The following is a 57,068-nucleotide window of genomic DNA, read 5'->3' on the forward strand; positions in this document are numbered from 1 at the left end:
TGGTCCACGGTCGCGATGTAGCGCGAGATGACGCCGCGTTCCTCGAGCAGCTTGACCCGGCGATGACAGGGCGACACCGACAGCCCGACCTTGTCGGCCAGTTCCTGCATGGTCAGTCGGCTGTCGTTCTGGAGCAGAGCGAGGATTTTTCGGTCAATGGCGTCGAGGTCAGGCATTGGGATGGACCTGTCGTTTTTGTCGGCTGATTGGTAAGCTATCCCAATATTGGCTGGTATTGCGCGAAAAATTGAGAAGTTTGGCGCTTCCTGCAGGGGTATCATCGGGCACCTGTTTTCCGGGAGCATTGCCATGCCCGTTGATACCGCCCGCCTCGACACACTGACCGCGCTGGCTCGCAAGGCGCTGTGGCTGTCGTCATGGACCATCCATCACGCCAACCACATCCGCCCGAATGCGGACGGCCTGAAGGTCGGGGGACATCAGGCCTCGTCGGCCTCGCTCGCCACCATCATGTCGGCGCTGTATTTCCACGTGCTGAAACCCGAAGATCGCGTCGCGGTGAAGCCGCATGCGAGCCCGGTGTTCCACGCCATCCAGTATCTGTTCGGCCGGCAGAGCCGCGAGAAGCTGGAGAACTTTCGCGGCTTCAAGGGCGCGCAGTCCTATCCCTCGCGCACCAAGGACGTCGACGACGTCGATTTTTCCACCGGCTCGGTCGGCCTCGGCGTTGCGCAGACGCTGTTCGCCTCGCTGGTGCAGGACTACGTCAAGGCGCATGGCTGGATGAAGGATCGCCGCGAGGGGCGGATGATTGCGCTGGTCGGCGATGCCGAGATGGACGAGGGCAACATCTTCGAGGCGCTGGCGGAAGGCTGGAAGCACGGCCTGCGCAACACCTGGTGGGTGGTCGACTACAACAGGCAGTCGCTCGATGCCGTCGTCCGCGAAGGTCTCTGGGAAAAGTTCGAGACCGTATTCCGCAATTTCGGTTGGGACGTGGTGATCGTGAAATACGGCCGCCTGATGCGCGAGGCCTTTGCCGAGCCCGGCGGCGAGGCGCTGAAGCGCTGGATCGACAATTGCCCGAACGCACTCTACGCCGCACTGTGTTTTCAGGGCGGCGCGGCGTTCCGCAAACATTTGCACGACGAGATCGGCGATCAGGGCCCCATCACCAAACTGATCGACAAGCGCAGCGACGACGAGCTACTGGCGCTGATGTCGAACCTCGGCGGCCATGACATGGCGAGCATGCTGGACGCCTTTGAATCCATCGATCACGATCGCCCGGTCTGCTTCATCGCCTACACCATCAAGGGCGTCGGCCTGCCGTTCCAGGGCCACAAGGACAATCATGCCGGCCTGATGACGGTCGCGCAGATGGAGAAATATCGCGACAGCCAGAACATCCGGCCCGGACACGAATGGGACAGATACGAGGGTCTCGCGCAAAGTGCCGCCGAGCTCGACGCCTTCCTCGCGGGCGTGCCGTTCAACCAGGACGGCCGCCGGCTCACCGCGCCTGTTATCGAGGTGCCGTCGCAGCTTGCCTTCAAGCCGGCGCCGCAGATGTCGACCCAGCAGGGTTTTGGGCTGGTGCTGAACGAGATCGCGCGCGGCGACAGCGAGCTCGCCAAGCGCATCGTGACGACATCGCCTGACGTCACCGTCTCGACCAATCTCGGTCCGTGGGTGAACCGGCGCGGCCTGTTTGCGCTCGGCGAGAAGGCGGACTTATTCCGCAGCGAGAAAATTCCATCCACCTTCAACTGGGACTTCTCGCCCAAGGGCCAGCATCTCGAACTCGGCATCGCCGAGATGAACCTGTTCATCATGCTCTCGGCGCTCGGCCTGTCGCACCAGATCAACGGCGAGCGGCTGCTGCCGGTCGGCACGCTCTACGATCCCTTCATCGAGCGCGGTCTCGATGCGCTGAACTATGCCTGTTACCAGGATGCGCGCTTCATGGTGGCGGCGACCCCCTCAGGTATCACGCTCGCGCCCGAAGGCGGCGCGCATCAGTCGATCGCAACCCCTTTGATCGGCATGGCGCAGGATGGCCTTGCCTCGTTCGAGCCGGCCTTTGTCGACGAGCTCGCCGTGATCATGGGGTGGGGCTTCAATCACATGCAGCGCGATCCGGGTGAGGGCGGCTCGGTCTATCTGCGGCTCTCGACGCGCTCGATCGAGCAGGCGCAGCGGATCATGACGCCCGAGCTCGCACAGGGCATCACCGACGGCGCGTATTGGTTGCGCAAGCCGGGCCCCAATGCCGAAGCCGTCATCGCCTATACCGGCGCCGTTGCGCCAGAAGCGATCGAAGCGACCGGCTTCATCGGCGAGAGCCGGCGCGACATCGGCCTGCTCGCGATCACGTCCGCAGATCGTCTGCATGCGGGATGGACCGCCGCACGGAAATTGCGCCGTGATCGGCGCGGCGTGCAGCATCTCAGCCACATCGAAAAACTGCTCGCACCGCTGCCGCGCGACTGCGGCATCGTGACCGTGATCGACGGCCATCCGGCGGCGCTCGGCTGGCTCGGCAGCGTCCGCGGCCATCGCGTCGAGGCGCTCGGCGTCGAGCAATTCGGCCAGACCGGCACCATCGCCGACCTCTACCGCCACCACGGCATCGACGCCAACGCCATCATCGATGCGGCCGAAAGCCTCACCACCGGCGCGCCGGTGTTGCATCGGAAGATGGCGGTGTAGTTCTCCGTCGTCGTCCTAGCCCCCGTGCGCAATTGCGCACTAGGCCAGGACGAGGGCAATCGAGACCTTGCCACCCCTCCGCCATCGGCTCATATAACCTCCGTCCGCCGCAATGCTGGCCCCGCACATGGCGGGTTCAATTGCCGGCGCTTTCGTGCAAGGATGCCTGCCGAAACGCCCCCTCCAAGCCCCCAAGAAGAGGTTCACTATGGTCAATCGCATGCAATTCTACATCGACGGCGCCTGGGTCGATCCCGCCGTCAAGAAGTCCACCGCCGTGGTCAATCCGGCGACGGAAGAGGCGATGTACGAGGTTGCGCTGGGCTCCAAGGCCGACGTTGACAAAGCCGTTGCCGCGGCCAAGCGCGCGTTCGTGACGTTCTCTCAGACCAGCCGTGACGAGCGCGTCGCGCTGCTCACCAAGGTCATCGAGATCTACAAGGGCCGCCTTAAGGAGATCGGTGCCGCCGTCTCGGACGAGATGGGTGCGCCGCTGCCGATGGCCGAAAAGCTGCAGGCCGGCGCCGGCCTCGGCCACCTCATGACCACGCTCGACGTGCTCAAGAACTATGATTTCGAGGAACCGGTCGGCACCGCCATGGTGCTGCGCGAGCCGGTCGGCGTGGTCGGCATGATCACGCCCTGGAACTGGCCGCTCAACCAGATCGCCTGCAAGGTCGCGCCCGCGCTCGCCGCCGGCTGCACCATGATCCTGAAGCCGTCGGAGTTCACCCCGACCTCGGCGCTGATCTTCGCGGAAATCCTTCACGAAGCCGGCGTGCCGAAGGGCGTGTTCAACCTCGTCAACGGTCTCGGCCCCGAGGTTGGCGCCGCCATGAGCGAGCACCCCGACATCGACATGATCTCGTTCACCGGCTCAACCCGCGCCGGCATCGACGTGGCCAAGCGTGCGGCACCGACCGTGAAGCGCGTCAGCCAGGAGCTCGGCGGCAAGTCGCCGAACGTCATCCTCGAAGGCGCCGATCTCACGAAGGCGGTGACCGGCGGCGTGATGCACATGTTCAACAACTCCGGCCAATCCTGCAACGCGCCCTCGCGCATGATCGTGCCGGCCTCGAAGATGAAGGAAGTCGCCGCGATCGCGAAGGCGGTCGCCGACAAGACCAAGGCGGGCGATCCGCGCGCCGAAGGCACCACCATCGGTCCCGTGGTCAACCGCGGCCAGTGGGACAAGATCCAGGGTCTGATCAAGAAGGGCATCGACGAAGGCGCAACGCTCGTCGCCGGCGGTCCGGGCCTGCCCGAAGGCGTCAACAAGGGCTTCTATGTCCGTCCCACCATCTTTGCCGACGTCACCCCTGACATGACCATCGCCCGCGAAGAAATCTTCGGACCGGTGCTGACGATCATCGGCGCCAAGGACGAAGCCGAAGCGGTGCACATCGCCAACGACACGCCCTATGGGCTTGCCGGCTACGTTACGGGCGCTTCCGTCGAGGACGCCAAGCGCGTCGGGCGGCAGATCCGCGCCGGCAACGTCAATCTGCAGGGCGTGCCCAACGATCGCAGCGCACCGTTCGGCGGCTACAAGCAATCCGGCAACGGCCGCGAGTGGGGCAAGTACGGCCTCGAGGACTTCCTCGAAGTGAAGGCCGTCGCTGGCTTCAACGCGGCGTAGGCGTTACTGCCTGGGTGAACATGACGCCGGAGCGGGACACCGCTCCGGCGTTTTCTATTCTCTTACGGTTGCCCCTGTGCTTTCAGGCGGCACCACCCCGGGTAGTCCGTCACAATTTCGAAGAAATCGTCATGATAAATGAAACCCAACTCTGTCAGGCGTGCGCTCATCGCTTTCAGGGCTTCGCGCCCGAAATGCGGACCGAACGACAATAGGTCGTCACTCTGATCAAGCGGTTGATCGACCTCCAGAGTCTTCAACAGATTATCTAAGGCAATCGCTCTCTCGACCAATGCTGCTCGACGTACAACTAGGCCATATTCGCCCGTAATGTTGATCCAACCTTTGCCGGTCATGGAGAATCCTGAGAGGGGTCTGAAGCTGCGACGACTATCCCCCGACCGCGCCCTGCGTGTTCACATACAACGCGTAGATCGACTGGCTCGCGGCCATGAACAGGCGGTTGCGCTTGACGCCGCCGAAGCAGAGATTGGCGCAGCGTTCGGGCAGCGCGATGCGGCCGATCATGACGCCGTCGGGCGCGAACACCACGACGCCGTCGAGCTCGGGATCGCCCATGCCCCAGCCGCACCAGAGATTGCCGTCGATGTCGCAGCGCATGCCGTCCGGCGTGCCCGGGCCGGCGTCGATGTGGACGCGCTTGTTGGAGATGGTGGTGCCGTCAGGCGAGACGTCATAGGCGAGGATTTTCCGGTTCGGCACGCCGCGTGATTCCACGACGTAGAGGATTTTCTCGTCCGGCGAGAAGCACAGGCCGTTGGGCCCGAGCACGCCTTCGGCAACGATGGTCGCCTTGCCGGTCGTGGGATCGAACCTGTAGACGTTCGGCTCGATCTCGGGCTCGGCCTTGTAGCCCTCGTAATTGCCGAGCAGGCCGAAGGTGGGATCCGTGAACCAAACCGCGCCGTCGGACTTCACCACGACGTCGTTCGGCGAGTTGAGCTTCTTGCCGCCGAACGAGTCCATCAGCACGGTGATGCTGCCGTCATATTCGGTTCGGGTGACGCGTCGCCCGCCATGCTCGCATGTGACGAGCCGACCCTGGCGATCCCGGGTGTTGCCGTTGGCGAAATTGGAGGGCTTGCGAAACACCGAGACCGCACCGGTCTCCTCTTCCCATTTGACGATGCGCTGGTTCGGAATGTCGCTGCACAGGAGATAGCGCCCGTCGCCGAACCACACCGGACCCTCGGCCCAGCGCAGGCCGGTCGTCAGCCGCTCCACCGCCGAGAGTTTCAGCCAGTATTTTTCGAAGCGGGGATCGAGTGCCTTTATCGCCGGATCGGGGTAGTAGCTCGCCGGCCGCCAGCCTGGCCGCTCCTGGGGATGGGACGATGCCTCATTCATGTCGGTTCTCTCGTTTCGTTCCCTCTGGACAATCCTGCTATCATTAGAGACATGTGACCGCAAATTGGTTGCCAAAGGCGAGGAAAGACATGCCGCGTATCTTGATGACGGGAGCTTCGGGCGGGATCGGAACGCGCCTGCGAAAACTGTTGCCGCCGATCTATCCGGACCTGCTGCTCAGCGACATCCGCGCGCCGGCCGATCTCGGCCCCAACGAGCAATTCAAGGCTGCGGACCTCTCTGACCTGGCGCAGTGCGAGGCGATCTGCGAGGGCGTCGACGGCATCATCCATTTCGGCGGCTATTCGGTCGAAGGTCCCTGGAACGACATCCTCCAGGCCAACATCATCGGCGGCTACAATTTGTTCGAGGCCGCGTACCGCAAGGGCGTCAAGCGCGTGGTGTTCGCCTCCTCGAACCATGCCGTCGGATTCTATCCGCGCCACCACAAGATCGGCACCGACGTGACCCCGCACCCCGACGGCCGCTACGGCGTCAGCAAGGTGTTCGGAGAAGCGGTCGGGGCTCTCTATGCCGACAAGCACGGCCTGAAGGTGACATGCCTTCGCATTGGCAATTTCGGCGACGTGCCGCTGGACCATCGCCGGATCTCGATCTGGCTGAAGCCGGAAGATCTGGTGCAGCTCTGTCAGATCGGGCTCGAGCATCCCGACATTCATTTCGAGATCTTCTACGGCGTGTCCCTGAACGAACGTGCCTGGTGGGACAACCACCGCGCCTACGAGTTCGGCTACCGTCCCACGGGGCGCTCCGAGGATCATGTGGCGCATGCGATGGCCGAGCAGGCCAAGCTGAAGCCCGATCCGGTCGGCGATCACTATCAGGGCGGCGCGTTCTGCAGCAACGAGTTCGACGGCGATGCGAGCCGCATCATCGACTGGAATAAGCGGTAGGAGCTCATTCGCAAATCCAGGGCGTCAGAATCGACGCCCTAGACAACGTGTTTGCCGGCCTGGGCCGCGACGGGCCTCTGTACAAAGTACATCAGGATCAGGGAAATCACCGCCGTCGTCACGACGACGTATCCCAGCCGGTCGAAATGCCGGAGCGTACCGTCGGCGTCCTGCGCGATGAGTGCGGCGGCGAGCACGGAGCCGAGCCCGCCGGAGAGCTGTTGCAGCGACGCGCCGACCGCGCTGAAGGAGCCGCGTTGCGCCGGCTCGGGGATTGCCGAAATCAACGCCTGCGACGGAATCATGCGGGAGAAGATGCCGACGAACATCAGGACGTTGACCAGGATCGCGACCGTCAGGCTCACCTCGCCGAGATGGGTGTAGATCAGCACCATCACGATGGACATGGCGCTGCCGAAGACGAAGGTGGGGTATTTGCCGAAGGCATCGCTCGCGCGTCCCACCAGCGGGCCGATGACAATGCTGAACAGGCCGGAGACGAGATAGATCGTCGGCAGATGCACGATGTCGATGCCGAGATTGTGCACGGTGTAGGCGCTGCCGAACGGCATCAGCATGTAGCCGCCGGTCGCCAGCAGGGTCGTCACCGAAAACGCCATCCAATAACGCGGCTGCGAGACCGTTGCGATCAGATGCCGGAACGGATTTCGATCCTGCTTCAGCGCGAGATGGCCGTTCACCGGCTTCATCAGGAACATCACGGCGGCCATCCCGATCACCGACAGGCCGACCAGTGCGCCGAACGCGACGTGCCAATTCCACTGGTTGGCGAGAAAAAGACCGGCCGGGATGCCTAGCACCTGGCTTGCCGCGAAGGCGGTTTGCACGAAACCCATGACGCGGCCGCGCAATTGAAGCGTGAACAAATCGGTGACGATGGCGAGCACGACCGAGCCGATCACGCCGCCGAACAGGCCGGTCACGATCCGCCCCAGCAGCAACAGATGATAGTTGGGCGCGATCGCGCACAGCATCGTGCCAAGGGTGAAGCCGGCGTAGAAGAACAACAGCAGCCGCTTGCGATCAAACCGGTCGGCAAAGCCGGCCGCCAGGATGCCGGAAATCCCCGCGCTGAACGCATAGGCCGAGACCGCCACGCCGAACTGAGCGGCCGAAATATCAAGCGCCGGCATCATGATGGCGCCGAGCGGCGACATGATCATGAAATCGATGATGATCGTGAACTGGACCAGCGCCAGCAGCGCAACGAGGATCGCCTGGTAGCGCGAGAAGCCTCGGGATGGCGCTTGCCGCTCGGCGATCGGCTCCGTCAGGGTTTGTTCGGTCATGGCATTTCATTTGGGAGGGAGTGGAGGAGGACGCGCGACGTGGCGCCGGAGCCCGGCCCATATTTATTTCCGGCTCTGCGAAATTTCGATGGCTTGACAAACAGTTTTAGTGTCCGTCCCAGCGCGGTGCCTCGATTCACACGGGGCGAGCGACGCAAAGGCCTGAGCCTCGCTTTGGCCGTTCCGGCCATTGATCCAGATCAACGTTGCTCTGGCCGTCTGGCTCTCGATTTTGCGAGACCGCAATTCGGCAATCGGTGCCTCGATCACGGCTCAACGGCGGCAGCGCGAGTCAGGACAATGAAAATCGAATTGCCAGCCGCCGTACTGCTCACGCTGTTCATGTCGGGACCGGCGCGGGCCGCGATGCTCGGCGACGCCGAGGCGACGTTTCTCGACCAGCTCGTCACCGCATCCGCGGTGCTCGAACAACGATGTGTCGGCTACGAGGTCGATGGTGCCGGCAGTGTACAGCTCGGCGCCCGACTTCTCGGCAGCACGGATGCCGCGATGGCGATGATCGACGCCTATGCTGCAGCCATCAAGGCCCGCGATGGCGAGAGCTCCGATCCCGGTAAATTCCGCCCCGAAGTGTCCGACGCTGCCGGCAAAACGTTCAGGCGCGTCCGGACCGATCTGATCAGAAACCCGAAGAGAGCATGCGCCGACTATGGCGATGCCAGCGTGGATCGCGGTCTGCTGAGGCGGTACTGAACCTGGACTTGAGGGATTCAGATCTGCGCAAACGAAAGGGCCGTCTCGAAAGACGGCCCCTTGGTTGTTATTCGACGATCTCAACGATCCGGTGGGTTCGCGGTTCGACCAGAACCGTGCGACCGTTCACCACCGTGTAACGATACTCACGGGCGCCGTACTCGGGCGGCACCTCGTAATAGGTCACGCCCTCTTCCGGAAGAACCGCCCCGACTCTCACATCCTCGCGGTACTGATATGAGGGCCGCCGCTGTTCGACGACGTAGGAGTGAAAGCGAGGACGTTGATCGACACCAAGGACTCCCGCCACGCCGCCAACGACTCCGCCGACGACGCCACCCACAACTGCACCGACAGGCCCTGCCGCTCGCTCACCATCCCGCGCACCGCGTTCGACGCCTCCGGGAACGCCCTGGGCCTGGGTCGTTACGGGAAGCAGGACGGCGACGGCAACAGCGGCGGCTCCGACTAAACGGCAAATCATGGCAGCTCCTATGGTGGGGGATTGGTGCAAGACCAAGTACCAAGCCGACCATAGGTTCCCCGGAAGTTGTGGACTGCGGGCGTTATTGCCCGAATGGGCTCGTGCGGCCTGCAATTGCGGGTAATCCAGCGCGCCCTTACCGCGTGAACTGCACCACCGCGAGAAGCGAACGTCTCCCATCTATGAACGCGGGCCCTCCTGTTCGGCTCGCTCATCCCCAATCCGCGCCAGGTAATCCTTCTTGCTGAACTGCATGTGATCCACACACAGCTGCGCCAGCGCCCAGCTGTCGCGGCCCTTCAACAGCTCGATCATGAGCTCGTGCTGGCGGCGCGATTGTGCCAGCCCGTCGCTGTCGGCGAGATTCTTGGCGCGCATCGGCAGGGTCAGGTTCATGTAGTGCTGCAGCGAGCGCACCAGATATGGATTGCCGCAGGCCGAGAACAGCGCGAGGTGGAAGGCGTCGTTGGCTTCATGGATGCCGCGCAGGTCCTGCAAATCCGCTCTCGCGCAATATTGCCGCTGCAATGCAGAGAGCTCGTCGATCAGGCCTTGCTGTGCGGGCAGGGGGATCATCAGCGCCGCCTGCCGGGTCAGCATCTCCCGGACCTCGTAGATCTGCCGGACCTCTTCGGCCGAGTAAAACCGCACGGTGGCGCCGACATTCTTCTCGCGGCGGACGATGCCCCGGCGCTCCGCATCCACCAAGGCCTGCCGCACGAAATGGCGCGAAGTGCCGTAAGCCGACATCAGCGCGTCCTCTGTGAGGCGCGCGCCTGGCGCAAGTCGGCCGAAGATGATGTCCTCTTCGAGCCGCGCGACGATGTCGTCCGGATCGTCGCGCCGGACCATCGTGGCGTCTGCGATGTGAATGTCGGACATGCCCTCGGCCTCCCGGCGCTTGGCCGGTTCGTCCTGTGGAGCAGGGAAGGCCCTGATTGTCAATAATCTGGTCTCCCACCAGCGCGCAACACGGGTAAATGGCAGGTTTAACGTCTGTCTTATTGACAATCAAGGGGCAATCTGTAGGACAATGACCCGGTAATGGGAGTGGTATGATGACGAGTGGGTTGCGCAAAGGGCTGACGAGCTATGGCGATGCCGGCTTCTCGCTGTTCCTGCGCAAGGCGTTCATCAAGGCCATGGGCTATTCCGACGACGCGCTGGAGCGTCCGATCGTCGGCATCACCAACACCTATAGCGACTACAATCCCTGCCACGGCAACGTCCCGCAGATCATCGAGGCCGCCAAGCGCGGCGTGATGCTGTCGGGCGCGATGCCGTTCGTGTTCCCGACGATCTCGATCGCGGAGAGTTTTGCGCATCCGACCTCGATGTATCTGCGCAATCTGATGGCGATGGACACCGAGGAGATGATCCGCGCGCAGCCGATGGATTCGGTGATCGTCATCGGCGGCTGCGACAAGACTCTTCCTGCGCAGGTGATGGCGGCGATCAGCGCCGACCTGCCGACGGTGGTCATCCCCGTTGGCCCCATGGTGGTTGGTCATCACAAGGGCGAGGTGCTGGGCGCCTGCACCGATTGCCGTCGCCTCTGGGGCAAGTATCGCGCCGGCGAAATGGATGATGTCGAGATCGAGGCGGTGAACGGCCGCCTTGCGCCGTCGGTCGGCACCTGCATGGTGATGGGCACCGCCTCCACCATGGCCTGCATGATCGAGGCCATGGGCCTGTCGCTGCCGATGAGCGCGACGATTCCCGCCCCGCATGCGGAGCGCTTTCGCCTTGCCGAGGCGAGCGGCAGGGTGGCCGCCGAGATGGCCAAGACCAAAGGTCCGAAGCCGAGCGAGGTGCTGACGCCGGCATCTTTTAAGAATGCCCAGGTCGTGCTCCAGGCGATCGGCGGCTCGACCAACGGCCTGATCCATTTGACCGCGATGGCACATCGTTCGCCACACCGGCTCGACCTCGGGGTGTTCGACCAGATTGGCCGCGAGGTGCCGGTGCTGGTCGATCTCAAGCCGTCCGGCGAGCATTACATGGAGCATTTCCATCACGCCGGCGGCGTGCCGAAACTGCTGGCGCAACTCGGCGATCTCGTCGATCTCGATGCCAAGACGATCACCGGCCAGACGCTGCGCGATATCGCGGCGAACGCGGAAGACGTGCCCGGCCAGGACGCGATCCGTCCGCGGGACAATCCGATCAAGAAGGAAGGCGGCCTCGCCGTCCTGCACGGCAATCTCGCGCCGCGCGGCGCAGTCATCAAGCAATCCGCCGCGAGCCCAAAGCTGCTGCAACACACGGGCCGTGCGGTGGTGTTCGAATCCGTCGAGGATATGACGCTGCGGGTGGACGATCCCGATCTCGACGTCACGGCCGATGACGTGCTGGTGCTGCGCAACGCCGGCCCCAAGGGCGCGCCCGGCATGCCGGAGGCGGGCTATCTGCCGATCCCGAAGAAGCTCGCGCGCGCTGGGACCAAGGACATGGTGCGCATTTCGGATGCGCGCATGAGCGGCACCGCATTCGGCACCATCGTGCTGCACATCACTCCGGAATCCGCCGTCGGCGGCCCGCTGGCGCTGGTGAAGAACGGCGACATGATCCGACTCGACGTCGCCAAGCGCAGCATCGAGCTTCTGGTGGATGCTACCGAGCTGGAACGGCGGCGTACGGCATTGAAGCCCGCGGCTGCGCCGGATGAGGCGCGGCGCGGCTATGCGTGGCTGTTCAACGAGACCATCATGCAGGCCGACGAGGGCTGCGATTTCGATTTCATGCAGAGGACTGGGAAGAAGACTGAGCAGAAAACTAAGAGAGGGTGACCAACCACCCGGAAGCGTAGCCCAGACCGCTAAAGCGGCGGGCGTTAAAACAGGGGGAAACGATGATCGCACGATCCATGCCAAGATTCTTACATCGGCTGGCGGCAACGGCCGCAATCCTGTTCGTCACGGGCGCATCTGCGCAGGAGGTGAAGCATTATCGCTTCGCCTACGACCAGCCGCGCAATACCGGCTACTCCATCGCGGGCGACCTCTTTGCCGAAAAGCTCAAGGAATTGAGCAAAGGCACCATGATCATCGATCAATATCCGGGCGCGCAGCTCGGGCAGGAGCCGCAGGTGCTCCAGCTCGTGAAGGCGGGCGACGTCGAGTTCTCGATCATCTCCTCGGCGAACACCGCGACGATCTCGCCGCAAGCGGGCGTGATGTCGTTGCACTTCCTGTTCCGCGACGAGAACCACGTGGTCAAGGGTCTGGCCGATCCAAAAGTGTTCGAGGCGCTCAAGACCATGATCGACGAGACCACGCAGGGCCTGCATGTGATCGCGACGGGGTCGCAGGGCGTGCGCCACATGTACTCGAAGAGGGAGATCCACAATGTCGGCGACATCAAGGGCCTGAAGATCCGGGTGCAGGCGACTGCGACCGAGGACACCATGTTCCCGGCCTACGGCGCCCAGACCGTGCACATGCCGTTCGGCAGCGTCTACACGAGCCTGCAGACCGGCGTCGTCGACGTCGCCGAGAACAGCATCAATGTCTACCTCGTCAACAAGCACTACGAGGTCGCGCCGGTCCTGAATATCACCGAGCACGAAGCCAACAACGCGCTGGTGTTCATCTCGGACAAGCTCTGGCAGAGCCTGTCGGCCGAGCAGAAGGGATGGGTCCAGGCGGCGGGGAACGAGGTCAGCTCCAAGGAGCCGCAGAAGGCCTTCGACCTCGAACGCACCGCGGCAGAGAAGCTGAAGAAGATGGGCGTGAAGATCGTCGACAACGTCGACAAGAAGACCTTCACGGCGACCGCCGATCCCTATCTCGACAAGCTCGCCAAGGAGCTCGGCCCGCACGCCGAGAAGATCAAGGATTTGATCCGCTCGATCAACTAGGCCGCGTACCGTTGCCTCCGCGTCGTCCCGGCGAAAGCCGGGACCCATACGCCGCGGCGGAGCTTGGGGCAGGATAGCCGCCAGCTTGCTTTGGCCACACGCAGCTGGGGGTATGGGTCGCGGCTTTCGCCGGGACGACGGGGATAGTGATGACCATCGCCGACAAACTGCTGGTGGAACGCCAACGTCACCTCAAATGGCGCGGGCTCGATTGGCTCGAGCTTGCGCTGATGATCCTCTGCGGCGTGCTCTGCTTCGGCTTCTCGCTATCGGTGACCGCCGACATCGTCACCCGCACCATCGGCCATCCCTGGCTGTGGCTCCAGGAAGTGACCTCGACGCTGTTCATCTATGCGATCTTCGTCGGGACCGCGGCTGCGACCCGGCGCAACGACCACCTCTATCTCACCGCGATCTCCGAGGCGATGCACGGCACGCCGCGTCTGATCGTCGAAGTCATCATCCGGATCGTGGTGCTCGGCGTCGCCTTCGGCCTGATCGTGTACGGCTATCAGAACTATCTTCGCGGCTTCGGCAGTTTCCGCCTGCCGTCGGGCACGCCGATCGCCTCGCTCTACGCGATCATCCCTCTGTCGGGCGTGCTGATCGGCCTGTTCACCATCGAGCAGCTCGTCAACGGTCTGCGCAACGGCTTTGACCACCCCGAGCCGCCCGAAGAGGATGACGGGGCGCCTGTTATCACCGACGCGCAGATGAGGGCGCAGCCGTGAGCGCACCCCTTGTTCTGGCGTTGATGACGGTCTGCTTCCTGTCGTTCGGCTATCTCGGCGTGCCCGTGCCGTTCTCGCTGATGGCCGGCGTCTTCATCGGCGCGCTGCTGTCGGACGTCTCGCTCGCCGCGATCATCCAAAAAGTCTTCGACGGCGTCGATTCCGAGGCGCTGCTGGCGATCCCGTTCTTCCTGCTGGTCGGCGAGCTCATGAGCTCGGCCAATGTGGTGGTTCGAATAGCCAACCTCTCGGTGTCCCTCGTTGGCCACATCAGAGGCGGCCTGTCGCAGGTCGTGGTCGTCTTCAGTATGTTCTTCTCGGAAATGTCGGGCTCGACCACGGCCGACGTCGCTGTGATGAGCCGCGCTCTGGGCGGCCCGATGAAGCGCGAGGGTTACGAGCCCGCCTTCATCGCCGCGATCATCGCATCCGCATCGACCATCGCGGCGCTGGTGCCGCCGAGCATCACCGCGGTGGTCTATGGCGCCGTCGGCAATGTCTCGATCGCCGGCCTGTTCATGGCAGGCGTCGTGCCGGGCCTGATGATCGGCTTCGGGTTGATGATCTATTGCTATTTCTTCGGCCCGTCCGGCCTGCGCAAGCCGCGCGCGCCGCTGCGGCAGGTGGTGTTCGCGGCCGGCGATGCGGCGCTGCCGCTGATGATTCCGGTGATCCTGTTGGGGGGCATCCTGACCGGCTGGTTCACGCCGACGGAAGCCGGTGTCGTCGCCGTGGTCTGGATTGTCGTCGTCGTGATCCCAGCGCTCAACCGCGGGCATATCAGGAAGATTCCGTACGATTTCTGTCTCGCCGGCCTGATCTTCTCGCTGCCGCTGATCACGATCGGCGCCGCCAATGCGTTCGGCTGGATGCTTGCCTATTTGCGCGGTGCAAGCTACATCGCCGAAGTCATCACCTCGCTCGCCGGCAACGATCCGCATCTGATCATGCTGCTGATGGTACTGCTGTTCACGGTGGTCGGCGATTTCATCGAACCGGTGCCGACCATCATCATTTTCATGCCGCTGGTCAACACACTGACGGAAGCCGGCGACATCAACGCCGTGCATATGGGCGTGGTGCTGATCGCCACGCTCGCCTTCGGCCTGATCACGCCGCCTTACGGCTTGGTGCTGCTGATGGCCTCGAAATTCGTCGGCGTCAGTTTCGCAAAGGCGCTACGCGCCGCTTTGCCGATCTATCTGGTGTTCCTCGGGACGATCGCGTTTGCGATCTATTTCCCGAGTGTGGTGCTGTGGCTGCCGCAGAAAGTGCTGCCGGAATCGGTCGGATGCTTCAAGTCGCCGGCGGGCACGGGCTATATCTGTCCCAAGTAAGCCTGCTCGAGTGAACGCTACTTGCTCTTGCTGGTGAATTTCTTCACGGCGGTTCGAAACTCCGCAGTGTTCATCGCCATGATGATCTTGTGCTCCTCGGCGTCGAGCTGCTGCTTCACCGGGGTCGTGGCGGCCTGGTAGACCAGCGACTTGGTGCCGGCAATCGCGGCGAGCGGGTTCTGCGCCAGCCGCTCGGCGAGGGTTCGCGTTGCCGCCTTCAACTCGGCGGCGGGAACGAGCTTCGCAACCAGACCCCATTCATGGGCCTGCTGCGCGGTAAAATTATCCTCGGCCAGGAAAATCTGCAGCGCGCGGCGGGAGCCGACCGTGTTGACGATGCCGACCGTAGATCCGCCATCCGGCGAGACGCCGATCTTGGCATAGGCCGGCGTGAATTTGGCATCCTCGGCGGCGATGCAGAGATCGGTGACGAAGGCGAGGCCCATGCCGGCGCCGGCCGCCGAGCCGTGCACGCTGGACAGCGAGACCTTCGGCATGCGCCGGAGGATCTCGATGAAGGCGTGATAGTGCTTCAACAGCTCGCCGACGACCGGCGTCACCGTGCCCGCTTCGGCGGCGGCGCCGATCGTCTGCAGATCGCCGCCAGCCGAGAAGGCGCGGCCTTCGCCTTCGAGGACCACGACCCTGATGTCGTCGGCGCCCTCAATGTAAGCCGCGAGCTGTTCGAGCTGTTGTGCAATCGCCAGATTGATCGAGTTGAACGCGGCGGGCCGGTTGAGCGTGATGGTCGCGATCGGCCCGTCGATCCGCAGCAAGGCGGGATCGTCGGGCTGGGAGACGGGAGCTGGCATCTTGAAATCCCCGGCATGAGGTCGTTCGTGCGACTAAATCGCAGAAGGCGAGGGGTGACAATCCCCGGCAGGCGCCCTTGCGCAAGCCGGAACGATAGGTTCAAATGGACCTGCCTTCGTCAGGGACGGACACGAGCGCCGGCTCCTCCTGGGCAAGCAAGCCAAAATCAGCGCGAGAGGAGACGACATGGGTGACGCTCGTGTCTTGCGGAAATGGGCTGTCCAATGACGGACGGTCCGGTGGTCATTATCGGTGCCGGCCATGGCGGCTACCAGGTGGCGGCATCGCTGCGTCAGGCGGGATTTTCCGCTGCTATCTGCCTGATCAACGACGAGGCGCATCTGCCCTATCAGCGGCCGCCTTTGTCCAAGGCTTACATCAAGGGGACCGCCGGGCCGGAGAGCCTGATGTTCCGGCCGGAGAAATTCTACCAGGACCAGAGCATCGAGCTGGTCGCGGGCCGCGCCGTGTCGATCGACCGTGCGGGGCGCAAGGTGCTGCTCGCCTCGGGCAGGACGCTGCCCTACGGCCACCTCGTGCTGGCGACCGGCGCCCGCAACCGGCTGCTCGATCTGCCCAATGCGAACCTTCCCGACGTGAAATATCTGCGCATCCTCGACGACAGCGAGGCGCTGCGGCAGATCATGCCGTCAAAGACGCGGGTCGTGGTGATCGGCGCCGGCTTCATCGGCCTCGAATTCGCGGCCACCGCGCGCATCAAGGGGCTAGAGGTCGACGTGCTCGAACTCGCCCCGCGCGTGATGGCGCGCGCGGTGACGGCTGAGGTGTCGGAGTATTTTCAGGCGCGGCATCGCGAGGCCGGCATCCGCATCCACCTCGGCGTGCAAGCAACCGCGATCGAGGCGGAGGACGGCAAGGTCACCGGCGTCTCCTTGAGCGACGGAAGGCATTTGCCGGCGGATCTTGTCGTGGTCGGCGTCGGCGTGCTGCCGAACATCGAGCTTGCGGCGGAGGCGGGGCTGCCGGTCGCGGCCGGGATCATCGTCGACGAATATCTCTCGACGGCCGATCCTGATATCTCGGCGATCGGCGATTGCGCGCTGTTCAACAGCCCGCGCTTCGGCGGATCGCAGCGGCTGGAATCGGTGCAGAATGCCACCGATCACGCGCGCTGCCTCGCGGCGCGGCTGACCGGCGACCGCAAGGCCTATGACAGCCATCCCTGGTTCTGGAGCGACCAGGGCGAGGACAAGCTCCAGATCGCGGGCCTCACCACCGGCTACGACCGCGTCGTCCTGCGCGGCGATCCCACCAGGAAGGCATTCTCGGCGTTCTGCTACAAGGGCGACAATCTGCTCGGCATCGAATCGATCAACCGTGCCGGCGACCACATGTTCGGCCGCCGCCTGTTCGGCCTGGATCGCTCGATCACGCCGGAGCATGCCGCCGACGAAAGTTTCGACCTGAAGGGCGCGCTGGCGTGATCAGTTCGCATTGAGGACGGCGGCGACTTCCGCGGCCGTCGGCATCGACGGCCCCGCGCCCATGCGCTGCACGGAGATCGAGGCGGCGGCATTGGCGAAGGCGAGTGCTGCGCGCAAGTCGACGCCGTCGGCGAGTTGCGCCGCGAGTGCTCCCACAAAACAATCGCCTGCGCCCGTGGTGTCGACCGCCTTCACCACGCGGCCTTGCACCGAAATCTCCTCGCGTCCCGCGAGCGCCAGCACGCCGCGCTTGCCGAGGGTCACGCAGATGGTCTGGTCCTCGCGCGCCTGAAGTTTTCGTGCGACGTCGAGGATGCGCGCGGCCTCGTCACTGTCGGACAACTCCACGCCGGCGAGGAGGCCGAGCTCGGTCTCGTTCAGCACGAGGATGTCGATCAGCGCGAGCAATTCGCTCGACATGGTTTGTGCCGGAGCCGGATTGAGCAGCGTCGTGGCGCCAATGTCGCGAGCCCGCCGGAAGAACGCGGCGATCGTCGGCAGCGGGATCTCGAATTGGCTGACCGCGACGTCGCCCTTGGCTAGCGGGACGGCCGCGACGTCATCGACGCCGACAAGCGCATTGCTGCCGGGAATGACGACGATGGTGTTGTCGGCCTCCGCCACCGTGATGATGGCCGTGCCTGTGTGCGCCTCGGCCGTCTCTCGGATCGCGCCGAGATCGATGCCTTGCGCGCCGAGGAACGTCCTCAGCTCACCGCCGAACGAATCCTTGCCCAGCCGGCCGATCAGCGTGGTCCGCGCGCCAAGCCGCGACGCCGCCACCGCCTGGTTGGCGCCCTTGCCGCCCGGAAAATACAGCACCTGCTTGCCGGCGACGGTCTCGCCGACCCTGGGATGGCGATCGGCTGTCGCCACCACATCCATGTTGATGCTGCCGGCGACGAAGACGCGCCCCATGAGAGACCCCTGCGAGCGCTAGACCCTAACCTCGAACTCGTGCCTGACCTTGGCGATGTCGACAAGAGTCGGCAGGCCAGCTTCGTTGCCAAGACGCTGGATCTTGAAGGTCGAGGCTGCCCGGGCAAAATCGAAATGCTCGCGCCAGCTTTTGCCGGGATGGGCGAGATAGGAATAGACATAGGCGCCATGGAAGACGTCGCCGGCGCCGTTGGTGTCGATCACGCGCTCGCGCGGAATCGGCATCGCCGGCATCACCTGCACCGTTCCGGTCTCGTCGTACCAGAGCAGGCCCTTCTCGCCCATGGTGATGCCGCCGATCTTGCAGCCGCGGCTCTTGAGATAGTCCAGCATCTTTTCCGGCGTGAGATCCATCTGCTCGCACAGGCGCTCGGCGACGATCGCGACGTCGATGAATTCCAATAGCTCATGCGTGTTGGTGCGCAGGCCGCCACCGTCGAGCGAGGTCAAGATGCCGGCCTCGCGGCAGACTTTTGCGTAGTGGATCGCGGCATCGGGCTGATGGCCGTCGACATGCAGCGCGCGGCAGCCGCCGAGATTGAGCATCGGGAAGGGATGGATGTGGTCGTCGTCGCGGCAGCGGACGATGGCGCGCTTGCCGTCCTTGGGCATGATGAAGGACAGCGAGGACTGATTGACCTTCCGCCCATGGAGCGAAATCGCATATTTCGCGCACATGTCCATGAACATGCGGCCGAGCCAGTCATTGGCCGCGGTGGCGATCAGATCGGGCACGATGCCGAGCTTGGCGCAGCAGAACGCCGCGGTCACCGCATTGCCGCCGAAGGAAACCGCGTAGTCGGAGGCCACGTGCTTCTCGTCGCCGGTCGGCATGTGGTCGGTGATGAAGACGACGTCGATATAGGTCTGTCCGATGAAGAGAGCCTGCATTGCTTGTCCGTGATGCGCTTTGTGGTCCCGGCCGGCGTGCTTACTGTAACACCGGTTCCGTCGCGGGACCGCTGAAATTATTCGCAAAACCGCCGCTGCGAGTGCTTGAGGTCGGCATGCGGCCGGAATACGACCATCACCGGGTAATGCCAAGCCCGGACAAACGCCGTCTCTCGGTCCACGGTTCCGGGCCGCTCAACAGGGGGAAGCATGATCACCGGCCTCGATCACGTCGTCGCACTGGTCAGGGATATCGGTGCGGCCAAGGCGGCCTATCAGACGCTGCTCGGGCGCGCGCCGGCCTGGCAGAACTCGGGCGAGGGCGCCGACCGGGTGTTGTTCACTCTTGCGAACATGACGATCGAATTGATGGCGCCGAACGGCTTCAGCGTGGCCGCCGACCGCATGCGCGCGCTGCTCGATGACCAGGAAGGCGTGCTCGCCAGCCTGTGCTTTCGTGTCGCGGACATGAGAAAAATGCACCGGCGGCTGGAGCGGGTGGCGCTCAAGCCGGATCCGGTCGCCGAGGTCGAAAGCAGCGATGCGGAGAGCGGTGCGGTCCTGCACTGGAAGCGGACGCGCGCCGCCACGGAGCTCACGCGCGGCGTGCGCATGTTCTTCCTCGAACTGGCTGATGAGCGTCCGCTTTCGCCGGCGACCGATATCGCGCCGATCGATGCGCTCGACCACGTCGTGATCACGACCGAAGACTCCGATCGCGCCGCCGCGCTCTATGGCGCGCGGCTCGGGCTCGATCTGGCGCTTGACCGCTCGCACCAGGATTGGGGCCAGCTGATGTTCTTCCGCTGCGGCGATCTCGTCGTCGAGGTGGTGCGCCGCCCCGTTGCGGGCGGCGATTCCCTGCATGACCGCCTCTGGGGCCTGAGCTGGCGGGTGGCCGATATCGACGCCACGCGCGCCCGCCTGATTGCCGCCGGCCTCGACGTCAGCGACGTGCGCAACGGCCGCAAGCCGGGCACGCGGGTGATGACGGTGCGGACCGGCACCTGCGGCACCCAGACGGTCCTGCTGGAGCGCTCGTCGAAGCCGGTGGATTGAGGTTCAGTCCTCCCCTCGTCATTGCGAGGAGCTCTTGCGACGAAGCAACCCAGACTGCCTCCGTGGTGGCAGTCTGGATTGGGTCGCTACGCTCGCAATGACGAAACTATGCGGCGGGCCGAGCGCGTGTTACACGGCATCCTGATAGCACCCAGCGAGCAACCGGTTTGGCGAAAGCAGCGGCAAAGCGAACTCTGAAATGGCAGCGCGATCCCGAGGGGATGCGGCTGCGCATTCTCGAAGCCGCCAAGCAGGAATTCTCGGCGCACGGGCTTGCCGGTGCGCGCGTCGACCGCATCGCGGCCAACGCCGGCGCCAACAAGCGGATGCTGTATTATCACGTCGGCAACAAGGACGAGCTCTATCTCGCGGTGCTCGAAGGCGCCTATGACAAGATCCGCAGCGAGGAGCGCGGGCTCGATCTCGAACATCTCGATCCGCCCGAGGCCATCCGCCGCCTAATTGAGTTCACCTGGAATTATTTCCTGCGCAATCCCGAATTCCTGTCGCTGCTCCAGACCGAGAATCTCGCGCGCGCAAAGCATCTCAAGAAATCGACCAAGGTGAAGTCGATGCACTCGCCCTTCGTCGAGATGATCGGCACCGTGGTGCGGCGCGGTGTGTCCGGCGGCGACTTCAAGGTCGCGGTCGATCCTGTCCAGCTCTACATCTCGATCGCGGGACTCTGCTTCTTCTATCTGTCGAACTCGGCGACGCTTAGCGTGATCTTCGGTCGCGATTTGCTGGCCAAGGACGCCAAGGACGAGCGGCTGGACCACATGGTCGGCCTCGTGCTGGCAGCGCTGACGGGGCAGTCGGCCGCACTGTTAGCTATGACGAAGGCGCCGAAGTCGCGCGCTGCGGTGGCGCAGACGGTTTAGCGGTGTAACTCGCTACAGCTCGATGGATTATCGGCGCTTCTCCGAACTCAGCCGTCATCGTCCGGCTTGACCGGACGATCCAGTACTCCGAGACGGTTTTGGTTGAGCCGACGGGTCGCGGCGTACTGGATTCCCCGCCTTCGCGGGGAATGACACCGAAGACGTGGCGCTGCCGACGCGTCCCTCAAGCCACCCGGAACCCGCCCAAAACGTCGCAGGAAAACCGCTGGACAGTATTTACCCAACGGGTTAATTTCTCGCCCAACGAACAAGACTGCCGGGAGTGAGACGTGGCTGAGCTGAAGCCGCAGAGTGCGGTGTCCAAGATGCTGAATGCGGCCTGGATTCGGCCGTTTTTGTTCCTGGTGTTCATCGTCGTGGCCTGGGATCTCGCCATCCGGCTGTTCAAGATTCCCGCCTACCAGATCCCGTCGCCGGGCGATGTCATTGCGGTGCTGCGCACCGATTGGCCGGAACTGTTGCGCCAGTCCTGGCCGACGACTTATGCCACCGTCTGCGGTTTCGCGCTCTCGGCGTTGTTTGGCATCCCCATCGCGATGCTGATCGCGGGCTCCAAGACGGTGGAGAGCTACGTCTATCCGCTGCTGGTGTTCTCGCAATCCGTGCCGAAGATCGCGATCGCGCCGCTGTTCGTAGTCTGGTTTGGCTTCGGCATCATTCCGAAAGTGATTTCGGCGTTCCTGCTCGGCTTCTTTCCGGTGGTGGTCTCCGCCGTGCAGGGCTTCAAATCGGTCGATCCAGATATGGTCGATCTCGCCCGCGCCATGCAGGGCAGCCGCTTCCAGGTGTTTTGCGCGGTGAACCTGCCGCATGCGCTGCCCGCGATCTTCTCCGGCCTCAAAGTGTCAGTGACGCTCGCCGTGGTCGGCGCCGTCGTCGGCGAGTTCGTCGGCTCCAATTCCGGCATCGGCTATGTGATGCAGCGCTCGATCGGCACCTTCGACCTGCCCACGATGTTCGCAGCGCTCGTGATCCTGGCGCTGCTCGGCGTCATCCTGTTCTGGATCGTGGACCGGATCGAGAAGCTGGTCATTCCCTGGCATGTCAGCCAGCGCGAGGACGTGATTTTCGCCTCTTAACAGCAACCAAAGCAACGAACGGCCGCCAAAGGCCGGCGCAACAACGATAAGGGAGAGTGACGATGAAGCGGTGGATAGGAGCTGTCTCGGCGGCGCTGATGGTGTTCGCAGCCATGCCGGCGCAAGCAGCCGACAAGGTCGTGCTGATGCTCAACTGGTACGTCTATGGCGAGCACGCGCCGTTTTATTACGGCAAGGCCAAGGGCATCTACGCCGCCGAAGGCATCGACCTCGAGATCCAGGAAGGCCGCGGCTCGGCTGCGACCACGCAGGCGGTGGCCGCCAAGACCGCCGATTTCGGCTATGTCGACGTGCCCACCATGATGCGCGCCGCGATCAAGGGCGCCCCGGTGGTCGCGACCGGCGTGCTGCTCCAGACCAGCCCGATGTCCGCGATGGGTTTCGTCGACAAGAACATCAGGAAGCCCGAGGATATCAAGGGCAAGACGGTGGCGATCACGCCAGCCGATTCCATGACCCAGATCTGGCCGTTGTTCCTGAAGAAGACCGGCCTCAAGGAAAGCGACTTCCAGACGGTGGCGGGCGACGGCCAGACCAAGCTCAACGCGGTCATCAACGGCCAGGCTGATCTCTTGCTCGGCTATGTCATGGACCAGTCCATGAAGATCAAGGACGCCACCGGCAAGGACGTCTATCCGATCAAGTTCGCCGACTACGGCATCAACATGGTCTCCTCGGGTATCATCGCCAACACTGATTATGTGAAAGCCAATGCCGACCTCGTCCGCCGCTTCATGTCGGCGACGACCAAGGCGGTCGAGGCCGCCGAGAAGGAGCCGAAGGCCGCGGCGCAGTCGATCCTCGATGCCAACCCAAAGGGCGGCAAGATCGACACGCTGACGCAAGGATTTGAGCTGACCATTCCGCTCTACCGGACGCCCGAGACCAAGAGCAAGCGGCCGTTCCAGGTCACCGACCAGAACATGACGGACTCGGTCAATCTGATGGTCGAATATGGCGGGCTCGATGCCAAGGCCAAGGAGAACCCGAAGGCGTTCTATACCAATGACTATCTGCCGAAGAGTGGCTCGTGAAACCTGCGACAACCATGAGTGAAACCCTGCAACCGGCCGCGCATCTGAGACTGGTGAGCGACCGGGCTGCCGGCGATGCGTCGGGAATCAAGCTGTCCGGCGTGTCGAAGACCTACCGGACGCGCGACGGCGATGTGCCGTCGTTGCGGCCGCTCGACTTCCACATCAATGACGGCGAGTTCTTCGTCGTGGTCGGCCCATCCGGCTGCGGCAAGTCCACGCTGCTCAAGCTGATCTCGGGATTGCTGCCGCCGACGACGGGCGAGATCCTGGTCGAGGGCGAGAAAGTGACAGCGCCGCATGGCAATGTCGGCATCGTATTTCAGAACGCGCTGCTGCTGCCATGGCGCAACATCCTGTCCAACGTGATGCTGCCGATCGACATGAAGCGGCTGCCGCGGCAGACATATCTCGACCGCGCCAAGGCGCTGTTGAAGCTGGTTGGGCTCGAAGGTTTCGAGAAGAAGCTGCCGTGGCAGCTCTCCGGCGGCATGCAGCAGCGCGCCTCGATCTGCCGCGCCCTGGTGCATGATCCCCGGATCATGCTGATGGACGAGCCGTTCGGCGCTCTTGATGCGCTGACGCGCGAGCGCATGAATGTCGAGCTGATGCGGATCCAGCGCGAAACCAGGAAGACGGTGCTGCTGATCACGCATTCGATCCCCGAAGCCGTGTTCCTCGCTGATCGCGTACTGGTCATGACCGAGCGGCCCGGCGCGGTCGCCGCGATCTACGACGTGCCGCTGCCGCGGCCCCGTTCGCTCGACGTGATGGCCGATCCTGTTTTCACGGAGCTGGTGCAGCGGATCCGCAAGCATTTTTTCTCGCAAGGGACGCTGGACTAAACCATGGCGCCGCGCCTGAAGCTGCGAGACATCACCTTCTTCGAACGCCCCGTGCATTTCGCGCGGCCGTTCCGCTTCGGCGCGATCACCATCCATGCGACACCGCAGCTGTTCGTGCGGGTCGAGATCGAGGTTGAAGGCAGGGGAAGTGCCATCGGAGCCAGCGCCGAGCTGCTGGTGCCGAAATGGTTCGACAAGCGGCCGGAGCTGTCGCCGGCGCAGACCGTGGATGATTTGCGCCGCTCGCTGGAGATCGCGCGGGGGCTTTATCTCGCGCGAACCGGATTTCTCACGGCATTCGATCTGCATGCCTCGTGCATCGGTGCCCAGGTCGCGACCTGTGCGAAAAAGAACATTCCGGCACTTGCTGCGGCTTACGGCCCCGCGGAAATCGACAAAGCGATCCTCGATGCGCTGCTCCGCGCCGCCGAGACCAATTTTTTCGACGGCATGGTCGGCAACATCGCCGGCATCGATGCGCGGCTTTCGCCCGACCTGAAAGCAACGGATCTCACGACGTTCCTATCTGGCCGGAAACCGCTGTCGCGCGTTGCCATCAGGCATACCGTCGGCCTCGATGACACTGTTGAAGGCGATGGCGGGGTTGCGGATACCCGCAAAAATGCCGGTGCAAGGTACTTCAAGCTGAAGCTGTCGGGGGACCCCATCGCCGATACAGCGCGGCTGGCGCGCATTGGCAAGGAGCTCGATGCGCTGGAGCGTGACTACAAGGTGACGCTCGATGCCAACGAGCAATATGCCGATCTCGCGGCGTTGCAGGCACTGATCGACCGGCTCGACCATGATCCCGCGCTGCGATCGATTTCATCCAGGCTGCTCTATGTCGAGCAGCCGATGCCGCGCGATGTCACGAGGCAGTCGCCGCTCGGCTCGCTAGCTGCGCGCGGCTTCATCATCGACGAAGCCGACGATTCCTACGACGCGTTTCCCGCGGCACGGGCGCTCGGCTATTGCGGCATCTCCTCCAAATCCTGCAAAGGGCTTTACAAGTCCATCGTCAACGCGACGCGCGCGGCGAAATGGAGCCCGGCCGGCGAAAGATTTTTCGTGACCGGTGAGGACCTCACCTGCCAAGCCGGCCTCGCCGTGCAGCAGGACCTTGCGCTGGGCGCCTTCATCGGCATCACCCATGCCGAACGCAACGGCCATCACTACGTCGACGGCTTCGGTGACACGCCCGCCGCGGAGGCTCAGGCGTTCGCCGCCGCGCACCCCGATCTCTACGCCGATGCGGGGCAGGGCGTCCGTCTCTCCATTCACGACGGCGATCTCCTGACGGGATCGCTTCGCACAACGGGATTTGCGACGTCGGTCCATCCGGACTGGTCGGCGCTACGCCCGCTCGAACAGCCCAAATCACCTAGGGAGCAATCGGCATGACCACCCAACGCCTTGGCCTCATCATGAACGGCGTCACCGGCCGCATGGGCCTCAACCAGCATCTGATCCGCTCGATCGTTGCGATCCGCGAGCAGGGCGGCGTCCGCTTGAAGAACGGCGACCGCGTGATGCCGGACCCGATCCTGGTCGGCCGCAGCGCCGAGAAGGTCGAGGGGCTCGCCAAGCGCTACAACATCACGCGCTGGACCACCGATCTCGATGCGGCCCTTGCCGACAAGAACGACACCATGTTCTTCGACGCCGCGACCACGCAGGCGCGCCCCGGGCTGCTGACCCAGGCCATCAATGCCGGCAAGCACGTCTATTGCGAGAAGCCGATCGCGACGAACTTCGAGGCGGCGCTCGAGGTCGTCAAGCTCGCCAATTCCAAGGGCATCAAGCACGGCACGGTGCAGGACAAGCTGTTCCTGCCCGGCCTGAAGAAGATCGCCTTCCTGCGCGACTCCGGCTTCTTCGGTCGCATCCTCTCGGTGCGCGGCGAGTTCGGCTATTGGGTGTTCGAAGGCGGCTGGCAGGAGGCGCAGCGGCCGTCATGGAATTACCGCGACGAGGACGGCGGCGGCATCATCCTCGACATGGTTTGCCACTGGCGCTACGTGCTCGACAATCTCTTTGGCGAGGTCGAGAGCGTGAGCTGCATCGGCAACACCGACATCCCCGAGCGTTTCGACGAGCAGGGCAAGAAGTACAAGGCGACCGCCGACGACTCCGCCTATGCCACGTTCCAGCTCAAGGGCGGCGCCATCGCCCACATCAACATGTCCTGGGTGACGCGCGTCTATCGCGACGATCTCGTCACCTTCCAGGTCGACGGCACGCTGGGCTCGGCCGTCGCCGGCCTTTCCGACTGCATGATCCAGGCGCGGCAGGCGACGCCCCGGCCGGTATGGAATCCCGACGAGAAGCGGCTGCACGATTTCTACGGCGACTGGCAGAAGCTGCCTGACAACGTCACCTACGACAACGGCTTCAAGGAGCAGTGGGAGATGTTCATCCGCCACGTCTACGAGGATGCGCCCTACAAGTTCACGCTGCTCGAAGGCGTCAAGGGCGTGCAGCTCGCCGAATGCGCGCTGAAGAGCTGGAAGGAGCGGCGCTGGATCGACGTCGCGCCGATTAAGGTCTGAGGAGGGAATAATGAACAAGCCCGTCCAGCCCAAGCCCGTTCCGTCAACGTCGTCCCTGTCGCTCAAGCTGCCGAAAGCCGATCGCTCGATCGAGACCTACCGGCTCGCGGCCTCGCGAACGTTTCCGGCAAAGCTCGAGGGGCCGCTGAGCCGCATCGCGTTCTCGGCCGTCCATACCGTGACCGATCCCTTTGCCGACAACGACCCGTGGCTCTCCGCCGCTGTCGACTGGGACAAGACTATCGCCTTCCGCGAGCACGTCTGGGACCTCGGGCTTGGCGTTGCGGAAGCCATGGACACCGCGCAACGCGGCATGGGGCTGGACTGGCCGACCTCGCTGGAGCTGATCACGCGCTCGGTGTCTGCCGCCAAGCGTCGCAACGCGCTGGTGTTTTCCGGAGCGGGCACCGACCATCTCGCGGTGGAGGACGCCAGAAATATGGACGACGTGATCCGCGCCTATGAGGAGCAGACATCGGCGGTCGAGAAGGTCGGCGGCCGCATCATCTTGATGGCGTCGCGCGCGCTGGCGAAGCTTGGCCGTAATGCCGACGATTACGCAAAGGTCTATGATCGCGTGCTGTCGCAGGTTCGCGAGCCCGTGATCATCCACTGGCTCGGCGACATGTTCGATCCGGCGCTGACGGGATATTGGGGCACCAACGATCTCGACAAGGCGATGGATATTGCGGTCGCCATCATCAACGGCAACGCCGCCAAGGTCGACGGTGTCAAGGTATCGCTGCTCGACAAGCAGCGCGAGATCGACATGCGCCGTCGTCTCGACAAGCGCATCAAGATGTATACGGGCGACGATTTCAATTATGCGGAGCTGATCGCCGGCGACGTCGAAGGCTTTTCGCACGCGCTGCTCGGCATTTTTGACGCGATCGCGCCGGCGGCGTCCTACGCCTTGTCGCGCCTGGCAGCGGGTGACGAAGCCGGCTTCCACGACGTGCTGGGGCCGACGGTGCCGCTGTCGCGGCACATCTTCAAGGCGCCGACGCGGTTCTACAAGACCGGCGTGGTTTTCATGGCCTATCTCAACGGCCACCAGGACCACTTCACCATGGTCGGCGGGCAGGAGAGCACGCGCTCGACGCTGCATCTGGCCGAACTGTTCCGGCTGGCCGACAAGGCCGGACTGCTCGCCGATCCGGAGCTGGCGACGCGGCGGATGCAGGCGGTGCTCTCAACGCACGGAATCGAATCCTGATGCGTGATTTCTCGTCCGACCATCGTTGGCTGTCGCTCAACACGGCGACAATCCGGAAACAGGGTGATCTCGTCGAGATCATCGACGCCTGTGCCAGGCACGGTATCCGCGCCATCGACCCCTGGCGCGACCAGGTCGCAACCGTCGGCCTCGATCGTGCCGCGCGTGCGGTGCGCGATGCCGGTCTCGACCTATCGGGCTATTGCCGTGGCGGCATGTTCACCTCCGACGCAGCGCGCCGCGGCGAGGTGCGAGACGACAACCGGCGCTGCGTCGATGAAGCCAAGGCACTGGGCGCCCCCTGCGTCGTGCTCGTCGTCGGCGGCCTGCCGCAATATTCGCGGCCGGGCAGCGAGGCGTCGAAGGACATCGCCGGCGCGCGGACGCAGGTCGAGGAAGCGCTCGCCGAAATGCTCGACTACGCCAAACAGGCCAAGCTGCCGCTGGCGATCGAGCCGCTGCATCCGGCCTATGCGGCCGACCGCGCCTGCGTCAACACGACGAAGCAGGCGCTCGACATCTGCGACCGGCTCGACCCTGATCGCAGCGGCATGCTCGGCGTCGCGCTGGACGTCTATCACATCTGGTGGGATCCGGAGCTGATGGGGCAGATCGCGCGCGCCGGCCGAGATCGCCTGCTCGCCTTCCATGTCTGCGACTGGCTGGTGCCGACCAGGGACATTCTCAACGACCGCGGGATGATGGGCGACGGCGTGATCGACATCAAATCGGTGCGCGCAGCGGTCGAAGCGCAGGGCTTTGCCGGCTATTCGGAGATCGAAATCTTCTCCAACGACTGGTGGGGTAAACCGTTGGACGAGGTGCTGCAAACCTGCATCGCGCGGCACAAGACGGTGGTTTAGGCCTTCCGGCAATTGTTGCGCGCGGCGGCGCCGATGGCCTGGGATGTCAAATGGTTGCGCGGAATCGCTGGCCCATCCCGCGCCGGTAACCTTCTACTGTGCATGGGGTTGTTTTCGCGATTTTTTGTTTTGATGCCTCAGCCGATCGCGCAGGGCACGCTCAAAAAGCCGCGGAACCGCACCCGTCCGCCCCTGACCGGCTGTCCGCTCACGGCATAGTTCGGGAAGCGCGCCAAGAAGCGCGAGACCGCGATGGCGCCTTCCAATCGTGCCAGCGCCATGCCGGCGCATTGATGCGCGCCGGTGGCGAAGGCGAGATGCCGGTTCGGCGTGCGCGCGATGTCGAATCTCTCCGGGTCCGGAAACTGTGCGGGGTCACGGTTGGCAGCGCCGATACAGAGCGTGATGGATGTGCCGGCTTCGAGCATGACGCCGCCGAGTTCGACCCGCTCCGTGGTCATGCGGTTGCCGAGCTGGTTCGAGCTCTCGTAGCGCAGCATCTCTTCGACCGCAGTCTTGATCAGCTCAGGATTGTCGATCAGCCGCCGCTTCTGATCCGGGTTCCGGTCGAGCGCCACGAGGCCGTTGCCGATCAGGTTGGTGGTGGTCTCGTGGCCGGCATTGAGCAGGAAGATGCAGTTGTGCAGCAGCTCCTTCTCGGTCAGCCGCTCGCCGTTGTCTTCACCCTGTATCAGGCGCGTCAGCACGTCGCGCTCGGGGGTGCCGGGCCTTTCGCGCCGGCGCGCGACCAGCGTTCGGAGGTAGGCGAGGAAGTCCGTCACCGCCTTGTTGCCGCGGGCAGCCACTTCAGGCGACACCACCGGTTCGAGGGCGCCCAGGATCGCCAGCGACCAGTCGCGCAGCGGCGCGCGCTCGTCATGGGGCACGTCAAGCAGATTGCCGATCACCTCGATCGGGATCGAGGCGGCGAAGTCCTCGATCAGCTCGCAATCACCTTTGGCGGCAATGGCGTCAAGCAAGCCGTCGACCAGCTTGATGATGTCAGGCTCCATCCCCGCGATCGCGCGCGGCGACAGCGCGCCCATGATCAGACGCCGCACGCGGGTATGCGCCGGCGGATCGTTGAAGACGAGGCTCGTGGTGTGGTGCTCGTAGAGCGGGGTGTCGCCGTATTTCGGCGCGAACTCGCGCTTCTTGTCCGAGCTGAACGATTTTGTGTTCTTGTAGGTCGTAACGAGGTCGTCATAGCGGGTCAGGAACACGGTGCCGTTGCGCAGGCGCTTGACCGGCTCGTTCTCCCGCAGTGCACGATAGGTCGGGTAGGGATTGTGGTAGAATTCCGCCGTCAGCTGTTCCAGATCGAAACTGGCCGCCAGTTCATTCGCACTTGCGTTCATGCCGCCATACTCGCCGGTTGAGTCCGATATGCTGTATTCGCTCTTTTGAGCGGCTCGGTTCACCGTCTACAGTCGAGCCGCGATTTGCAAGCCGACCGGACAGGAAAATGCACGCCCGCGCTGACGCTGCCGACACGGCCGCCGAGTCCAGCACTCATTGGCCCGACGATATTTTCGCGACCTTGCAACGCTTCGACGTTCGGCAGGTGCCCTACGTGCCCGACGCCGGCCATTCAAAGCTGATCCAGCGCGTGCTGGCATCGTCCACGATGCGCGGCATTCCGCTCACGACGGAGGAGGAGGGCGTGGCGCTTCTCGCCGGCGCCTGGACGGGGGGCCAGCGCGGCGTGCTGTTGATGCAGTCGAGCGGGGTCGGCAATTGCATTAACATGCTCTCGCTGATCCCGATCCTGCGCTTTCCCTTCCTCACGCTGGTGACGATGCGTGGCGAGTGGGGCGAGTTCAATCCATGGCAGGTGCCGATGGGATCGACCACGCAGGGCGTGTTCGAGCTCTCGGGTGTCAAGGTGCTGCGGGCGTCTAACGCAGCCGAGGTGCCGGCCGTGTTAGAGGCGGCGGCCGCGCAGGCCTATAACGCGCTCACACCCACCGCCGTCCTGCTGTCGCAGCGCCTGATCGGCGCCAAGGTTTTCACCAAATGAGCAAGGCCAATCTCCTCGACCGCCGTCAGGTGGTGTCCACGCTTCTCGCGGACCGCAAGGACGTGGTTGCGATCGGCGGCCTCGGCGCCTCCACCAACGACATGTGCGCGGCCGGCGATCATGCGCGCAATTTCTACCTCTGGGGCGGCATGGGCGGGGCGGCGATGATCGGGTTGGGCCTCGCTCTGGCGCAGCCAAAATTGCCGGTGCTGGTCATCACCGGCGACGGCGAGATGCTGATGGGCATGGGCAGCCTTGCCACTATCGGTCTGCAAAAGCCGTCCAATCTCTCGATCGCGGTGCTCGACAACGAGGCCTATGGTGAGACCGGCGGTCAGACCAGCCACACGGCCGCGGCCGCCGACCTGGTCGGCGTCGCCCGGGCCTGCGGCATCGGGGATAGCCGGTCTGTGACGACCATGGCCGAGGTGGAGGCCTTCGCCAAAGCCGTCCACGACGTCACGGTCGGGCCGCGCTTTGCCAATGTGAAGATCGACAGCGCCAATCTGGAGCGGATTTTGCCCAGCCGGGATGGGACTTACATTCTCAACCGGATCCGCGGCGACCTCGGCTTCCGCCCGATTTAGAACTTGGGATACCTCTAAGAGACGATTCTTGTAGGTTGCATCGCACCATTCGGCTTGACTTTTGCGTGGGTGAGTGCTTACTCACTAGCATGAGCTCATTGCGTATGACGAGCGACCTGAGGCGTCAATTGATCCTCGGCGCCGCAAAGCGTTGCTTTGCCCGACACGGCTATACCGGCACCACGACCAAGAGCGTGGCGGCCGCCGCTGCCATTTCCGAAGCGCTACTGTTCAAGCATTTCCCGTCCAAGGCCGCGCTTTACGCCGAAATTCTCAGCGATGAATGCGAGGCGGACCCGGCGCTCATGGAGCTGCTCGAACGTGAGCCGTCGACCGCTACGTTGGTCGAAGTGATCCGCGGCATGGTCGGGCATTTCATGCACATCGCCGATGGCCCTGACCAGGAAGAGGCCCAGCGCCTGCGACTGATGACCACGAGTCATTTGGAGGATGGCGAATTTGCCCGGTTGCTATATGCCAAGATCGAGGCGCTGATCGGGGCGGCCTTCGTCGCCTCGCTCGAGCGTGCGGTTGCCGCGGGGGACGCGCGGCCATACAACGGCGAACCGCTCAACCTGTTCTGGTTTGCGCATCACACCGTGATGACGGCTGCGCTGACCAGGCTGCCGGCCACGCCGTGTCTCGCTTACGGCAAGGCGAACGACCTCGAGCGGCAGCTCTGTGAGTTTCTCCTGAGGGGTATCGGACTTAACGACGCCGCAATTGTTTCGCATTTGGGCCGCGATCAGGCCGGTTGTGCGGGCAAGACGGCGATTGCAGAAAGTGCATGACATGAACATCGTGACCGAACACAAGATTTCGGGCGAACCGATCGACAACAAGGCTCCCAAGCGTCCGGTCCGGCCGGTGCTCTGGTTCATCGTCGTCGGCACGCTTCTGGCCGTGCTCGTCGGTAGCCTCGTCTGGTTCAATTATTTCCGCGGCCAGATGATCAAGCAGTTCTTCGCCAACAACAAGCCGCCGCCGGTCGCGGTCAGCGCCGCCGAGGCGAAGTCCGAGGTGGTGCCGAACCTGTTGACCGCCGTCGGTGGTCTCGCCGCCGTGCACCAGGTCGACGTCAGCGCCGACGTCAACGGCCGTGTCACCGAGATCAAGTTCGAGCCGGGCACGCATGTCGAGGCCGGCACACCGCTCGTGCAGATGTTCGACGCGCCGGAGCAGGGCGACCTCGCCAATTACAAGGCGCAGGCCACCGTCGCACAGCTGTCGCTCGATCGCGCCAAGCAACTGGCGTCGCGCCAGTTCGGGCCGCAGGCAACCGTCGACACCGCGCAGGCCGCGTACGATCAGGCGCAGGCGGGTATCGCCAAGACCGAAGCGTTGATCTCGCAGAAGCTGGTCCGCGCGCCGTTCTCCGGCGATCTCGGCGTCCGCAAGGTCGAGGTCGGCCAGTATCTGACCGCCGGCACGGCCATCGTTTCGCTGACGGATCTGTCGGAGCTGTGGGCCAATTTCACGGTGACGGAAAAGGACTCGGGCAGCCTCAAGGTCGGTCAACCGGTCCGGCTGAAGGTCGACGCCTATCCCGGCCGCACCTTCGACGCCAAGATCACCACGATCGAGCCGCAGATCTCGACCGACACCCGTAACATCCGCGTGCAGGCGACCATCGCTAATCCGGAGAAGATCCTGAAGCCCGGCATGTTCGTGACCACCACGGTGGTGCTGCCGGACAAGCCGGCCGTAGTCACCGTGCCGGAGACGGCGGTCGACTACACGCTGTACGGCGACTCGGTGTTCGTGATCACCGAGAAGAAGGAAGCCGACGGCAAGACCAGCCTGAGCGCGGTGCGCACTTTCGTGCAGACCGGCAACCGGGTCGAAGGCCGCGTCGAAATCGTCAAGGGCGTGAAGCCGGGCGACAAGGTCGTCGCCGTCGGCCAGCTCAAGCTGCAATCGGGCGCGGCGGTGTCGATTTCGACCGACCCGGCTCCGCAGATCCCGGCGCAGCCGCCGCGCTACTGACATCGTACACGTTGCAGCATGATCCGGCACGGCCGGGTCATGCGCTTTGCAAGTCAAAGAAATCGAGATCGCCGCGATGCGCTTTACTGATATTTTCATCAAACGCCCGGTCCTGTCGGTCGTCGTCAGCCTGCTGATCCTGCTGATCGGCCTGCGCGCGGCGACGACGCTGCCGATCCGGCAATATCCGAAGCTGTCGAACACGGTCATCAACATCACGACCGTCTATCCGGGCGCGTCCGCGGACCTGATCCAGGGCTTCATCACCACGCCGATCGAGCAGGCGGTCGCCTCCGCCGAAGGTGTCGATTACATCACCTCGTCCTCGGTGCTCGGCACCTCGACGATCCAGGTCTACATCAAGCTGAACTTCGATCCGAACCAGGCGCTGACCGAAGTTCTGGCCAAGACGAACTCGGTCAAATACCTGATTCCGAAGGAATCCAACGATCCCATCGTCACCAAGACCACGGGCCAGACCACGGCCGTGATGTATCTCGGATTCTCGTCCGAAGAGCTGTCGGGCTCGGCGATCTCCGACTACCTGACGCGCGTTGTGCAACCGGTGCTGTCGACCGTCGACGGCGTCGCCTCCGCCGACATTCTCGGCGGCCAGACCTTTGCGATGCGGCTGTGGCTTGATCCTCTCAAGATGGCCGGCCGCAACGTGTCGCCTGCGGATGTCGCGACCGCGATCACCGCCAACAACTTCCAGTCAGCGGCGGGGCAGACCAAGGGTTATCTCATCGTCTCGAACGTATCGACCAATACGGGCCTGACCGACGTCAACCAGTTCAAGAAGATGATCGTCAAGGCCAAGGACGGCGGCTTCGTGCGGATGGAGGACATCGCCACCGTCGAACTTGCGGCCCAAAGCACGGACGCGAGCGTCGCCTTCAACGGCGAGCACGCCATCTTCATCGGTGTGCAGGCAACGCCGCAGGGCAACCCGCTGACGCTGGTCAAGGGCGTGCGGGCGCTATTCCCCGAGCTGGAGCGCAATCTGCCACCGTCGATGAAGATGAAGGTCGCCTACGATTCGACCAAGTTCATCCAATCCTCGATCGACGAGGTCGAGAAGACACTGGGTGAAGCCGTGATCATCGTGATCGTGGTGATCTTCCTGTTCCTGGCGTCGTTCCGTTCGGTCATCATTCCCGTTGTCACCATCCCGTTGTCGATGATCGGCGTCTGCACGCTGATGCTGGCGCTGGGCTTCAGCTTCAACCTGTTGACCCTGCTCGCGATGGTGCTGGCGATCGGCCTCGTGGTCGACGACGCCATCGTCGTGGTGGAAAACATCCATCGTCATCTGGAGGAAGGGAAAACGCCGGTCCAGGCGTCGCTGGAAGGCGCGCGCGAAATCGTGGGTCCCGTCGTCTCGATGACCATCACGCTCGCAGCCGTGTACGCTCCGATCGGTTTCCTCGGCGGTCTGACCGGCTCGCTGTTCCGCGAATTCGCCTTCACACTTGCGGGCTCGGTGATCGTGTCCGGCGTGATCGCGCTGACGCTCTCACCGATGATGTGCTCGGTGCTGCTGAAGAACACGGAAGAGGGGCGCTTCGCCAAGTTCGTCAACAAGGTGTTTGGCGCGCTGACGCGGTGGTACGGGCGCAGGCTCGACCGCTCGCTCGACTACAAGGCCATCACCGGCCTGTTTGCGGTGACCATCCTCGGGCTCGTCGGCTTCCTTTACATGCACACGTCGAAGGAGCTGGCGCCTGAGGAAGACCAGGGTATCGTGTTCGCGGTGACCAAGGCGCCGAAATACGCCAATATCGACTATGTCGATTTTTACGGCGAGAAGCTCGACAAGGAATTCCAGAAATTCCCCGAGACCGATCTGCGCTTCGTGCTGAACGGCATCAACGGCCCGCAGGGCGGTATCGCCGGCATGCTGCTCAAGCCCTGGGAGGAGCGCAAGCGCTCGTCGATCCAGCTGAAGTCGCTGGTGCAGGCCGAGCTTTCCAAGATCGAGGGCGTGCAGGCGTTCGCTTTCAACCTGCCGCCGCTGCCGGGCGGTCCGGGCGGCCTCCCGGTGCAGATGGTGATCAACTCCACCGCCAGCTTCCAGACTGTCTACGAACAGATGGAGAAGCTGAAGGCCGCCGCCCGCAAGAGCGGAATGTTCATCGTCTCCGACAGTGATCTTGCCTACAACCAGCCGAACGTGAAGGTGACGATCAACCGCACCAAGGCGCAGGATCTCGGCGTCAACATGCAGAACCTCGGCAGCACGCTCGCGGTGCTGCTCGGCGGCAACTACATCAACCGCTTCAACCTCGAGGGCCGTTCCTATCAAGTTATCCCGCAGGTGCCGCGCGGCCAGCGGCTCTCGCCGGAATCGCTCGCCGGCTACTACGTGACCACCAATACCGGCCAGCAGCTTCCGCTCTCGACGGTTGTGTCGATCGAGACCAAGACCGAGCCGAATTCGCTGACACATTACAATCAGCTCAATTCAGCGACCTTCTCGGCCGTGCCGATGCCCGGCGTGACCGTCGGTGCGGCGGTCGACTTCCTCGAGAGCGAGGCCAAAAACCTGCCGCAAGGCTTCAGCCATGCTTATCTGGCTGACAGCAGACAGTATGTGCAGGAAGGCAACCAGCTCGCGATCACCTTCGGCTTCGCGCTGATCATCATCTTCCTGGTACTGGCGGCGCAGTTCGAGAGCTTGCGCGATCCGCTGGTCATCATGATCTCGGTGCCAATGGCGATCGTTGGCGCACTGATCCCGCTGTTCTTCGGCGTGGCGACCATGAACATCTACACCCAGGTCGGCCTGCTGACCTTGGTGGGCCTGATCACCAAGCACGGCATCCTGATGGTGGAGTTCGCCAACGAGCTCCAGATCAACGAGCGGCTCGATCGCCGCTCCGCCATCGAAATGTCGGCCCGTATTCGTCTGCGGCCGATCCTCATGACCACGGCCGCGATGGTGACGGGCCTGATCCCGCTCCTGACCGCGACCGGCGCAGGGGCCGCCAGCCGCTTCTCGATCGGTCTGGTGGTCGTGGCCGGCATGTCGATCGGCACGTTGTTCACGCTGTTCGTGTTGCCGGCGGTCTACGTGGTGCTGGCGACCGACCATCGCGCGGCGGCCGATTCCGAGCGGAACAAGCAGGTCAACGACCTCGACCTCAACGCCAAGGCGCTGCGGCCGACCTGAGGCCGCCGATAAAGCGAACCCGAGGGCGGCAGCGGCCAATCCGCTGCCGCCCTTTTCTATTTGCCTCGGGGGCCCGGCTGCCATCAGGCTTTCCCGCGCTCGCGAGAGACAAGGTCCGGTCTTCTTGCTAGGTTCAGCGGGATGAGCCTTCCCCTCCATCCCGACACCCCGCAAGCACGGACGCTGCCGAGCGCCGCGGGGGATGGCGTCGCGTCCGGTACGATGCCGGGGCAGGGGATCAGGACGCGGCTGTTCACCAAATATGTCGCGTTGTTCGTGGCCGTCGTCGCGATCGCGCTGCTGGCCAACGGCCTGTTCGAGGTCGTCTTTTATTATCGCGAGCACAAGGCCGCGCTGATCCGGGTTCAGCATGAACAGGCCGAGGCGGCCGCTGCCAAGATCGGTCAGTTCGTCAAGGAGATCGAGAGCCAGCTCGGCTGGACCACGCAGCTGCCCTGGTCGGCGGGCTCGCTCGAGCAGCGCCGCTTCGATGCGCTGCGGCTGCTGCGCCAGGTCCCTGCGGTCACCGAGCTCGCGCAGGTCGATGCGACCGGCAAGGAGCGGCTGCGGGTCTCGCGGCTTGCCATGGACGCGACCGACAGCGGGATCGACCTGTCGGAGGATCCGAAGTTTACCGAGGCGGTCGCGCACAAGGTCTATTACGGTCCGGTCTATTTCCGCAGGGAGTCCGAGCCGTATATGACCCTGGCGCAGGCTGGGTCGCGCAAGGATGCCGGCGTCAGTATCGCGGAGGTCAATCTCAAGCTGATCTGGGACGTCGTGTCCCAGATCAAGGTCGGCGAGCACGGACACGCCTACGTGGTGGGTCCGGAGGGACGCCTGATCGCGCACCCCGATATCAGCCTGGTCCTGCGCAACACCGACATGTCTGGTCTCACCCAGGTGCGCGCCGCGCTTGCCGGAGGCAGCGCCGCGTTCGACCCGCTTTCCGAAGCGCGCAATCTCCAGGGACAGACGGTGCTGACCGCGTCGGCCCCGATCGCGCCGCTGCACTGGACCATGTTCGTCGAGCTCCCGGTCGAGGAGGCCTATGCGACGCTCTATGCCGCGTTGGAACGGCTTGCATTCGTGCTGCTCGCGGCGTCGATCTTCGCGGTGCTTGCCGGGATATTCCTCGCGCGCCGCATGGTCGGGCCGATCCAGGCGCTGCGCAGCGGTGCCGAGCGCATCGGCAGTGGCGATTTCTCCCAGCGCATCTCGATCCGAACCGGAGACGAACTGGAGGGGCTCGCGGACCAGTTCAATGACATGGGCGAGCGCCTGCAGGAATCCTATGCGGACCTGGAGAAGAAGGTCGAGGTGAGAACCGCCGAGTTGACCGAGTCGCTCGAGCAGCAGACGGCGACGTCGGAAGTGTTGCAGGTCATCAGTTCGTCTCCGGGCGAACTCGCACCGGTGTTCCACAAGATGCTCGAGAATGCCACACGAGTCTGTGGCGCGAGTTTCGGCGTCATGAATTTGTGGGATGGAGAGAATTTCACAATTGCTGCGGACTACAATGTGCCGCCTGCGTTCGCGGCTTCGCGGAAAGATATGGCGATCCGTCCCCATCCGGAGAGCGCGCTTGCCGTGGTCGTCAGAACACGTCAAGTCGTCCACGTTCACGATGTGCAACAAACTCCGGCCTATCTTGCCGGAGGTCCGACCATTCGTGGAATCTCAGACGTCGCCGGCGCCCGTACGATCGTAATCGTGCCCATGATGAGGGAAAGCGAGCTGATCGGAACCGTCGCGGTTTATCGCAAGGAGGTCCGGCCGTTCACCGACAAGCAAATCGCGTTGGTTGAGAACTTCACGAAGCAAGCCGTCATCGCCATCGAGAATACGCGACTGCTGAACGAATTGCGCAAGCGCACGACGGAGCTGTCGCAATCCCTCGACGATCTTCGCACCGCGCAGGACCGCCTGGTCCAGACCGAGAAGCTCGCGTCGCTCGGCCAGCTCACGGCGGGAATCGCGCACGAGATCAAGAACCCACTCAATTTCGTCAACAATTTCTCGGCGGTGTCGACCGAGTTGATCGACGAGCTCAACGAGGCGCTGCAGGCGGCCTCGCTCGACGGCAAGACGAAGGCGGAGGTCGACGAGCTGACTGGCATGCTCAGGAGCAACCTCGAAAAGGTGGTGCAGCACGGCAAGCGCGCCGATTCCATCGTCAGGAACATGCTCCTGCATTCGCGCGAGGGCTCCGGAGAGCGCCGTCCGGCGGACATCAATGCCATCGTCGAGGAAAGCCTCAACCTCGCCTATCACGGCGCGCGAGCCGAGAAGCCTGGCTTCAACGTCACGATAGAGCGCGGCTTCGACCCCGCCGCAGGCATGGTCGATATCTATCCGCAGGAAATTACGCGAGTCGTCCTCAATCTGATCTCGAATGGCTTCTACGCCACTGCCCAGCGCAAGGAGAGCGCCGCAGACGCCTTCGAGCCCACCCTGCGCGCAGCAACCAGAACGCTCGGCGACAGGGTCGAAATCCGCATTCGCGACAACGGCACCGGGATCCCGTTCGAGGTGAAGGAGAAGATGTTCAATCCCTTCTTCACCACCAAGCCGGCTGGCGAGGGCACCGGGCTCGGCCTTTCCATGAGCCATGACATCGTGGTGAAACAGCACGGCGGCACGATCGACGTGAACACCGCACCAGGCGTATTCACCGAATTCATCATCACCCTGCCGCGCGTAATGGCGGCGGACGGCACTTCCGGAGGCAAGACTTGAACGTTTACATCCTGGTCGTCGATGACGAGCCCGACGTCGAGGCGCTGTTCCGGCAGCAGTTTCGGCGCGATTTGCGCGCCGGCCGCTTCCAGATGGAATTCGCGTCGTCGGCACCCGATGCGCTGAAGCTCGCCGCCGAGGTGCGCGATCCCTCGTTGATCCTGATTTTGTCCGACATCAACATGCCCGGCATGAGCGGGCTCGACATGCTGCCGAAGGTGCGTCTTGCGCATCCGGACGTTCCCGTCATCATGATCACCGCCTATGGCGACGCCGAGACGCGCCGGAAGGCGATCGAGCGCGGCGCGGTCGCACTCCTCACCAAGCCGATCGATTTCGCGCTGCTGCGGCAGGAAATCGACACAAGGCTCGAGAAAGCCGCATGACCGCGACCATCCTCTTCGTCGACGACGAGCCGGATCTCGAGGCGTTGGTCCTGCAAAAATTCCGCAAGCAGATTCGCGATGGGTCGGTGACCATCATGTTCGCGCGAGACGGCGTCGAGGCGTTGCAATCGCTCGAGCAGAATCCGCATGTCGACATGGTGGTCTCCGACATCAACATGCCAAGGATGGATGGGTTGTCGCTGCTGGCGAAGCTCCAGGAAGCGGACGACAAGAAGTCCACCATCATCTTGTCGGCCTATGGCGATATGAGCAACATTCGCACTGCGATGAACCGCGGCGCGTTCGACTTTCTGACCAAACCGATCGATTTCGCCGACCTGGAGATGACGATCGAGAAGACCATCCGCCATATCGAGATGCTGCGGGAGGTGCGGCGCCGCCAGACGGAAGCCGAGCGCGCTCACGCCGCGCTCTCGCGTCATTTCTCGCCCGAGCTCGCCAAGCGTCTGGCGGCCGGCGGTGAGAGCGAGGGAATCGAAGTGCAGTGGCGCGATATCGCGACCATCTTCACGGATATAACGGGCTTCACCTCGCTGGTCGAGAGTGCGCCGCCGGAGACGCTGGGCGCGCTTCTCAACGAATATGTCGGCGGCATGACCGAAATCGTCTTCACGCATGAGGGGACGGTTGCCAAGATCATCGGCGATGCAATCCAGGTGCTCTTCAATGCGCCCGGAGATCAGCCCGATTATGCGACGCGTGCGGTTGCCTGCGCGCACGAGCTCGACGCCTGGGCGGAGGATTTTTCCGCGCGCTGGAAGCCGAGAGGGGTGAATTTCGGCACCACCCGCATCGGCATTCACGCCGGGCCGGCACTGGTCGGAAATTTCGGCGGCAACCGGTTTTTCGACTACACCGCGTATGGCGACTCCATCAACATCGCGGCGCGACTGGAAGCCGCGAACAAGCATCTGGGCACGCGGATTTGCGTCAGTGCCGGCATCGCCGAGGCGGCTGAGAATTTTCGAGGTCGTCCCGTCGGGGAGCTGATGCTGCGCGGACGCAGCGAAGCGTTGCGCGCGTTCGAGCCGCTGACGCCGGCCCAATTCGCTGCGCCGGAAACGGCGCTGTATTCCGAAGCTTTTGCCAAGATGGAAGCCGGTGATGCCGCCGCCATGCCTGCCTTCGCGGCGCTGGTCGGCATGCATGCCGGCGATTCCCTGGCCGGCTTTCACCTGAAGCGCCTGCTTAACGGCGACAAGGGCATTCGCATGCAACTGGAATAGGAGTCCGACATGGTTGGTGAATTCTCCGCCGGCAACTACCGTTTCATTCCGTCCGTATTCCAGTATTCGGCCGGTGCGGCCGCAGACGATGGCTATGAGATCGAGCGCGTCCGCTTCGACCGGCTGGTGCCGCTCGCAGAAGGCTTTGCGCTTGCCGCGAAGCATATCCAGGAGGCGGGGCGGCCGCTGACGGCCTTCTGCGCTTGCGAACTGCGCTCGCCCGCGGCCTTCAGCGAAGAAGGTTTTCGCGCGTTCAACCTGCACTATGTGAAGACGTTGTCCGAATGGGGCATCTTCGACGGCACCACAAATCCGGTGGCGCGCAGCAATGTCTGTCCAGAGATCGATCCACCGGCCGAGCCGTCGTTCTACGCGTTCTCCTTCACGCGGCCGACAAGCTCGAAGACGCCGAGCTTCGTGATTTCCGGCGGCGCCGAGGCGCGCGAGGGCGGCGGGACCTATGTCGAGCGCACCGTGCGCTACCGCGACCTCAGCCCGGAAGGCCTTCGCGAGAAGGTGCGCTTCACGACGACGTCCCAGATGGAGAACAGGATGACGGCCTTCGGCTTCGGCTGGAAGGACACGACCGGCGTGCAGGCCTATTCCGTGCACAACTTCCACCACGCGCTGGTCGACGAACTCGTCCGCCGCGGGGCGTTGCGGTCCGGCCTGACCTGGCACTATGCCCGGCCGCCGGTGGTCGATCTCGAATACGAGATGGATTGCCGCCGCGTGATGCGCGAGGTCGTGATCTAGCGCTGGCGTGGATCGAGCGCGTCGCGCAGGCCGTCGCCGAGCAGGTTCAGCGACAGCACCACGAGGAAGATCGCAAGCCCCGGCCAGATCGCCATCCACGGCGCCTGGGTCAGGAAGCGCTGCGCTGCGTTGAGCATGCTGCCCCAGGATGGCGCCGGCGGCTGCTGGCCGAGGCCAAGGAAGGACAGCGCGGCTTCGGCGATAATGGCGGCCGCAATCGACAGCGTCGCCTGCACTAGCAGTGCCGGCAGGATGTTCGGCAGGATGTGCGAGAACGCGATCCGCCACGGCGGATTGCCGAGCGCGCGCGCCGCCTCGACAAAGTCCTCAGCCTTGACAACCAGCACCTGGCCGCGGGTCAGGCGGATGAAAATCGGGGTTGCCGAGATGCCGATCGCGATCATGGCGTTGCCAAGGCTCGGACCGAGGAATGCGGCGAGTGCGATCGCCAGGATCAGGAATGGGCAGGCCAGCATCGCGTCAGTCATCCGGCTGATCAGTGCATCGACGAAGCCGCCGCGATAGCCGGCAAGCAGGCCGAGCGGAACGCCGACGCCCAGAGCGATCGCCACCGAGGTGAGGCCGGCGAGCAGCGAGGCGCGGGCGCCGTAGACGACGCGGCTCAGGATGTCGCGACCGAGCTCGTCGGTGCCGAACCAGTGCGCCGCCGTGGGCGGCTTGCGAACCAGGCTCCAGCTCGTCGCGATGGGATCGTAGGGAACGACGAGCGGCGCGAGAGCCGCGAAGCCGACGAACAAACTGATCATGACAAGTCCGAACACTGCGGCCTTGCGTTTGAACAGGCGCCGCCGGGCGCGACGCGCCGGGCTGTCCAGCTCGTCAGCTTGCGCGATGGGAGCAGCGGGCAGGGCGGCATCAGTCATGAGTCTAGCCCCGTAGCCGCGGATTGACGAGGATGTAGGCGACATCGGCAACCAGGTTCAGTGTGATGTAGACCGTCGCTGTCACCAGCACGACGCCCTGTACCACCGCGTAGTCGCGGTTGAACACGGCGTCCACGATCAGTTTGCCGAAGCCCGGAATGGAGAAGATCTGCTCAGTCAGAACCGCGCCCGACAAGAGCGTGCCGAGCTCGAGCGCGCCGAGCGTAATGATTGGCGTGAGTGCGTTGCGCATGGCGTGCTTGAGGATGACCGAGCGTTCGGACAATCCCTTGGCGCGCGCGGTGCGGACATAGTCGCTTTCCAGCACCTGCAGCATGGCGCTCCGGGTGTGCCGCATTAGGACCGCCGAAATTGCGTTGCCGAGCACGAAGGCCGGCATGATGGTGGCGGCGAGGCTCGCGCGCCAGTTCTCAGTCAACGGCACGTAGCCGGACGCCGGCAGCCAGCCGAGTTCGATCGAGAACAGGAAGATCAGCATGATGCCGAGCCAGAAATTCGGCGTCGAGATGCCCCACAGCGCGAACAAATTGGCACCATAATCCCAGACGGTGCCCCTTTTCACGGCGGAGACGATGCCGGCGGGAATGCCGATCAAGAGCGCGATCAACATTGCCATCGAGCCGAGCTGGAGCGTCACCGGCAGCTTCTGCGCGATCAGCTCGCGCACCGGCATCTTGTTGCGCAGCGATTCACCGAAATTGCCTGATAGAACGCCCTTGAGCCAATAAACGTACTGCACGGGGATCGGCTGATCGAGCCGGTATTGCTGGCGGATCTGCTCGATCACGGCGGGATCGCGCTCCTCACCGGCCATCACCAGCGCTGGATCACCTGGCAACAATTGCTGGAGCGAGAAGATCAGCACCGACACGAAGAACAGTGTCGGCACGATCTGCGCGATGCGGCGGGCGAGGAAGTTCAGCATGGCGCCGGCCGCGTGTCAGGCGAGGCCACGCTCACTTGAACTTCAGCCCGACCACGCGCACGAGGCCATCTGGCATCTGCTTATAGCCCTGGAGTTTAGTCGTATGCGCAATCAGAAGCGTGCGGTGGTAGATGTAGATGATCGGCAAATCGTTGAGCACGATCCCGGTCAGCTTTTCGTAGATCGCCTTGCGCTCATCGAATTTGGCGGTCAGCCGGCCGTCTTCCATCAGCTTGTCGGCTTCCGGGTTCGAATAGACGCCATCGTTCTGCGGTGCCTTGCTGCGCATGAAGATGTAGGAGTTGCCGTCGGGATCGATGCGGCCGCTCCAGTTGATCTGGAAGATCTGGAACTCGCCGGCCTGGGCCTGCTTGAAGGTGGTCGCGAATTCGACCGCGCGGATCTTGATGTCGAAGCCCGCTTCCGCCGCCATCGACTGGATCACCTGGGCAACCGCTTCGTTCTCCGCGCCCTTGGGGATCATGTAGTCGACGGTCACCGGCGAGGTGATGCCCGCTTCCTTCAGCAGCGCCTTGGCCTTCGCGACGTCGCGGCCGTGGACCGGGAACGCCTTCTGGTAATAGGGATGTGTCGGGCTGACCCATTGATTGCCTGGGGTGAACTCGCCGTTAAAGACAACTTGGTTGAGAGCTTCGCGATCGATCGACAGATCGAGCGCTTGGCGTACTTTCGCCGACTGGCTGAGCGGCCCCTTTGCTTTGTCGTTGCCGATATTGACGGTCAGGCCGTAATAGCCGAGCTCCGGTGCCGTCGACAGCACGAGCCGCGAATCCGCACGCACGTCCTTGATGTCGGTGGCGAGCACGCGCTCGATCAGATCGAGTCCGCCGGACTTCAGGTTGGCAAGGCGCACCGTGGCGTCAACGATCGGCAGGAAGACCACCCGGTCGATATGGATGTTGTCCTTGTTCCAATAGTCGGCGAATTTTTCGAAGACCATGCGGTCCTGCTGCACGCGCTCGACGAACTTGTAGGGACCGGCGCAGACCGGATGCAGGCCGAACTTGTCGCCGGCCTCCTTGGCAGCCTTCGGCGACACCATCATGCCGGAGCGGTCGGTCAGCTGGGCGATCAGCGGGGAGTAAGGTGTCTTAAGCACCAGCTTGATGGTCAGAGGGTCTACGATTTCGACATGGTCGACGCTGGCGAGCTCGGACTTGCGGAACGAGGTCGGCAGCGTCATGTGACGCTCGATCGAGAACTTTGCGGCTTCCGCGTCGAGCGGCTCGCCGTCGTGGAATTTCACGTTGGGCCGGAGCTTGATAGTCATCTCCTTGCCGTCGGGCGAGGTCTCATGCGACAGCGCGAGCTGCGGCACGATGTTGAGCTTCTCGTCGATGTCGAACAGCTTGTCGCAGAAGGCGGAGAACACGATGCGGCCGACATAGGTGCGGCCGATGCTGGGATCGAGGATGTCAGGATCCTCGGCGATGCCGATGCGAAGTGTGGTCTGGGCTTGGGCCGCGCCTACGAGCGACGTCAGCAATGCCGACGCCAGGAGTGCCAAACGCATAGGACTCATCGCTCTCAACCTCTGTTTTACGGCTATGCCGGGTTCGTCCCCAATGAACTAACCCCGCTGCCGCGGACTGCTTCCGGGCCGCCGCTGAAGGCGGCGACCAATTTTTCGAGAACCGGGGAGAAGCCGCCGTCCGTTGGGACGATCGCCTCGGACGACGGCAGTTCCGACGTTCGGTGGCATGCCGTTGCATGTCCGATGCCATCCTGCACGAGCTGAGGCATTTCGTTGCGGCAACGGTCGACCACGTAGGGGCAGCGGGTGTGGAAGCGGCATCCCGGCGGCGGATTGAGCGCGCTGGGGATTTCGCCCTGCAGCACAATGCGGCTGCGCTTTGCCCGCGGTTTAGGCACGGGAATCGCGGACAATAGAGCCCGGCTGTAGGGATGACGCGGTGCGGCAAACAGCGCGTCCGCCGCCGCCGTCTCGACGATCTGGCCGAGATTCATCACCGCCACGTGGTCGGCGATGTGCTTGACCACCGCGAGGTCGTGCGAGACGAAAATGTAGGCCAGCCCGAGCCGGTCCTGCAGCTCGCGCAGCAGATTGAGGATCTGCGAGCGGATCGAGACGTCGAGCGCCGAGACCGGCTCATCGCAGATGATCAGTTTCGGCTCGACCGCGAGCGCGCGGGCGATGGCGATACGCTGGCGCTGGCCGCCGGAAAACTCGTGCGGGTAACGACGCGCCAGCCGCGGCTCCAGCCCGACCAGCCGCAGGATCTCCTCGACGCGTTCGCGCCGCCGGGCGGGCGGCACCAGATTGTGCAGCGCCAGCGGCTCGGTCAGGATCTGGCCGACGGTCATGCGCGGATTGAGCGAGGCGTAGGGGTCCTGGAAGATGATCTGCGCCTCGCGGCGAAAGGCGCGCAGTGCGCCGGCGTCGAGCGAGAGCAGATCGCGGCCTTCGAAACGGATCGTGCCTGCATCCGGCTCGATCAGCCGCAGCACCAGGCGGCTAACGGTGGATTTGCCGCAGCCGGATTCACCGACCAGCGCTAGCGTCTTGCCGGCATCGAGCGAGAAGGAAACGCCATCGACGGCTTTGACATGCGCCAGCGCCCGGCCGAACAGCGAACGCTCGGCGACGAAATGCTTGAGCAGACCCTGAACCTCGAGCAGAGCCATCACGACACCAGACGTTCGAGCGGGGCGCGCAGGCAGCGCGAGAGGTGGCCGGGGCTGACTTCGAGCAGCGGGGGCGGCGCCTTGGTGCAGGCGTCCAGCACGAAGGGGCAGCGTGCGGCGAAGCGGCATCCCGCGGGCGGCTGCATCATGTTCGGGACCATGCCCTCGATCGTGGCGAGCTGGTCGGCGCGATGGTCAAGCCGCGGGATCGAGCCGAGCAGGCCGACGGTGTAGGGATGCTGCGGCGCTGAGAACAGCTCGTCCACCGGCGCGCGCTCGACGATCTCGCCGGCATACATCACCGCGACCTCGTCGCAGACTTCGGCGACGACGCCGAGATCGTGGGTGATCAGGATGATGGCAGCGCCGCTCGCCGCCTTCAATTCGCGCATCAGCTCCAGGATCTGCGCCTGCAGCGTGACATCGAGCGCGGTGGTCGGCTCGTCCGCGATCAGCAGCCGCGGGTCGCAGGCGAGCGCCATCGCGATCATGACGCGCTGGCGCATGCCGCCGGAGAGCTTGTGCGGATATTCGTCGATCCGCCGCTCGGGCGAGGGGATGTGGACGCGACGCAGCAGATCGATCGCCCGCTCGCGCGCACTCCTGCGCGAACCGCCGCGGTGGCGCAAAATCGTCTCGATGATCTGGTCGCCGATGGTGAAGCTCGGATTGAGCGAGGTCATCGGCTCCTGAAAGATCATCGCGAGCCGGTTGCCGCGGAGGTCCCGCAGCGTCTGGTCCGACGTCTTAAGCAGGTCGAAACCGTCGAAGCGGATCGCGCCGGAGATCTCCGCGCTCTGCTTCGGCAGCAGGCCCATGATCGCCAGCGACGTCACGCTCTTGCCGCAGCCGGATTCGCCGACGAGGCCGAGCGTCGCGCCATTGGCGACGCTGAGATCGACGCTGTCGACCGCATGGGTGACGCGGCCGTCGTCGCCGTGAAAACGAATGCGCAGATCGCTGATCTCGATGAGGGGGCTCGGGTTCATGAGCGTATTGCGCGCGCTGCGGCGATGCTGGCGTCGATGACGCTGCGATCGGTGTTGCCGGCAGGGTTCTGCCGGGTTGGCATGGAAACGCGGAAGTGGACCCAGAGTTCGTGGCTGACGCGCTCGAGCCGCTCGAGCTCGCCGAGCGGATCGGGATGATCGTCGGCGCGCAGGTCCAGCGCCGGCCATTCCTCCTCGCCGTGGATCAGGAGCGCGGCGGACTGCTTGCCGCGCTTGTCGCCGCCAGCGGCCTCGCCCGCGCGCAGCGCGGCAAGCAGGCGGCGCGGGAAGGGCAGGCTGTCATTGGCGATATAGGTTTTTGCGGTCTCGTCGAGCACGTCGGCGCCCGCGAGCATGTTGCCGGCGATCGAGAAGCCGCTGCCCGCAATGTGCCCGCACCAATCCACGCAGTCGCGCCCGGTATGCGCGGCAATCGCGCCGCTGGCGTCCATGATGTGAATCTGGCGGCTCTCGCGGCCGTCGTCGGTCGCGAGCAGGGCGGCCAGCACGTCGTGCGCGTTGAGGCCCTCACGCAGCAGCTTGACGCCGTCGATACCGTAATAAGGATTGACGAAAGCCTGCGTCGCGATGGCGCCAAGGCCCGCCGCGATGTAGGGGACACGCGCGCCGACGGCGAAGAAGCGCGTGGCAACGGCGATGCCAAACTGGCCGGTAGCAGAATCGCGCGCGATGATCGACCAGGTCATGTGCTGCCTTTAGCGTCCTGCGGCGTAGCCCTGCATGCCGCGCGGATTGGCGGCGGCGCGGCGGCGCGGACCGACGCGCGAGGCCGCGGTGAGGCGGCCTTCGGACCAGTCCGGACCGACCTCGACGATATGTCCGCGCTCACGCAGGTTCTCGATCGTCGCCTTCGGCACGCGGTTCTCGATCACGAGCACGCCGGGGCGCGCGGTGCGGGGCCAGAACGAGATCGGGAAATGCTCGGAATGCCAGGCCGGCGCGTCGATCGATTCCTGGAGATTGAGATTGCAGTGGACGTGTCGGAGGAAAAACTGCGTGATCCACTGGTCCTGCTGGTCGCCGCCGGGCGAGCCCCAGGCGAGATAAGGCTCGCCGTCGCGCAGTGCCATGGTCGGCGACAGCGTGGTGCGGGGCCGTTTGCCCGGCGCGAGCGAGCTCGGTTGGTTCTCCTCCAAATCGAACATTTGTGCGCGGCTGCCGAGGCAGAAACCCAGCTCGGGAATGACAGGCGAGGATTGCAGCCAGCCTCCCGACGGCGTCGAGGACACCATGTTGCCGACCTTGTCAATGATGTCGAAATGCACGGTGTCGCCGCGCACCTCGCCGAAGCGCCCCACGGTTGGCTCGCCGGCGCCGAGCGCGCCGACGGCCTCGCGCTGGCCCTCAGCTCGGCGCAGCTTGACCACGCCGCCAAGGCCCTCGACCGTGCCGGGCCGGAGATCGAGCGAAGCTTTCTCGGTAACCAACTTACGACGTTCGTCGTTATAGGCATCTGACAGCAGCGTTGCGATCGGGATTTCGCTGAACTTGGGGTCGCCGTAGAATTTTTCGCGATCGGCAAAGGCGAGTTTTGCGCATTCGATCTGGAGATGGATGAACTCCGGTCCGGTCGGATCGAGCCCATCGAGGGCAAAGCCCTTCAGCAGCGCGAGTTGCTGCAGCGTCACGGGACCCTGGCTCCAGACCCCGGCCTTGCAGACCGTGTAGCGGCCATAATCGTAGGTGAGCGGAGCCTCGACCGTCGGCTGCCAGCGCGCCATGTCGTCGGCCGACAGCACACCGCGATGCGGCGAGCCGCTGACGTCCATCACGTCCTGCGTCCGGCAGAATTTGTCGATGGCTTCCGCGACGAAGCCCTGCGACCAAGCCTTGCGTGCGCGCTCGATCTCGGCATCGCGGCCGCCGCCGCCGCTTTCGGCCTCGCTCAGGATTCGCGCATAGGTCGCCGCAAGTGTCTTGTTGGTGAAGAGCGTGCCGGGCTTTGGCACTTCGCCGTTCGGGAGATAGACGGCGGCCGATGTCGGCCAGTGCGTGCGGAATAATTGCTCGACGGTCTGGATCGTGGCGCAGGCGCGCTCGACCAGCGCATAGCCGTCGCGCGCATAGGAGATCGCGGGCTCCAGCACATCGCGCACGCGCATCGTGCCGTAGTCACGGAGCAGCATCATCCAGGATTCGAAGGTGCCGGGGACGCAGGCCGCGAGCAGGCCGGTGCCGGGCACCATGTCGAGGCCTTCGCTCTTGTAATGCGCGATGGTGGCGCGGGCCGGTGCCGGGCCCTGGCCGCAGATCACCTCGGTGCGGCCGCGCTTCACGTCGTGCACGATGATCGGAACGTCGCCGCCGGGGCCGTTCAGATGCGGCTCGACCACCTGGAGCGTGAAAGCGGTGGCGACGCCGGCGTCAAAGGCATTGCCGCCCTTTTCCAGAATGGCCATCCCGATAGCGGTCGCGATCCAGTGCGTGGTCGCAACGACCCCGAAGGTGCCTTCGATCTCGGGGCGTGTCGTGAAGGGATCGGGATTGACGATGCTGGCCATGGACTACCTCATTTGCGGCGCGCGCAATTGATCACAGGGCCAGGCCGCCGCCAAATGCGCAGGCTGCATGGCACGCGCGCGTCACGCCGGTACCGGCGCGGTGTTGACCGCGTGGCAGGCGACGCCGTCGATCAATTCAGGTGCTTCCCTACGGCAGAGATCGAACGCCAGCGGGCAGCGCGGATTAAAGGCGCACCCGGACGGCGGGTTGATCGGGTTCGGGATCTCGCCCTTCACGGGGATGCGCTGGCGGCCGCTCATGGCAAGATCAGGCACGGCGCCAAGCAGCATCTTGGTATAGGGCATGCGCGGATGGGCAAACAGCTCGCGGCCTTCCGCGATCTCGACGATGCGGCCGAGATACATCACACCGACGCGGCTCGCCATGTGGCGGACGACGGCGAGGTTGTGGCTGATGAACATGTAGGTCAAGCCGAACTTGTCCTGGAGGTCGCGCATCAGGTTCAGGATCTGCGCCTGCACGGAGACGTCAAGCGCGGAGGTCGGCTCGTCGCAGACGATAAACTCCGCGTCGGAGGCGAGCGCGCGCGCGATCGCGATGCGCTGACGCTGGCCGCCCGAGAATTCGTGCGGAAATTTCAACCTGTCGTCGGGATGCAGGCCGACGAGGGTGAGAAGCTCTCCGACCCGCGCCTGGATGTCGCGCTCGCCCTCGATCAGGTCGAACGCGCGGATTGGCTCGGAGATGATGGCGTCGACTCGGAAGCGTGGGTTCAGGCTCGCATAGGGATCCTGAAAGATCATCTGGATGCGGCGGCGCAGTTTCCGCCGCGCCTGGGCCTGCCGCGGATCGGTCATTGAGATGCCGTCGATCAAGACGTTGCCGGAGCTTGGCGGCAGCAAGCCGACGACCATCCGCGCCACCGTGGTCTTGCCCGAGCCGGATTCGCCGACCAGTGCAAAGGTCTCGCCCTTCCTGATGTCGAAGGTGACGCCATCGACGGCCTTGAGATATTCGAGCTGCCCGCCTTCGAGCATGCGGTTGAGCCAGGGTTTCGAGACGTCGAAGACGCGGCGCAGATTCGTGGCCTGGATGAAGGGAGCGCTCATGCCGCGCTCTCCGCCGGCACGCCGTCATAGAGATGGCAGGCGACGGCTTGCGTGCCGCGCGGCAGCGGCTCCGGCCTCTCCACGCGGCATCGGTCGAATGCGAATGCGCAGCGCGGATTGAACGAACAGCCGCGCGGGATCGCCGACAGGCGCGGCATGGAGCCGGGGATCTGCACCAGACGCTTGTCGTCGCCGGCAAGCGTCGGGATCGCTCCCATCAGGCCCTTGGCGTAGGGGTGCAGCGGGTTCCTGACCACGTCCTGCACCGGACCGATCTCGGCGACGCGGCCGGCATACATCACCGCGACCCGGTCGGAGGTCTCGGCGATCACGCCCATGTCGTGGGTCACCAGCATCACCGCAGTGCCGTGATCGCGGCCGAGACGCTTGATCAGCGAGATGATCTGCGCCTGCACGGAAACGTCGAGCGCGGTGGTCGGCTCGTCGGCGATGATCAGCTCCGGTTCGGCGCAGATCGCGAGCGCAATCACCACGCGCTGGCGCATGCCACCGGAGAATTCGTGCGGATAGCCGTCGATGCGCTTTTCCGGAGCCGGGATTCCAACTTCGGCGAGCAGGTCGATGGCTCGGCGGCGGGCGGCGGTCTCGGACAGGTTCAGATGCGTTCTGATCGTCTCGATAAGCTGGTCGCCGACGCGGTAGAGCGGATTGAGCGAGGTGAGGGGGTCCTGGAAGATCATGCCGATCCGTTTTCCCCGGATACGGCGCAGCTCCTCTGCCGGCAAATTGTCGATGCGCAGGCCCGCAAGGCGAATCTCGCCGCCGGCGATGCGGCCCGGCGGATCGATCAGGCCGATCACAGCCAAGCCCGTGACGGACTTGCCGGCGCCGGATTCGCCGACCACGCCGAGTACCTCGCCCTTGGCGATGTCGAAGGAGACGCCATCGATGGCGCGTAGCGTGCCGCGGCGGGAGGCGAACTCGACCTGAAGATTACGCACGGAGAGGATGGGGTCGGTCATGAGCGAGACGCTCTCATCCAGGTTTTGCTCATCCGAATCATGCTCATCCAAGTCTCGCTCATCCGAGTCTTGCTCATCGAAATGTTGTTCATCGGAGCTTCGGGTTGAGCGCGTCGCGCAGCCAGTCGCCGAGCAGGTTGATCGACAGGATCAGGGCAGCGAGCGCGATACCAGGGAAGGCCACAATCCACCATTCGCCCGCGAACAGGTAGTTGTTGCCGATGCGGATCAACGTGCCGAGCGAGGGCATTGTGTCGGGCAGGCCGACGCCAAGGAAGGACAGCGTTGCCTCGGTGATGATGGCGAGCGCAAGGTTGATCGTGGCGATGACCAGGATCGGACCCATCGTGTTTGGCAGCACATGGCGGAACATGATCTTTGGTGCGGGAAGGCCGATCAATTGCGCGGCCGCCACGTAATCCTTGTTCTTCTCGACCATCACGGAACCGCGCACCGTGCGGGCATACCCGACCCAGAAACTCAGGCCAATCGAGATCACCAGCACCACCAGCATGCTGGTTGCATCCAGCCGGTTGCCGAGGATCGATTTGGCGATGCCGTTGACCAGCAGCGCGATCAGGATGGCGGGAAAAGTGAGTTGCACGTCGGCGATCCGCATGATCACGCCGTCCACCGCGCCCCCGAAATAGCCGGCGACCAGGCCAAGCGCGATGCCGAGCGCGCCGGCGAAGATCACGCCGGCCACGCCGACGGCGAGCGAGATGCGCAGCCCGTAGAGAATGGCGGAGAACACGTCGCGGCCCTGCTCGTCGGTGCCGAGCAGGAACGGGCTCTGCCCCTCGGCGGTCCAGAGCGGTGAGATCCGGGAATTCATCAATTGGAGCTGTGCCGGATCGAACGGGTCCTGCACCGCGAGCGCGGAGGCAAAGATCGCGAGCAGGAAGAACAGCACGGTAATGACTGCCGCCACCATGGTCAGCTTGGATCGGCGAAACGAATAGAAGATGTCGCTGTTGAGTGCGCGACTGAACCAGCTGCGGGCGGCATGCGTCGGCAGCGTGCTCGGCTTGTCGGGATGAGAGGCGACCACTTCGGACATACAGGCTGCCTTATGTGGCGCGGCCGACGGTCGCGCGCAGGCGCGGATCGACGACGGTGTAGAGGATGTCGACCACCAGATTGATGGTGACGAAAATCAGTGAGACCATCAGCAAGTAGGCGGCCATAATCGGGATATCGACGTTTTGCACGGCCTGTACGAACAGAAGTCCCATGCCGGGCCATTGGAACACGGTTTCGGTGATGATCGAAAATGCAATAACCGAGCCAAACTGCAGGCCGGCTACCGTGATCACCGGAATCAGCGTGTTCTTCAGCGCGTGGCCGAAATGAATGGCACGGGTTGTCAGCCCGCGGGCGCGGGCAAAGCGGATATAATCTGTCCGAAGCACTTCCAGCATCTCCGCGCGCACCAGTCGCATGATCAGGGTCATCTGGAACAGGCCGAGCGTGATCGAGGGCATGATCAGCGCCTTCAGGCCCGACAATGTGAGCAGGCCCGTGGTCCACCAACCCAGCTTGACGACTTCGCCCCGGCCGAACGAGGGCAACCAGCCCAACGTCACTGCGAACAGGTAGATCAGAAGGATGCCGATCAGGAAAGTCGGCAGCGAGATGCCAATCAGCGAAACCGCCTGGAATAATTTGGCGAGCAGGGTGTCGCGCCTGAGCGCCGAATAGACGCCCATCAGGATGCCGGAGATCATTGCAAATACGGTCGCGCAGATCGCAAGTTCCAGCGTTGCCGGCATACGCTCCATCAACAGCGTCGAGACCGGCTGGCGGAACTGATAGGAGACGCCGAACTTGAATTGCGCCGCATCGGCGAAATAGCGCACGAACTGCACCGGCACGGGATCATCGAGGCCCAGCGACTTGCGCACGGCGGCGCGTTCGGCCGCCGGCGTATCAAGCGAGACGATCTGGTTGATGGGGTCGCCGGCGAAGCGGAACATCGAGAACGCGATGATGCCGACGGCGAACATGACGCCGATGGCCTGAACGGCCCGGCGAAGAGTGAAAGCGAGCATGCCTTCCACTTTCCTTGAGTGTGCGTCTGGCCGACGTCTTTGTCAGCCGAAAAAGGAAAGGTCCCGGTAGCCTGACGCTGCCGGGACCTTGTGTTCAACTGACGCTATTCCTTCTTGGTCGCCCAGTGGAACATGACCAGATTGTCGGCGCGCTGCGGCAGGTTGACCTTTTTCGATACGCCCCAGGCCAGCGCCTGCTGGTGCAGCGGAATATAAGCCCAGTCCTTGATGCTGATCTCATACGCTTGCTTGATCAGCTGGTTGCGCTTTGTGGTCTCGGTTTCGACCAGCACCTTGTCGGTGATGGCGTCGAATTCCTTGTTGCAATAGCCGCCGAGATTGGCCTCGCCGCGCGATGATTTTGCATCGTCGCGACAGCCCATGATGTCGTAGAGCACGTTATGGGAGTCCATCGTGCTCGGCGTCCAGCCCAGCATGTAGAACGAGGTCTGATAGCCGCCCTGCTTCAACACCTTGGCGAAGTATTGCGCCTTGGGCTGCGCCAGCAGATTGATCTTGACGCCGATGCGGGCAAGCATGCCCACGACGGCCTGGCAGATCGCCGCGTCGTTGACGTACCGATCGTTCGGGCAATCCATGGTGACCTCGAAGCCTTCGGGGTACCCGGCCTCGGCCAGGAGCTTCTTGGCACCATCTGGATCGAACTTCGGCCGGGTGAACTCCTTGGACAGCACGAACAATTCCGGAGCGATCATCAGCGCCGAGGGCGTGGACAGCCCGCGCATCACCCGCGTCTTGATCAGCTCGATGTCGATGGCTTTGTAGAAGGCTTCGCGGACCTTGACATCCTTGAACGGGTTCTTGCCCTTGATGTTGGAGTAGAGCAGCTCGTCACGCGTCTGATCGAATCCGATGAAGATGGTGCGCAACTCAGGGGCCTTCAGCACCTGGGCATTCGGGCTCGCATCGACGCGGGAGATGTCCTGGATCGGCACCGGCTCGATCACGTCCACTTCACCCGAGAGCAGCGCGGCGACGCGGGTGGCATCGGACGAGATCGGGGTGAAGATAATCTCCTTCAGGTTACCTTCCATCTTGCCCCAGTAGTTGGGATTGGCCTTGAACACGGTCTTCACACCGGGCTGATGGCTTTCGATGATGAAGGGACCGGTGCCGTTCTCGTGAAGCGAGGCATAGCTCGGAGAGGTCGCGGACACCGGCGTCGGCTCGACCGCTTTGTTCTCCTCAGCCCATTTCTTGTCCATGATGTACCAGACATCCCACGACGAATTTAGGATGGGATTGGGCGAGGGCAGGACGAAATCGACTGTGTAGTCGTCGACCTTGACGACCTTGACGTTGGGCGCCAGCCGGGTCTGCATGTTCGAGTTCTTGTTGCGGACGCGATCGGCGGAGAACAGCACGTCGTCGGCGGTGAAGGGGTCGCCGTTATGAAATTTGACGCCCTTGCGCAAATGGAAGCGCCAGCGGGTCGGCTCCGGTGTCTCCCAGCTCTCAGCCAGCGCCGGGATGATCTTCAGGTCCTTGTCGCGCGCGGTGAGGCCTTGATAGACGTGACCGAGATGAGCGTGCGTGGTGGACTCGTTCAGCGAATACGGATCAAGCGACTTGAGATCGCCCTGGTTGGCGTAGCGCAGCGTCTGGCTCGACGCCGGCGAGACCGCCAACGCAAGCATACTGGCGAGCGTCGCCGCAAACAGACTTCGTCCGACTGACATTCTTGACCTCTCCACTCGCCCGCACCGTCATTTTTGATTGTTCGGCGGGGCTGATCGAACCATGTTGCCCAGAGTTCTCGACCCGTGCAAGCGCCATTCCAGCAAGGAACGCGCCAAGTTGCACCGCTGTGCAGCAATGCTGACCGGCATGACGGGAGGACGGGCGCGGCCGCGGCCGATTTTGATTGACCATATCCGCCGATCGGGGAAGCCGGAGCGCCGCCACCGGCTTCAGGTCGCTTGCGTTGTACACCGCCTCGCGGCGATACTGCAGTAGGCCGCTCGAATCTCATCTGGAGGGGACATGAAAGTTAACATCGAAATCGACTGTACCCCCCTCGAAGCCCGTCAGTTCATCGGATTGCCCGACCTGGCACCAATGCAGACGGCGGTCATGGACAAGCTGCAGCAGCAGGTTCTGAGCAACATCGACAAGGTCTCGCCGGAATCGCTGATCCAGAGCTGGTTCACCTTCGATCCAAAGCTTGCCGAGCGATTTCAGGACATGTTCGTCACCATGGCCGGCCTCGGCGGCACGCGCAGCGGCGATAAGAAGAAATAATGCCGCCCGGTCCGGACGGGCCGCAGACCTCAGGCCGGCTTCGTCCGCCGGGCCTTGCTTTGCTGCTCGCCGAAGCCCGTGGGTTGCTCGAACTCAACGCCAGCCTGCTGCTGTCGCCGGTCCTGATGCGGGCGCCAAAAGGCGACGGCCATCCGGTGCTGGCGCTGCCTGGCTTCCTCGCCAGCGATCTCTCGATGGCGCCGATGCGGCGCTATCTCAGCGAGCTTGGCTATGAGGCACATGCCTGGCGGATGGGCCGAAATTTCGGCGGGTTCGGACGGATGCGGGATTCGTTGCGCGCCCGTCTAGCCGAAATCCATGCTGCGAGCGGCCGCAAGGTCAGCCTGGTCGGATGGAGTCTCGGCGGCGTCTATGCGCGCGATCTCGCGCTCCAGGCGCCCGACATGGTCCGCAATGCCATCACGCTCGGCAGCCCTTTTGCCAATGACATACGGGCGACCAATGCGACGCGGCTCTACGAGATGATGTCCGGCGAGCGTGTCGAGGATTTCGCCGAGCTGCGCGTGGCGATCGCCGGCGATCTTCCGGTGCCGGCGACGTCGATCTATTCGCGCGCCGACGGGATTGTGAACTGGCGGACCTGCCTGCTGCGTCCCTCCGACCGTGCCGAGAACATCGAGGTGCACCTGGCGAGCCATATCGGGCTTGGGGTGAATCCCGCGGCGCTGTGGGCCGTGGCGGACCGCCTTGCGCAACCGGAGGGAGAGTTCTGGCCATTTGACAGGGCAGGGCCGTTTGCCATTGCATATGCCCCGCCGGAACAGGCAGTATCGGCCTGACGAGAAGCGCCGCCTAAGGCGCCCGTCAAATACTCGGGAGGGAACTATGGCTGACGGTAAGAAGCTGTCGTCGCTGGACGCGTCGTTTCTCTATCTGGAAACGCCGGAAATGCCGATGCATGTCGGGAGCATGGCGATCTTTCGTCTGCCGGACGACTACAAGGGCGACTTCTTCGAAGATTTCAAGGCGATGATCGTCTCGCGCCTGCACATCGCGCCGATCCTCAAAGCGCGGCTGGAGAAGGCGCCGCTCGATATCGATCATCCCTCCTGGATCGAGGACGATCAGTTCGACATTGACCGTCACATCTTCCG

General features: G+C 63.8%; 52 protein-coding genes (2 of these 52 running past the window's edge). 30 read left to right on the forward strand and 22 right to left on the reverse strand.

Going from position 1 to position 57,068, the window contains the following annotated elements; translation table 11 throughout:
- Positions 1-176, reverse strand: the beginning of a protein-coding gene (locus ACFQX9_RS00770; protein ID WP_014497003.1) for an Lrp/AsnC family transcriptional regulator. Its footprint begins 286 nt before the window's first position; 176 of the gene's 462 nt are visible here — the first part of the coding sequence; it begins with the start codon at positions 174-176; its stop codon lies off the left edge, out of view.
- Between the two features lie 133 nt (positions 177-309).
- Between ACFQX9_RS00770 and ACFQX9_RS00775 the strand changes: the two genes are divergently transcribed.
- A complete protein-coding gene (locus tag ACFQX9_RS00775) occupies positions 310-2,673 on the forward strand; it encodes a transketolase (RefSeq protein WP_247821391.1) in 2,364 nt (787 codons plus the stop codon).
- Between the two features lie 208 nt (positions 2,674-2,881).
- A complete protein-coding gene (locus ACFQX9_RS00780) occupies positions 2,882-4,312 on the forward strand; it encodes an aldehyde dehydrogenase family protein (protein WP_377786068.1) in 1,431 nt (476 codons plus the stop codon).
- Positions 4,313-4,374: 62 nt separating this feature from the next.
- On the opposite strand, the gene ACFQX9_RS00785 is transcribed toward ACFQX9_RS00780, so the two are convergent.
- A complete protein-coding gene (locus tag ACFQX9_RS00785) occupies positions 4,375-4,668 on the reverse strand; it encodes a hypothetical protein (protein WP_377786070.1) in 294 nt (97 codons plus the stop codon).
- Positions 4,669-4,702: 34 nt separating this feature from the next.
- Entirely contained in the window at positions 4,703-5,680 is a 978-nt protein-coding gene (locus ACFQX9_RS00790; protein WP_018457077.1) for an SMP-30/gluconolactonase/LRE family protein, read from the reverse strand.
- Positions 5,681-5,769: 89 nt separating this feature from the next.
- Between ACFQX9_RS00790 and ACFQX9_RS00795 the strand changes: the two genes are divergently transcribed.
- Complete coding sequence (locus ACFQX9_RS00795; protein WP_085352133.1) at positions 5,770-6,594, forward strand: NAD(P)-dependent oxidoreductase; 825 nt, start codon at positions 5,770-5,772, stop codon at positions 6,592-6,594.
- Between the two features lie 38 nt (positions 6,595-6,632).
- On the opposite strand, the gene ACFQX9_RS00800 is transcribed toward ACFQX9_RS00795, so the two are convergent.
- Positions 6,633-7,904 (reverse strand): MFS transporter, encoded by a 1,272-nt coding sequence (locus ACFQX9_RS00800; RefSeq protein WP_085352134.1) that lies wholly within the window; start codon positions 7,902-7,904, stop codon positions 6,633-6,635.
- 300 nt (positions 7,905-8,204) lie between these two features.
- Between ACFQX9_RS00800 and ACFQX9_RS00805 the strand changes: the two genes are divergently transcribed.
- On the forward strand, positions 8,205-8,618 hold the full coding sequence (locus ACFQX9_RS00805) for a hypothetical protein (protein ID WP_085352135.1): 414 nt from the start codon (positions 8,205-8,207) through the stop codon (positions 8,616-8,618).
- A gap of 67 nt (positions 8,619-8,685) precedes the next feature.
- On the opposite strand, the gene ACFQX9_RS00810 is transcribed toward ACFQX9_RS00805, so the two are convergent.
- Both ACFQX9_RS00810 and ACFQX9_RS00815 read right to left on the reverse strand, forming a co-directional pair.
- Complete coding sequence (locus ACFQX9_RS00810) at positions 8,686-9,102, reverse strand: DUF1236 domain-containing protein (RefSeq protein ID WP_026233295.1); 417 nt, start codon at positions 9,100-9,102, stop codon at positions 8,686-8,688.
- 180 nt (positions 9,103-9,282) lie between these two features.
- On the reverse strand, positions 9,283-9,984 hold the full coding sequence (locus ACFQX9_RS00815) for a GntR family transcriptional regulator (RefSeq protein ID WP_377786074.1): 702 nt from the start codon (positions 9,982-9,984) through the stop codon (positions 9,283-9,285).
- Positions 9,985-10,160: 176 nt separating this feature from the next.
- Between ACFQX9_RS00815 and ACFQX9_RS00820 the strand changes: the two genes are divergently transcribed.
- From ACFQX9_RS00820 to ACFQX9_RS00835, 4 genes are all read left to right on the forward strand, one after another.
- Positions 10,161-11,891: an IlvD/Edd family dehydratase gene (locus ACFQX9_RS00820; RefSeq protein WP_247394460.1), complete on the forward strand. Its 1,731-nt coding sequence runs from the start codon at positions 10,161-10,163 to the stop codon at positions 11,889-11,891.
- 62 nt (positions 11,892-11,953) lie between these two features.
- Positions 11,954-12,961, forward strand: coding sequence for a TRAP transporter substrate-binding protein (locus tag ACFQX9_RS00825; protein ID WP_377786076.1), 1,008 nt, complete (start codon positions 11,954-11,956; stop codon positions 12,959-12,961).
- 149 nt (positions 12,962-13,110) lie between these two features.
- Positions 13,111-13,692 carry a TRAP transporter small permease gene (locus ACFQX9_RS00830; RefSeq protein ID WP_377786078.1) on the forward strand — a complete coding sequence of 194 codons (582 nt, stop codon included), beginning with the start codon at positions 13,111-13,113 and terminating at the stop codon, positions 13,690-13,692.
- The gene (locus tag ACFQX9_RS00835) at positions 13,689-15,029 is read left to right on the forward strand and encodes a TRAP transporter large permease (protein ID WP_354263554.1); all 1,341 of its coding nucleotides are present in this window, start codon (positions 13,689-13,691) and stop codon (positions 15,027-15,029) included. The genes ACFQX9_RS00830 and ACFQX9_RS00835 overlap by 4 nt, the downstream gene beginning before the upstream one ends.
- Before the next feature lie 17 nt (positions 15,030-15,046).
- Here ACFQX9_RS00835 and ACFQX9_RS00840 read toward each other — a convergent pair whose 3' ends face one another.
- Positions 15,047-15,841 (reverse strand): enoyl-CoA hydratase/isomerase family protein, encoded by a 795-nt coding sequence (locus ACFQX9_RS00840; RefSeq protein WP_018457067.1) that lies wholly within the window; start codon positions 15,839-15,841, stop codon positions 15,047-15,049.
- 225 nt (positions 15,842-16,066) lie between these two features.
- Here ACFQX9_RS00840 and ACFQX9_RS00845 point away from each other — a divergent pair, with 225 nt between their 5' ends.
- Positions 16,067-17,287, forward strand: a complete 1,221-nt coding sequence (locus ACFQX9_RS00845) for an NAD(P)/FAD-dependent oxidoreductase (RefSeq protein ID WP_247375567.1) — start codon at positions 16,067-16,069, stop codon at positions 17,285-17,287.
- Here the strand turns inward: ACFQX9_RS00845 and ACFQX9_RS00850 are convergent, their stop codons facing one another.
- Together ACFQX9_RS00850 and ACFQX9_RS00855 are read right to left on the reverse strand one after the other, a co-directional pair.
- Complete coding sequence (locus ACFQX9_RS00850; protein WP_018457065.1) at positions 17,288-18,205, reverse strand: ribokinase; 918 nt, start codon at positions 18,203-18,205, stop codon at positions 17,288-17,290.
- Positions 18,206-18,223: 18 nt separating this feature from the next.
- Positions 18,224-19,117: a sugar kinase gene (locus ACFQX9_RS00855; RefSeq protein ID WP_007593904.1), complete on the reverse strand. Its 894-nt coding sequence runs from the start codon at positions 19,115-19,117 to the stop codon at positions 18,224-18,226.
- A 210-nt stretch (positions 19,118-19,327) separates the two neighbouring features.
- Here ACFQX9_RS00855 and ACFQX9_RS00860 point away from each other — a divergent pair, with 210 nt between their 5' ends.
- The 9 genes from ACFQX9_RS00860 (at position 19,328) to ACFQX9_RS00900 (ending at position 28,685) form a co-directional block, all read left to right on the forward strand.
- The gene (locus tag ACFQX9_RS00860) at positions 19,328-20,176 is read left to right on the forward strand and encodes a VOC family protein (protein ID WP_018457064.1); all 849 of its coding nucleotides are present in this window, start codon (positions 19,328-19,330) and stop codon (positions 20,174-20,176) included.
- A 221-nt stretch (positions 20,177-20,397) separates the two neighbouring features.
- On the forward strand, positions 20,398-21,057 hold the full coding sequence (locus tag ACFQX9_RS00865) for a TetR/AcrR family transcriptional regulator (RefSeq protein WP_018457063.1): 660 nt from the start codon (positions 20,398-20,400) through the stop codon (positions 21,055-21,057).
- Between the two features lie 290 nt (positions 21,058-21,347).
- Positions 21,348-22,157, forward strand: coding sequence for an ABC transporter permease (locus ACFQX9_RS00870; protein WP_007593901.1), 810 nt, complete (start codon positions 21,348-21,350; stop codon positions 22,155-22,157).
- 62 nt (positions 22,158-22,219) lie between these two features.
- On the forward strand, positions 22,220-23,212 hold the full coding sequence (locus ACFQX9_RS00875; RefSeq protein ID WP_026233291.1) for an ABC transporter substrate-binding protein: 993 nt from the start codon (positions 22,220-22,222) through the stop codon (positions 23,210-23,212).
- 14 nt (positions 23,213-23,226) lie between these two features.
- Complete coding sequence (locus ACFQX9_RS00880) at positions 23,227-24,057, forward strand: ABC transporter ATP-binding protein (RefSeq protein WP_018457060.1); 831 nt, start codon at positions 23,227-23,229, stop codon at positions 24,055-24,057.
- Between the two features lie 3 nt (positions 24,058-24,060).
- On the forward strand, positions 24,061-25,458 hold the full coding sequence (locus ACFQX9_RS00885; RefSeq protein WP_377786084.1) for a hypothetical protein: 1,398 nt from the start codon (positions 24,061-24,063) through the stop codon (positions 25,456-25,458).
- Complete coding sequence (locus ACFQX9_RS00890) at positions 25,455-26,606, forward strand: Gfo/Idh/MocA family protein (RefSeq protein WP_018457058.1); 1,152 nt, start codon at positions 25,455-25,457, stop codon at positions 26,604-26,606. Before ACFQX9_RS00885 ends, ACFQX9_RS00890 begins: the two co-directional genes overlap by 4 nt.
- Positions 26,607-26,616: 10 nt before the next feature.
- Positions 26,617-27,822: a dihydrodipicolinate synthase family protein gene (locus ACFQX9_RS00895; RefSeq protein WP_018457057.1), complete on the forward strand. Its 1,206-nt coding sequence runs from the start codon at positions 26,617-26,619 to the stop codon at positions 27,820-27,822.
- Positions 27,822-28,685: a sugar phosphate isomerase/epimerase gene (locus ACFQX9_RS00900; RefSeq protein WP_018457056.1), complete on the forward strand. Its 864-nt coding sequence runs from the start codon at positions 27,822-27,824 to the stop codon at positions 28,683-28,685. Before ACFQX9_RS00895 ends, ACFQX9_RS00900 begins: the two co-directional genes overlap by 1 nt.
- 137 nt (positions 28,686-28,822) lie before the next feature.
- On the opposite strand, the gene ACFQX9_RS00905 is transcribed toward ACFQX9_RS00900, so the two are convergent.
- On the reverse strand, positions 28,823-30,043 hold the full coding sequence (locus ACFQX9_RS00905; RefSeq protein ID WP_018457055.1) for a cytochrome P450: 1,221 nt from the start codon (positions 30,041-30,043) through the stop codon (positions 28,823-28,825).
- 107 nt (positions 30,044-30,150) lie between these two features.
- Between ACFQX9_RS00905 and ACFQX9_RS00910 the strand changes: the two genes are divergently transcribed.
- From ACFQX9_RS00910 to ACFQX9_RS00950, 9 genes are all read left to right on the forward strand, one after another.
- Positions 30,151-30,705: a sulfopyruvate decarboxylase gene (locus ACFQX9_RS00910; protein WP_018457054.1), complete on the forward strand. Its 555-nt coding sequence runs from the start codon at positions 30,151-30,153 to the stop codon at positions 30,703-30,705.
- A complete protein-coding gene (locus ACFQX9_RS00915; RefSeq protein ID WP_018457053.1) occupies positions 30,702-31,292 on the forward strand; it encodes a thiamine pyrophosphate-dependent enzyme in 591 nt (196 codons plus the stop codon). Before ACFQX9_RS00910 ends, ACFQX9_RS00915 begins: the two co-directional genes overlap by 4 nt.
- An 89-nt stretch (positions 31,293-31,381) precedes the next feature.
- Positions 31,382-32,083, forward strand: coding sequence for a TetR/AcrR family transcriptional regulator (locus ACFQX9_RS00920; RefSeq protein WP_083926457.1), 702 nt, complete (start codon positions 31,382-31,384; stop codon positions 32,081-32,083).
- 1 nt (position 32,084) lies between these two features.
- A complete protein-coding gene (locus tag ACFQX9_RS00925; RefSeq protein WP_377786088.1) occupies positions 32,085-33,278 on the forward strand; it encodes an efflux RND transporter periplasmic adaptor subunit in 1,194 nt (397 codons plus the stop codon).
- 76 nt (positions 33,279-33,354) lie between these two features.
- Positions 33,355-36,450 (forward strand): MexW/MexI family multidrug efflux RND transporter permease subunit, encoded by a 3,096-nt coding sequence (locus ACFQX9_RS00930; protein WP_026233289.1) that lies wholly within the window; start codon positions 33,355-33,357, stop codon positions 36,448-36,450.
- A 141-nt stretch (positions 36,451-36,591) separates the two neighbouring features.
- Positions 36,592-39,189, forward strand: a complete 2,598-nt coding sequence (locus tag ACFQX9_RS00935; protein WP_377786090.1) for an ATP-binding protein — start codon at positions 36,592-36,594, stop codon at positions 39,187-39,189.
- Positions 39,186-39,575, forward strand: coding sequence for a response regulator (locus ACFQX9_RS00940; protein ID WP_018457048.1), 390 nt, complete (start codon positions 39,186-39,188; stop codon positions 39,573-39,575). Before ACFQX9_RS00935 ends, ACFQX9_RS00940 begins: the two co-directional genes overlap by 4 nt.
- Entirely contained in the window at positions 39,572-40,822 is a 1,251-nt protein-coding gene (locus ACFQX9_RS00945; RefSeq protein ID WP_018457047.1) for an adenylate/guanylate cyclase domain-containing protein, read from the forward strand. The genes ACFQX9_RS00940 and ACFQX9_RS00945 overlap by 4 nt, the downstream gene beginning before the upstream one ends.
- A 9-nt stretch (positions 40,823-40,831) precedes the next feature.
- A complete protein-coding gene (locus tag ACFQX9_RS00950; RefSeq protein WP_247363487.1) occupies positions 40,832-41,578 on the forward strand; it encodes a hypothetical protein in 747 nt (248 codons plus the stop codon).
- Here ACFQX9_RS00950 and ACFQX9_RS00955 read toward each other — a convergent pair.
- The 12 genes from ACFQX9_RS00955 to ACFQX9_RS01010 all read right to left on the reverse strand — a co-directional run bounded on the left by ACFQX9_RS00955 (position 41,575) and on the right by ACFQX9_RS01010 (position 55,391).
- Positions 41,575-42,462: an ABC transporter permease gene (locus ACFQX9_RS00955; protein WP_247363486.1), complete on the reverse strand. Its 888-nt coding sequence runs from the start codon at positions 42,460-42,462 to the stop codon at positions 41,575-41,577. The genes ACFQX9_RS00950 and ACFQX9_RS00955 overlap by 4 nt on opposite strands.
- Positions 42,463-42,466: 4 nt before the next feature.
- On the reverse strand, positions 42,467-43,408 hold the full coding sequence (locus ACFQX9_RS00960; RefSeq protein WP_018457044.1) for an ABC transporter permease: 942 nt from the start codon (positions 43,406-43,408) through the stop codon (positions 42,467-42,469).
- Positions 43,409-43,439: 31 nt separating this feature from the next.
- A complete protein-coding gene (locus ACFQX9_RS00965; RefSeq protein WP_026233287.1) occupies positions 43,440-44,951 on the reverse strand; it encodes an ABC transporter substrate-binding protein in 1,512 nt (503 codons plus the stop codon).
- A gap of 23 nt (positions 44,952-44,974) precedes the next feature.
- On the reverse strand, positions 44,975-46,075 hold the full coding sequence (locus ACFQX9_RS00970) for an ABC transporter ATP-binding protein (RefSeq protein ID WP_018457042.1): 1,101 nt from the start codon (positions 46,073-46,075) through the stop codon (positions 44,975-44,977).
- Positions 46,075-47,064: an ABC transporter ATP-binding protein gene (locus tag ACFQX9_RS00975; protein ID WP_085362287.1), complete on the reverse strand. Its 990-nt coding sequence runs from the start codon at positions 47,062-47,064 to the stop codon at positions 46,075-46,077. Before ACFQX9_RS00975 ends, ACFQX9_RS00970 begins: the two co-directional genes overlap by 1 nt.
- Positions 47,061-47,771: a DUF1028 domain-containing protein gene (locus tag ACFQX9_RS00980; protein WP_085362288.1), complete on the reverse strand. Its 711-nt coding sequence runs from the start codon at positions 47,769-47,771 to the stop codon at positions 47,061-47,063. The genes ACFQX9_RS00975 and ACFQX9_RS00980 overlap by 4 nt, the downstream gene beginning before the upstream one ends.
- A gap of 9 nt (positions 47,772-47,780) precedes the next feature.
- Positions 47,781-49,586 carry a gamma-glutamyltransferase family protein gene (locus tag ACFQX9_RS00985; protein WP_377786095.1) on the reverse strand — a complete coding sequence of 602 codons (1,806 nt, stop codon included), beginning with the start codon at positions 49,584-49,586 and terminating at the stop codon, positions 47,781-47,783.
- Positions 49,587-49,667: 81 nt separating this feature from the next.
- Positions 49,668-50,657 (reverse strand): ABC transporter ATP-binding protein, encoded by a 990-nt coding sequence (locus ACFQX9_RS00990; protein ID WP_018457038.1) that lies wholly within the window; start codon positions 50,655-50,657, stop codon positions 49,668-49,670.
- A complete protein-coding gene (locus ACFQX9_RS00995) occupies positions 50,654-51,640 on the reverse strand; it encodes an ABC transporter ATP-binding protein (RefSeq protein ID WP_085352225.1) in 987 nt (328 codons plus the stop codon). Before ACFQX9_RS00995 ends, ACFQX9_RS00990 begins: the two co-directional genes overlap by 4 nt.
- An 88-nt stretch (positions 51,641-51,728) precedes the next feature.
- Entirely contained in the window at positions 51,729-52,700 is a 972-nt protein-coding gene (locus tag ACFQX9_RS01000; RefSeq protein WP_018457036.1) for an ABC transporter permease, read from the reverse strand.
- A gap of 10 nt (positions 52,701-52,710) precedes the next feature.
- The gene (locus ACFQX9_RS01005; protein ID WP_085362290.1) at positions 52,711-53,691 is read right to left on the reverse strand and encodes an ABC transporter permease; all 981 of its coding nucleotides are present in this window, start codon (positions 53,689-53,691) and stop codon (positions 52,711-52,713) included.
- A gap of 104 nt (positions 53,692-53,795) precedes the next feature.
- Positions 53,796-55,391, reverse strand: a complete 1,596-nt coding sequence (locus ACFQX9_RS01010) for an ABC transporter substrate-binding protein (RefSeq protein WP_085362291.1) — start codon at positions 55,389-55,391, stop codon at positions 53,796-53,798.
- Between the two features lie 304 nt (positions 55,392-55,695).
- Between ACFQX9_RS01010 and ACFQX9_RS01015 the strand changes: the two genes are divergently transcribed.
- The 3 genes in view from ACFQX9_RS01015 to ACFQX9_RS01025 are tightly spaced (at most 46 nt apart) and all read left to right on the forward strand, a layout consistent with a single transcriptional unit that may run on beyond the window.
- Positions 55,696-55,953, forward strand: coding sequence for a DUF6489 family protein (locus ACFQX9_RS01015; RefSeq protein ID WP_007593837.1), 258 nt, complete (start codon positions 55,696-55,698; stop codon positions 55,951-55,953).
- Complete coding sequence (locus tag ACFQX9_RS01020; protein WP_018457034.1) at positions 55,953-56,753, forward strand: triacylglycerol lipase; 801 nt, start codon at positions 55,953-55,955, stop codon at positions 56,751-56,753. Before ACFQX9_RS01015 ends, ACFQX9_RS01020 begins: the two co-directional genes overlap by 1 nt.
- A 46-nt stretch (positions 56,754-56,799) precedes the next feature.
- Positions 56,800-57,068: the 5' end (the start) of a wax ester/triacylglycerol synthase family O-acyltransferase gene (locus tag ACFQX9_RS01025; protein ID WP_085352151.1), read on the forward strand. The gene runs 1,282 nt beyond the window's last position; only the first 269 of its 1,551 coding nucleotides appear in the window; it begins with the start codon at positions 56,800-56,802; its stop codon lies off the right edge, out of view.

Origin of the sequence: Bradyrhizobium sp. GCM10028915 (genome assembly GCF_042666195.1) — a bacterium.
Taxonomy (GTDB): Bacteria; Pseudomonadota; Alphaproteobacteria; order Rhizobiales; family Xanthobacteraceae; genus Bradyrhizobium; species Bradyrhizobium canariense_D.

Coding starts and splice junctions, on each gene's coding strand:
- ACFQX9_RS00910 (WP_018457054.1), top strand. CDS start 30,151: ATGCACGCCCGCGCTGACGCTGCCGACACGGCCGCCGAGTCCAGCACT.
- ACFQX9_RS01020 (WP_018457034.1), top strand. CDS start 55,953: ATGCCGCCCGGTCCGGACGGGCCGCAGACCTCAGGCCGGCTTCGTCCG.
- ACFQX9_RS00965 (WP_026233287.1), bottom strand. CDS start 44,951: ATGAGTCCTATGCGTTTGGCACTCCTGGCGTCGGCATTGCTGACGTCG.
- ACFQX9_RS00845 (WP_247375567.1), top strand. CDS start 16,067: ATGACGGACGGTCCGGTGGTCATTATCGGTGCCGGCCATGGCGGCTAC.
- ACFQX9_RS00915 (WP_018457053.1), top strand. CDS start 30,702: ATGAGCAAGGCCAATCTCCTCGACCGCCGTCAGGTGGTGTCCACGCTT.
- ACFQX9_RS00800 (WP_085352134.1), bottom strand. CDS start 7,904: ATGACCGAACAAACCCTGACGGAGCCGATCGCCGAGCGGCAAGCGCCA.
- ACFQX9_RS00865 (WP_018457063.1), top strand. CDS start 20,398: ATGCGGCTGCGCATTCTCGAAGCCGCCAAGCAGGAATTCTCGGCGCAC.
- ACFQX9_RS00995 (WP_085352225.1), bottom strand. CDS start 51,640: ATGACCGACCCCATCCTCTCCGTGCGTAATCTTCAGGTCGAGTTCGCC.
- ACFQX9_RS00855 (WP_007593904.1), bottom strand. CDS start 19,117: ATGCAGGCTCTCTTCATCGGACAGACCTATATCGACGTCGTCTTCATC.
- ACFQX9_RS00780 (WP_377786068.1), top strand. CDS start 2,882: ATGGTCAATCGCATGCAATTCTACATCGACGGCGCCTGGGTCGATCCC.
- ACFQX9_RS00850 (WP_018457065.1), bottom strand. CDS start 18,205: ATGGGGCGCGTCTTCGTCGCCGGCAGCATCAACATGGATGTGGTGGCG.
- ACFQX9_RS00785 (WP_377786070.1), bottom strand. CDS start 4,668: ATGACCGGCAAAGGTTGGATCAACATTACGGGCGAATATGGCCTAGTT.
- ACFQX9_RS00825 (WP_377786076.1), top strand. CDS start 11,954: ATGATCGCACGATCCATGCCAAGATTCTTACATCGGCTGGCGGCAACG.
- ACFQX9_RS00820 (WP_247394460.1), top strand. CDS start 10,161: ATGACGAGTGGGTTGCGCAAAGGGCTGACGAGCTATGGCGATGCCGGC.
- ACFQX9_RS01005 (WP_085362290.1), bottom strand. CDS start 53,691: ATGCTCGCTTTCACTCTTCGCCGGGCCGTTCAGGCCATCGGCGTCATG.
- ACFQX9_RS00955 (WP_247363486.1), bottom strand. CDS start 42,462: ATGACTGATGCCGCCCTGCCCGCTGCTCCCATCGCGCAAGCTGACGAG.
- ACFQX9_RS00970 (WP_018457042.1), bottom strand. CDS start 46,075: ATGGCTCTGCTCGAGGTTCAGGGTCTGCTCAAGCATTTCGTCGCCGAG.
- ACFQX9_RS00795 (WP_085352133.1), top strand. CDS start 5,770: ATGCCGCGTATCTTGATGACGGGAGCTTCGGGCGGGATCGGAACGCGC.
- ACFQX9_RS00985 (WP_377786095.1), bottom strand. CDS start 49,586: ATGGCCAGCATCGTCAATCCCGATCCCTTCACGACACGCCCCGAGATC.
- ACFQX9_RS00880 (WP_018457060.1), top strand. CDS start 23,227: ATGAGTGAAACCCTGCAACCGGCCGCGCATCTGAGACTGGTGAGCGAC.
- ACFQX9_RS00895 (WP_018457057.1), top strand. CDS start 26,617: ATGAACAAGCCCGTCCAGCCCAAGCCCGTTCCGTCAACGTCGTCCCTG.
- ACFQX9_RS00885 (WP_377786084.1), top strand. CDS start 24,061: ATGGCGCCGCGCCTGAAGCTGCGAGACATCACCTTCTTCGAACGCCCC.
- ACFQX9_RS00935 (WP_377786090.1), top strand. CDS start 36,592: ATGAGCCTTCCCCTCCATCCCGACACCCCGCAAGCACGGACGCTGCCG.
- ACFQX9_RS01015 (WP_007593837.1), top strand. CDS start 55,696: ATGAAAGTTAACATCGAAATCGACTGTACCCCCCTCGAAGCCCGTCAG.
- ACFQX9_RS00990 (WP_018457038.1), bottom strand. CDS start 50,657: ATGAGCGCTCCCTTCATCCAGGCCACGAATCTGCGCCGCGTCTTCGAC.
- ACFQX9_RS00930 (WP_026233289.1), top strand. CDS start 33,355: ATGCGCTTTACTGATATTTTCATCAAACGCCCGGTCCTGTCGGTCGTC.
- ACFQX9_RS01010 (WP_085362291.1), bottom strand. CDS start 55,391: ATGTCAGTCGGACGAAGTCTGTTTGCGGCGACGCTCGCCAGTATGCTT.
- ACFQX9_RS00975 (WP_085362287.1), bottom strand. CDS start 47,064: ATGAACCCGAGCCCCCTCATCGAGATCAGCGATCTGCGCATTCGTTTT.
- ACFQX9_RS00925 (WP_377786088.1), top strand. CDS start 32,085: ATGAACATCGTGACCGAACACAAGATTTCGGGCGAACCGATCGACAAC.
- ACFQX9_RS00905 (WP_018457055.1), bottom strand. CDS start 30,043: ATGAACGCAAGTGCGAATGAACTGGCGGCCAGTTTCGATCTGGAACAG.
- ACFQX9_RS00810 (WP_026233295.1), bottom strand. CDS start 9,102: ATGATTTGCCGTTTAGTCGGAGCCGCCGCTGTTGCCGTCGCCGTCCTG.
- ACFQX9_RS00805 (WP_085352135.1), top strand. CDS start 8,205: ATGAAAATCGAATTGCCAGCCGCCGTACTGCTCACGCTGTTCATGTCG.
- ACFQX9_RS00840 (WP_018457067.1), bottom strand. CDS start 15,841: ATGCCAGCTCCCGTCTCCCAGCCCGACGATCCCGCCTTGCTGCGGATC.
- ACFQX9_RS00830 (WP_377786078.1), top strand. CDS start 13,111: ATGACCATCGCCGACAAACTGCTGGTGGAACGCCAACGTCACCTCAAA.
- ACFQX9_RS01000 (WP_018457036.1), bottom strand. CDS start 52,700: ATGTCCGAAGTGGTCGCCTCTCATCCCGACAAGCCGAGCACGCTGCCG.
- ACFQX9_RS00960 (WP_018457044.1), bottom strand. CDS start 43,408: ATGCTGAACTTCCTCGCCCGCCGCATCGCGCAGATCGTGCCGACACTG.
- ACFQX9_RS00775 (WP_247821391.1), top strand. CDS start 310: ATGCCCGTTGATACCGCCCGCCTCGACACACTGACCGCGCTGGCTCGC.
- ACFQX9_RS00815 (WP_377786074.1), bottom strand. CDS start 9,984: ATGTCCGACATTCACATCGCAGACGCCACGATGGTCCGGCGCGACGAT.
- ACFQX9_RS00790 (WP_018457077.1), bottom strand. CDS start 5,680: ATGAATGAGGCATCGTCCCATCCCCAGGAGCGGCCAGGCTGGCGGCCG.
- ACFQX9_RS00900 (WP_018457056.1), top strand. CDS start 27,822: ATGCGTGATTTCTCGTCCGACCATCGTTGGCTGTCGCTCAACACGGCG.
- ACFQX9_RS00875 (WP_026233291.1), top strand. CDS start 22,220: ATGAAGCGGTGGATAGGAGCTGTCTCGGCGGCGCTGATGGTGTTCGCA.
- ACFQX9_RS00920 (WP_083926457.1), top strand. CDS start 31,382: ATGAGCTCATTGCGTATGACGAGCGACCTGAGGCGTCAATTGATCCTC.
- ACFQX9_RS00890 (WP_018457058.1), top strand. CDS start 25,455: ATGACCACCCAACGCCTTGGCCTCATCATGAACGGCGTCACCGGCCGC.
- ACFQX9_RS00980 (WP_085362288.1), bottom strand. CDS start 47,771: ATGACCTGGTCGATCATCGCGCGCGATTCTGCTACCGGCCAGTTTGGC.
- ACFQX9_RS00945 (WP_018457047.1), top strand. CDS start 39,572: ATGACCGCGACCATCCTCTTCGTCGACGACGAGCCGGATCTCGAGGCG.
- ACFQX9_RS00860 (WP_018457064.1), top strand. CDS start 19,328: ATGATCACCGGCCTCGATCACGTCGTCGCACTGGTCAGGGATATCGGT.
- ACFQX9_RS00950 (WP_247363487.1), top strand. CDS start 40,832: ATGGTTGGTGAATTCTCCGCCGGCAACTACCGTTTCATTCCGTCCGTA.